Genomic DNA, 56,837 nt, shown 5'->3' with positions numbered 1-56,837 from the left:
CCGTCCCCGCGAACCGGGCCAGCCCGGCGTTGGTGTTCTCCCGCAGTGACTCGACGAGGTCGGCCAGCGGAAGATAGACGAGTTTGGCCTGGAAGGCGACGATGTCGGCCAGCACCTCCCAGGAACCGTCCTCGAACATCCCCTGGATCACCGCGCAGTTGCGGTAGCGCCCGCCTGTCACCTCGGTGAGCCCGAGAGCGGTGACGCCGAGCAGCAGGATCTCCGCCGGGCGCGGGTCCAGCCCGAGCGCGTCGCCGACCTCCTCGGCGGCCAGCTCCCCCTTGTCGCTCAGCAGGGCGAACAGGCCCAGCTCGCAGCCCGCGTTGAGCATCTGGAACGCCGCCGCCCCGAACAGCGGGCCGACGAGATCCTCACGTGACCGCACCTTCCGCGGACCGTGGTGGTTGTGAAGGGACACCGCGCTCTCCTCCCGTGTTCTCGCGCGTGGGGCCGTCACGACACGTCGAACAGCGTGCCGGGGACGGGGTGGCATCTCTGCTCGGTGCCCAGGTCGTCCAGCCGTGCCATCTGGGACTCGTCGAGGGTGAAGTCGAACACCTGGATGTTGGCGCGGATGCGCTCGGGCCTGGCCGACTTCGGGATGACGACGATGTCGTGCTGCAGGTGCCAGCGCAGCACGACCTGCGCGGGGGTCCTGTCGCACTCCCGGGCGATCTCCACCGCCGTGGGGTGCTGGAGAAGTCCCTGGTCACGGCCGATGGGGCTCCATGCCTGCGTCACGATGCCGCGTTCGGCGTGCGCCGCGCGCAGCTCGTGCTGCGGGTAAAGGGGGTGCAGCTCGATCTGGTTCACCGAGGGAACCACCGAGCACTCCTCGGCCAGCCGGTCGAGTTCGGCGACGCCGAAGTTCGACACGCCGATCGACCGGACGCGGCCGTCGGCCCGCAGCCTCTCGAACGCCCGCCAGCTGTCCACGTACCGGTTCAGCGCGGGGCGCGGGAAGTGGATCAGGTACAGGTCGAGATGGTCGAGGCCGAGCCGGGCCATGCTCTCGTCGAAGGCCCGCATGGTCTCGTCGTAGCCGTGGGCGTCGTTCCACAGCTTGGTGGTGACGAAGAACTCCTCTCGCGGGACGTCGCTGTTGGCGATCGCCTTTCCGACTCCGGCCTCGTTCTGGTAGGCGGCGGCGGTGTCGATGAGGCGGTAGCCCTCTTCGATCGCCGTCGTCATCGGCTCCACCACCTGGTCGGCGGGGATGAGGAACACCCCGTACCCGAGCTGCGGGATGGACACGCCATCGTTGAGGGGCACGTGCGGGATCGTGGTCACGGCAGGTTCGTCCTTCCTGTTCGGGGCCGTCGTCAGGAGTAGCGGCCGGGCTCGGGCACCTCGTCCAGCAGCCGGTACAGGCCGACCTCGCGGCGCTGGTAGGCCACCGGGTGGTGCAGCGTGTGGGTACGGACGTTGCGCCAGAAGCGGTCGAAGCCGAACCGGTTCGCGGTGGAGCGGGCCCCGGTGACCTCGAAGATCCGTGAGGTGACCTCGAGCGCCACCTCGTCGGCCCGCGCCTTGACCGCCGCGGTACGCACCTTGTACTCGCCCCGGATCCGGGGGGTGACCGAGTCGGGGTCGCGGTGCAGCGCCATGCCCTCCTCGGCGACCTGGTCGGCCAGCGCCTCGGCGGCCCAGAGCTTGGCGGTCAGGTCGCCGATGGTGTCCTGGACGCGGGGCTCGTCGACGGTGCGCTCGTAGCCGCCCCAGCCCCGGCCCGTCTGGGTGTACTCGATCGCGGCGCGCAGCGCGCCCCCGGCGACACCCAGCCAGATGTTGCAGAACAGGAGCTGGCCGGTCGGCACGTTCGTGGTCGCGTAGGTTCGGGGTTCGAACACCTTGCCCCGGTAGCCCAGCGCGTCCTCCCAGGGCACCCGGACGTCGCGGATGGTGATCCCGCCGCTCTCCGTCAGGCGCTGGCCCATGTTGTCCCAGTTGTTGTGGTGGATGATGCCCGGCTGGTCGGTGGGCACGACGGCCAGCACGTGGTCCTCGCCGTTCAGCACGCCTTCCAGCACCGTGTGGTCGGAGACCTTCACCCCGGTGCAGAAGTGCTTGCTGCCGTTGAAGACCAGGTGGTCGCCCTCGTCCGTGGCGACCACGTCGGCGTCGCGCGGGTTGAGGGCGCACCCGAAGAACCAGTTGCCCCGGGTGGCCTCGATCTCCAGCCGCCGGATCTGCTCCTCGGTGCCCAGCCAGCGGGGCAGCCAGCACCAGGTGTAGTGGTCGCCCAGCAGCTGGCCGATCGACCCGTCGGCCGAGGCGACCGCCCGCACGACCCGGTAGGCCGTCGGCCACTCCTGGCCGGCGCCGCCGTGCTCCACGGGACCGAAGATCGGCACCAGTCCCGACTCCTTGAGGACCTGGATCTCCTCGTGCGGCGTCTGGTTGGCGCGGTCGCGCTCGGCCGCGCCGACGCTCAGCACGTCGGCCACCTCCCGGGCGCGGTCGACCCATCCCGTCGGCGTGTCCGGCCTGGCCGACCAGTCCGGCAGGGGTATGGCCCCCGAGGGGGCGGGCGTGGTGATGGTCACGTTCTCTCCTTGGGGTCTCGGGGTGTCTCAGGGGGCGGGGCGTCGAGGGGCGGTCTAGGCCGCGGGGCGCGTGGTGCCGTGCGGGTTGTCGATGACCGAGCGCCAGAGGCCGTCGGCACCGCGCCGGATGACGTCGGTGCTCGTTCCCTCCATCCGCATGTGGTCGCCGCCGGGGCCGGTGCCCTCCACGACCCAGTCGGCGATGATCAGCGCGATGTCGTCCGCGACGTAGACGTGGCGGTCGCGGATGTCCATGGGCAGCCCGAGCGCGAGGAAGTCGGCGATCGCCTTGCTCGCCTCGCCGCCGGTGACGGGATCGCCGGGGCCGCGGACGAAGACCGCGCCGTCCTCCAGACCGGCCTCGACGGCGGCCGCGTCACCGGAGTTGAAAGCCCGGCGGAAGTTCTCAGTGTGCTGGTACGGGTCGGAGACCGGGGCGAAGGTGCTCCTCGTCGAGCTGGTCATCTGTGCTCCTTCATGACATTCGGTGGCTCGCGGTTTCCGCGGTCAACGCGGGCCGGGGGCGGCGCCCCGCGGAGGCGGGCTCCGCGACGTCCGTGATCTCGGCTGGGACGGGCTCGTGCGGTTCCGGCCACACCGAGTAGCGGCGCAGCCCGTACAGCAGCGGACGGCGCGACTCGCGGCGCAGCACGCGCTGGACCGCGCCCATCACGACGGTGTGGTCGCCGACCCGGTCGGCGCGCGACACCAGGCAGTCGGCTATGGAGTGGGCGTCCCGCACCAGGTGCGGGCCGCACGCCCCGCCGTCGACCGTCCACTCGGCGCGCTCGAAGCGACGCGGATCCCCGGAGGCGAACAACTCGGCGGTCGGCCGGGCGTTGTGGTCGAGAAGATTGAGGGTGAACCGCCGGGCGGCGAGCACCGCCGCCAGGGTCGGGCTGGCGTTGCGCACGCACACCAGCAGGGTCGGCGGGGCGAGGGTGACGCTGCAGACCGACGAGCAGGTTATGCCTCTGGGACTGCCGTCGGCGGAGACGACCGTCACGACCGCCACCCCGGTGGGAAAACCCGCCATCAGGGCGCGGAAGTCATCCTGGCCGGTCTGATTCGTGTTCGGTGCTTCGCGCATGTGATACCGCCTCTGCTGGCCGGGAGCCCGGTCCGGACCCGTACGCGACGATGTCCGGGAACCGCCTGCAATCACGTGAGTTCACGCTATGGGCGTCGGCTCTCGATGCTCTCTTCCCCATCTCTCACCGGCCCCGGCCTGGGCGGGCCGTGAGACGGCGAAGACAGCGAAGACGAAGACGAAGAAACCGCCGGAGCGATGCTCCGGCGGTTTCGGGTGGCGCCTGTCGTACCGGCCGGACGTCTCGCGTCCGCGGCTCGCGGTGGTTCGTGGCCGGGCCGGACGTCACACGTCCGGCGCGCGACGAGTCGGTGCCGGGGCGGGCGTCGGGCGTCCGCGCCTCGCAGTGCGACTGTCGGGGGCGGGCGTCACGCGTCCGCGGCGCGCAGTGGCTTGAGCGCCTCGGCGATCCGGGTGAAGCGGGCACCGTGGTATTCGGCGGCGGCGTACACATGCTTGGCCAGGTCCTCGTCGCCGTCACGGATGCTGATGCCGTACGGGTTGCCGCCCGCGGCGTGGATGAGGTCGTAGTCGACGTACCCGGTGGGGACGATGATCGAGCCCCAGTGGTGCATCACGTTGTAGAGGGCGACCAGGGTGGTCTCCTGCCCCCCGTGGACCTCGTAGCTGCTGGTGAACCCGGTCGCCGCCTTGCCCGCCAGCTCGCCCTCCTGCCAGATCTTGCCGGTCATGTCGAGGAACTGCTTGAGCTGGGAGCTGACGTTGCCGAAGCGGGTGGGCGTGCCGAAGGCGAACCCGTCGGCCCAGACGAGATCGTCGACGGTGGCCTCCTCGACGTGGGCGGTGGCGTCAAGGTGCTCGCGCCAGGCCGGGTTGGAGTCGATCGCCGAACGAGGGGCCAGCTCGGTGACCCGGCGCAGCCGGACCTCCGCCCCCGCCGAGGCGGCGCCACGGGCCAGGGCCTCGGCGAGCGCGTGCACGTTGCCCGTCGCCGAGTAGTAGATCACTGCGATTCGGGTATTCATTAGCACACCTCTCAACTGTTCACTTGACAACCGTTCTTGATTCAACGGTATAAGTGGAATAGTGCACGAGTCAACTGTTGCGATATGGTAGTAAAATGGACGAACGTCGGCTGGAGCGGAAGATGGCGGCCTGGGCCGCGATCTTCCGGTTCAACGGGATGACGAACGTGCGTCTCGACGCGGTCCTGCGCTCGCGGGCGGGGATGACGCTGGCGGAGCACGAGTTGCTCGCCGTTCTGCAACGGCACGGCGGGCGTGCCCGGATGGGCGAGCTCGCCCGCGACCTGATGCTCTCCAAGAGCGGGGTGACCAGGCTGGTCGCCAAGCTGGAGGAGCCCGGCGACTGGGTCCGGAGGACGATGTCGCCCCGCGACCGCCGCGCCACCTGGGCCGAGCTCACACCGGCCGGCGAGAAGGCCCTCGAGGCCGCCAAGCCGGTGTTCGACGCGGCGGTGTCGGAGATCTTCGCGGACGCCCTCCCCGACGGGGAGCTGGACCGCGTCACGGCGGCGCTGGAACACGTCATCGGCACGAACGGATGGACCGCCACGACCGGCTCGTGCGCGGCGGCGTACGCCCCGGTGCCCGGCACGCGCCCCGACGACGTGCGTCCGGGCGGCGCATCCCCGGACGACGGACACCCGGCCGGACATCCGACCGGACATCCAGACGTTCGTCCGGGCGGCGTGCCCCCGGACAGCGGACACCTGGACGCCGGTCCGGGTCGGTGAGCCCGGCCGGGTGGCGTCCGTACGCGTTCCGCGCGCACGGACGCCACCCGGCCGGGCCCCGTCCACCTCCCGCGCCTTCGCACGGCGGCCGTCAGCTCGCGGACGGCACGGCCGCGACACCGTCCTGGTCGTCCGCGTCCGCGCCGACGATGCCGAGTTCCGGGCGGCCGAGCCGGGGGCGGGCCGGTGCCGGCACGCGGGGCAGCCGGCCGCGATGGCGGGCGGCGAAGCGCAGCCCCTCGGCCTCGAGTTCGAGCCAGGCACCCGGATCGGACGTCACCATCTCGATCATCTGCTCGCACACCGACGTCGGGCATTCGATCAGGCCGGACGCTCCCGCCTCGCCCTTGAGCAGTCGCTCGGCGCCCTGGGCGAGACCCAGCCAGCAGTCGGTGGCGCGATCGAGCATGCCGGTCCGCTGCGCGGCGGTCAGCTCGCTGAGGGAACGTTCCCTGGCGTACAGACCCATCAGCTGGTGCATCCGGCAGCGCAACACCCCCATGTGGTCGGTGCCCGCCACGTCCAGCAGTCCCCGGTCGACGAGGTGTTCCAGGATCGGCTCCACCTCGGCGATCGGGGTGTCGACGGCGGCGGCGATCACCCAGGCGCCGAAGTCGGGCACCTGCAGCATGCCCGCCGCGTACCAGACCCGCCGCGTGTCCGGGTCGAGGGCCTCGACGCTGGGGGCCAGGTAGGAGCGCATGTCGAACGCGCCGTGGGAGAGCTCGTCCAGCCGGCGGTCCGGGTCGCTCAGCCGCTGCGCGAGACGGCCGATCTTGAGGTGGGTGCGGGAGGCGAGGCGCGCCGCGGCGGCACGCACCGAGAGTGCCAGCCTGCCGGTCGCGCCGACCACCTGGTCCACCGCCTCGGGCTCCGCCGCTATGCGGTGGACGCCCACGACCTTGCGGAGAAGCTCGACCGACTGGTCGACGGTGAGCATGCCCACCTCGACGGGGAAGTTGCCCGGGACGTCGGACAGGTTCGAACGGCTGGTCATCAGCAGCGCGGCCTCGGGCGTGGCCGGGATCAGCGGCCAGACGTGACCGGCCCCGAGCACGTCGTCGAGCATGATGAGCACGCGCCTGCGGTCGAGCAGACTGCGGTAGATCGCGGCCCGCTCGGCGAGCTCCTTCGGGATCGCGGTGTCGGCGACGCCGAAGGAGCGCAGGAAACAGGACAGCACGTCGCCGACGTCGACCGGGTCGGGCCGGGAGCCGCGCAGATCGGCGTAGAGCTGCCCGTCGGGGAACTCGTCGCGCAGCTGGTGGGCCACGTGCAGGGCCATGGCCGACTTGCCGGAGCTCCACTTGCCGTAGACGCCGCAGATGCGGGCGCCCTGGCTCTCGGCCGTCAGCGCGGCACGGATGCGGCGCTCGTGCTCAGGCCGGCCGACGTAGTCGGGCAGGTCCGCGACGAGCTGGGCGGGCACGTTGACGGGCGTGTCCTCCAGGGCGTGAACCGGTTCGCCGGCCAGGACGCGCTGGTGCATCTCCCGCAGGGTCGGGCCGGGTTCGAGGCCGAGCTCGTCGACGAGGAGCACCCGCCCAGCGGCGTAGACCTCCAGTGCCTCCGCCCGCCGGTCGGCGCAGTACAGCCCGTACATCAGCTGCGCGCGCAGGCCCTCCCGCAGGGGATACCGCTCCACCAGGGCCATCAGCTCGTCGATCAGCTCCCGGCCGCGACCGCACTGGAGTTCCAGGTCGATGCACTCTTCGATGACCGACAGCCGCCGCTCCTCCCACTTGGCGGCGATGGCCTGCACGGCGGGGCTGTCGACCTCGGCGAGCACCGGGCCGCGGAACAGCGACAGCGCGCAGCGGAAGCGGGACGCCGCCAGCGTCCGATCGCCCTGCGCGGCCAGCGAGCGGGCGTCGGCGACCTGCTCGTTGAACCGGTGCGCGTCGACGGTCTGCGGGTCGACGCGCAGGGCGTAACCCGGTGACGTCGTCTCGATGAGGTCCGCGGCGGCTCCGGCGAGCGCGAAGGAGCGGCGCAGCTGCCATATGCACGTCTGCACCTGCTCGGCGGCGGTCCGCGGCGGCCTGCCCGCCCAGAGGGCCTCCACGATCTCCCCGACCGTCACGATGCGGCCGGCGCCGGCCAGGAGCATCGTGAGAACGATGCGCTGCCGGTTCTTGCCGACGACGACCGGTGTGTCACCGATCAGCACTTCAAGCGGACCCAGTATACGAAAAAGCATATGCGCCTCGACATTCCCGTTAACAGCAATCTAATCGGATCATCTCGCCTCGTCCCATCATCAATCCCCATTCTCGATCGGGTGTTCACGGCGCCCTCCGCGACAACCCGGTTGACCACGGAAGGGGACCGTCACGGCCGTTCGTCACCTTTCCTTTCCTTTCCTTTCCTGGTGGATCGCCGTTTCGTCGGCGGATCGACGACGCGGAGTGAACGTGACACACCCATACCATCAATTCCGGATGGTCACTATTCGACACGACAACGCATGCGATCTTGATTTAACAAGACCCTACCCTCCTTTACGTATAGCAAATCACCGCGTATGTGGCAAGCCAGCGATAAATGGCACTGTCGCTGCTAATCAGTGGTCGACAATCATAAGTCTCCTGACGTAATACTGATTTTCACCGTGACATAATGCGTCACGCCCCGTCGCCCCATTCCGTACGCGTCGCCCCGGGAAGCCCGGGAGGAGGAGTCCCGCGAGCGGGGAGCCAGAGGAGTGCGAGGGGCGCTTGACCAGGCTGGATTCACCGTTTCCGGCTCGACGGCCGGCCGGTCCCCGCACCGGGCGCCGACGGCCCGGCGTGACCGGGCGCGACGGCCCCGGATTTCGGTCGACATCGCCGGGCCCCGCGCGCCGTCCGCGGCCCCCGGTCGCCGAATCGCGGATTACGAGCGACGACCCGCGTCATAAAACGTTCCAGAAGGGAGGCGCCGCCACTTGGCGGAAACAGCCGTTTCCCGATTAACGCTCCTCATGCAGGGCGGGAATTTCCGGACCGGCCGGATGTGGCCGAACCAAAGAATGTTCGACCAAGAGAATGGTGCCGTCGAACGAACACGTACGCGACCGGGTCCTGGACGCGAACGGCGACGGCGGCGAGAACACGCCGTCGGCGACCCGAATTATCGAAGGCCCTTCCTGCCCAACCGACCACCACCCCATCGCGCTTTTCTGTTCGTTCTTCGTGTACAGGGGGCGACCAGTCCCCGGCCGACCGCCGCTACCCGCGCACGGACCGGTCAAACACGGCCGGGCACGGTCTCCGACGCCCTTGTGCGGTGTTCCGGCCCGTTTCCTGTTCACGACCGTGAGCGGACGCCGACGGACGATCGGGGCCATTCGCCGGATCGCCGTCCTGTTGTGGCCCACCATCCGACGCGCGGGACACGGTGACGGCCGGGTCTCCGATCGGAGACCCGGCCGTCACCGTGTCGCACCGCGCGGGGCCGGAGCCGAGGCCGTCACCTCGTGCCGGACAGCCCCGGATCCATGGCGCGGTCATGCGGTTCAGGTCCGCGTGACACCCGCGTCCGGTCCCCGGACGCTCAGGGAGTCGGGGTCGGGGTGGGGGTCGGGGTCGGGGTTTCCGTCACGGTGGGGGTCGGCTCGGGAGTGGGGACGACCGGCGTCTCCGAGGGAGGCGCCGGGGTCTCCGAGGGAGGGAGCGGGGTCTCGGAGGGAGGCGGCGTGGGGGTCACGACGGGAGGCGTGGGGCAGACGCGGGGCGCGTGCCACCTGCCGGACCGCCACTGGTCGACGGCCCACCGATCGCCACCGCGCCAGAACTTCCTGCTGGGCCGCGTCAGGTCGAAGACGTAGGCGGCCGTCGCCGTCTCACCCTCGGTCGGCGGGCTCGTGGGCGTCTCGCTCGGGGTGGGCGTGTCCGTGGGCGTGTCCGTGGGCGTCTCGCTCGGGGGCGGCGTATCCGTGGGCGGCTCACTTTCAGTCGGCGTGGCCGTGGGCGTCTCGCTCACGGTCGGCGTACTCGTGGGCGTCTCGCTCGAGGGCGGCTCGCTCACGGTCGGCACGCTCATGGCCGGCCCGTTCGCGGTCGGCGCGCTCGGGGTCGTCTCACCCGTCGCCGGTCCGCCCGGGGTCGTGGTCGTGGTCGTGGCGGTCACCGAGACCCAGTCACCCTGCCTGATCGTGTTGCCCCGCCGTCCCGAGAGGGACTTGGTGGAATCGGCGATCGCGTACACCTTCTCGAAGCCGTCCTGGCTTCGCACCGTGATCGAGTCCTCCGCCACGACGGTCGCCTGACCTGTCTGGGCGAAGACCGTGAAGCCGCAGCCGTCCTTCGCCGGTAGGACGAACTCGCCGTGCAGCACGCCGGGGAACGCCACCCGGGGTATCCGCGGCGGCGTCGTGGCGGTGGGCGTCGGGGTCGGTGTGGGCTCCGGGGTCGGTGTCTCGCTCACCGTCACCGTCACACTGGGAGTCGGCGTCTCCGGCGGCGTGGGAGCGGGCGGCGGCGATGCCGCCGACGCCGAGGACACCCCGACGCCGCCCGAGGCCGCCAGTACGAAGGCGGTGGCGAGGACCATCGGGCGTGGAACGCGCCTGGGTGCTCCGCCCGATCCGCTCGACGACACCTCGTTGGACCTGCCGGGGGTTGTTCGCGTCACCTTGTCCTCCATCTGGTTCGATCCGAAACCAGCGGGGGCGTCGATGGGGTGCCTACGCCCGCCGCCGAGACAGAGGACCACCGCCCGGTCGTGGTCCTCTGTCGAGGGCGCGGGAAAGAGTGCCCGCTTCCGGCGGACCCATGCAAGCAAAATAAGTGCACGACACCCTAAATCGGGCGTTCCAGCAGCTCACCACCGTGTTTAAAAATTTTGAACTTCGACCAGATTCGTCCCTGCCGGGCCCGTTATCCCGGCTCTGGTCGGGGACGGGGAGGAGAAGGGTCTCAGGTGCCCGAGAGCGTGCCCGGATGCCCGAACGTGCCGGATGCCCGGATGCCGAACGTGCCGGATGCCCGAGCGGCCTGCCGCCTCCACCGGCCCGCGACCGCCGGGATGTCCGGCGGAATCCTCACTCCGTCACACCGAATCCTCACTCCGTCACACCCCGGTCGGCGACGACCTTGCCGACGCGGAGCCGGACCAGCCACTCCCCCGGTACGCCGTTGCGCCGGCCGAACTCGTGGGCGCGCTCGCAGCCCATGTAGCGGCCGCCGATCTCGGTGGCCCACCTCAGCAGCTCGTCCGGATCCGCGGAGAGGGTGACGATACCTTCGATCATGACATAGGAGAACGGCGGGACCTGGTCGTCCACGCACAGCACCGCCCTGGGGTCGCGCCGCAGGCTCTTGCCCTTGACCCCGCTCTCGTGGGTGGTGAACACCACGTCGTCCCCGTCGAGCACGAACCAGATCGGCGTCACGTGCGGCCTGCCGTCGGCCCTGACCACCCCGAGCTTGCCGGTGCGCGTCCCCGTCATCACGAACTCACGCCATTCGGCGTCCGTCATCTTCTCCATCCGACGATTGTCCTCAGCCCGTCCCCCGAAGGGGCACCGGGACACGCCGCCGGGCGTCCGCGCACGCCTCGGCACGCTCAGGAGTAGGCGGCGACCATCCCGGTTACCACCCCGATGAGCGAGACGAGCGTGAGGAGGCACCCGAGGACCACGGCGGCCCGGCGCCCCCGCCGTACCCTGAGAACGTAGAGGAGGACGTACGGCAGGAAGCCCAGCACGCCCACGCCGAGGAACGGCATGGTCAGCGCGGCCAGGACGCCGGAGGTGCCGGTCGGCACGGCGCGGTCGCCCTCGGGAGCGAGCTGCGCCCGCCTGACGTCACCGGCGCTGGAGTCGGGCGAGGCGTCGACCGGGACGGCGTCGCCGCCGCTGTCGGGCACGAAGCTGCCCTTGCAGTCGTAGCGGCCCCGGCCCAGGTCCTCGCACGAGACGACCGTGAGCGTTCCCGGGGTGCCGATCGAGCCCGTCGCGAGCTTGAGGCCGGGGACCGCGACCACGAAGGGCAGCACGGCCAGCCCCGTCCACAGGATCAGCAGGATGGCCATGCCGACCTTCCCCGGGGTGCGTCCCGGGCCGGGGGTCGGCACCGGCTGGAAGGCGTTCGCCACGTCCTCGAATGCGCTGCTCATGGGGAAAGGATGAGACACACCACTTGCGAACTACCTGTTCATGACTTGTGGCGGGTCGCCCTGGCCTCCGCCTCGGCGGCGTCGAGCTTGGCGGCCTCCTCGGGAGTGGGCGCGGTGCCGCCGAGGTGGCGGGGCTGCCACCAGACGCCCGGCGGGATCTCCGGGTAGCTCCGCTGCGCCTTGTCGAGCATCTCGGCCATGCGCTCGCGCAGGTCGACGGTGATGGCGTCGTAGTCGTCGCCGCGCTGGGGGTACATGGGCTCGCCGACCTCGATCGTGATCGGCACGTGCCGCTGCAGCAGCTTCTTGGGGTGGCCCTTGGTCCACAGCCGCTGGGTGCCCCACAGGGAGACCGGGATCATCGGCACCTTGGCGCTGACGGCCATCCGGACCGCGCCGTTCTTGATCTCCTTGATCGTGAAGGACCGGCTGATCGTGGCCTCGGCGAACACGCCGACGACCTCGCCGCCCTTGAGCGACTTCAGCGCCGCGCCGAACGCGGCGGCCCCGGCCGCGCGGTCGACCGGGATGTGGTGCATGCCGCGCATCAGCGGCCCGGAGATCCGGTGGTCGAACACCTCCTTCTTCGCCATGAAACGCACCAGGCGCCCGGAGGGGCGCGCGGCCAGACCGGCGAAGATGAAGTCGAGATAGCTGATGTGGTTGCTGACCAGCACGGCCCCGCCGGTCCGCGGGATGTGGCCCGCGCCCTCGATGCGGATCTTGAGGTCCAGCGCGCGGAACACGGTCAACGCCGCCCCGATGACCGGGGGGTACACGATCTCAGCCATGGCTGAACCGTACCTCAGCTCTCTCCCCGGCCCGACCTCCCTCGTTCCTGTCCCGCCCCTCTTCCGGACGCCCGCGCGTGGCCGGGCTCGATGTCCCCGGAACGCCTCCTCCTGCCATCGCGATCCGCACGCGCGGGCCGACCCCGGCGTGGACCCGTGCGGACCGGTGTGAACCGGCCCAGGTCTCCCCGCGCTCCCCCGCCGGTCCGCCCCGGCGAGCCCCCGGGTCCCGTACGGTGACCGCCTGCCCGCCGGAGCCGCGCGGGGCGGAGGTCGGCCCCGCGAGCTCGGCGGCGTTCATCTCTCGACCAGGGCCAGCACCCGCAGCGGGCTGCCCGAGCCTCCGGCGATGGGCAGCGGCGGGGCGACGACCACGGCGCCGGTCACCGGGAGCCGGTCGAGGTTACGCAGCTGGGTCAGGCCGTACTTCCCCGCGCCCAGCAGGAACGAGTGGCACGGGAAGGCGGGGTCGAAGCCGTGCGCGGCGCCCGCGTCGGTGCCGACGGTCTCCACGCCCAGCCCGGCGATCGCGGTCTCCTCGGCCAGCCACCGGGCGCACTCGACCGAGACGCCGGGCGTGTGCGGGCCCGTCTCGTTCGCGTTCAGGAAGCGCTCCTGGTCGTGGGAGCGGGCGTCCCAGCCGGTGCGGTAGAGCAGCCATCCGCCCTCCGGCAGCGGCCCGTTGGCCTCCTCCCACGCCTTGACGTGCGCGATCTCCAGCAGGAAGTCGGGGTCCACGGCCGCCTCCGCGGCGAGGTCGAGGACCACGGCCGGGGCGATCAGCCGGTCGACCGGCACCTGCGAGACGTCCTCGCCGTCCTTGCCGGTGACCCAGTGGACGGGCGCGTCGAAATGCGTGCCGGTGTGCTCGCCCGTCACGATGTCGTTCCAGTACCAGGCGGGGCCGCGGTCGTCGTAGCGGCTGATCTCCCTGAGCTCGAACGGGACGGTGTTGCCGAACGGCTCCGGCAGCCGCAGGATCGGCGTCTCCGACGACAGCGGCGCCGTCAGGTCGATCACCTCGATCCCGCCGTTCCGGATGCTCTCCACCAGGTTCCGCAACACCGACATGACGCCTCCAAGGGGGATAGGACCTGGGCAGATCCTCCTACAGCGCCACCGCCGCCCGCCACCTTCGCGTCCCCACCTCCCCGCCTCCCCACCTCCCGCCTCCCCACCGGATCACCCCGCCCCGCGCAGGCCCCGGCCGTCCGGTCCGGCGGAGGCGCGGCACCGGGACGCGACACCGGGACGCGCACCGGGACTCGACGCCGCGGACGCGACGCCGGGGAGGGGCTTCCGCGGCCGATGCTTGCCATCGCTCGCGAACAGGGCGAGTTTGGGAACTGTGAAAAAGCTCATCAACGATGTCGAGTCCGTCGTTCCCGATGCGCTGCGCGGCGTCGCGGCGGCCCATCCCGGGCTGCGGGTGGACGTGGACAACCAGATCGTGTTCCGGGCCTCGGGGCCGCGCCCCGGCAAGGTGGGCCTGGTGTCCGGCGGCGGGTCCGGGCACGAGCCGCTGCACGCCGGATTCGTGGGGTACGGCATGCTCGACGCGGCCTGCGCCGGTGAGATCTTCACCTCCCCGGTGCCCGACCAGATGATCGAGGCCACCGCGGCGGTGGACGGCGGGGCGGGCGTCCTGCACATCGTGAAGAACTACACGGGCGACGTGCTGAACTTCCAGATGGCCGCCGAGCTGAGCGGCGAGGAGGGGGTTCAGGTGGAGAGCGTGCTGGTCGACGACGACGTGGCCGTGCGCGACTCCCTCTACACGGCGGGACGCAGGGGCACCGGCGCCACGCTGTTCGTCGAGAAGATCGCCGGAGCGATGGCCGAGACCGGCGCGCCGCTGGCCGAGGTCGCGCGGGTGGCGCGGGAGGTCAACGCCCGCAGCCGCTCCTTCGGGGTCGCGCTGAGCCCCTGCACCACGCCCGCGGCGGGAATGCCCACCTTCGACCTCGCCGACACCGAGATCGAGCTGGGCATCGGCATCCACGGCGAGCCCGGCCGGACGCGCTCGGCCATGCGCCCGGCCCGCGAGCTGGTCCACCTGGCGATGGACGCGATCCACGAGGACCTGCCGATCTCCGGCGACACCCTCGTCATGCTGAACGGCATGGGCGGCACGCCGCTGATCGAGCTGTACGTCGCCTACGCGACCGTCGTGGACCACCTGGCGGAGAAGGGCGCGCGGGCGGCGCGTAACCTCGTCGGTAACTACGTGACGAGCCTCGACATGCAGGGATTCTCGATCACGGTCTGCCGGTTGAACGAGGAGCTCACCCGGCTGTGGGACGCCCCCGTCGAGACCCCCGCCCTGCGTTGGGGCCGCTGATGGCCTCCGAGGCGGACGCCGGAACGAGCACCGCGCCGGGCATCGACACAGGTACCGGCACCCGTACGAACACCACCGGCCCGAACACCGACACCGACACGGACGCTGAGATGAACACCGCGCTGGACACCGCCCTTTTCACCGCCTGGATCGAGGAGACCGCCAGGACCGTCGCCGCCGAGAAGGACTGGCTGACCGCCCTGGACGCCGCGATCGGCGACGCCGACCACGGTGCCAACCTCGACCGGGGCCTCACCGCGGTCGCCACGGCCCTGGCAGCCGGGGAACCCGGCACCCCGGGACCGCTGCTGGTACTGGTGGGCAACACCCTGATCCGCAAGGTCGGCGGGGCGTCCGGCCCCCTGTACGGCACGGCGTTCCGCGAGGCGGGCAAGGCGCTGGGCGACACCCCCGAGGTGTCCGTCGCGCAACTCCACGCCGCCCTGGAGGCCGGGCTCGCCGGGATACGGAAGCTGGGATCCGCGGCCGAGGGCGACAAGACCATGGTGGACGCCCTCGCCCCGGCCGTACGGGCACTGGAACAGGCCGTACAGGACGGGAAGGACCCCGCGGAGGCGATCGGCGCCGCGGCGGAGGCGGCCCGCGTCGGAGCAGAGGCGACGATCCCGATGCAGGCCCGCAAGGGGCGGGCCAGCTATCTCGGGCCGCGCAGCGTGGGCCACGAGGACCCCGGCGCCGCCTCCACCGCGCTCATCCTCTCCGCCCTGCACACGGTGACGGCGCGATGACCCGCACGAACCACCGCACGCGAACCCGCACGAACCACCACGCGAGGACCAGCACAAGCCTCCGCACGCGAACCCGCACGAACCACGGCACGCGGACCCGCACGAACCACCACGCGAGGACCATCGGGCGCTCCCGCCCGCTTCCGGCTCCCGCCGGGATCCTCCCCGTCTCCGCCGAGCGGGCACGGCCTTTTCCGTCCGAGGCGAGTGGCCGCCGGGCCGTTCCCGAGGGCGGGCCGGGCCGCGGGCGCGTGGTGAGCCCGTGGTAGGCATCGTCCTCATCTCGCACAGCGGCCCGCTGGCGGCCGAGGTGGCGCTGCTGGCCTCGCAGATCGGCGGCTCGAACGTCCCGCTCGCCGCCGCGGGCGGCACCGACGACGGCGGCCTCGGGACCAGCCCGGACCTGGTGGCGGCGGCGATCGAGGAGGTGGACCGGGGAGACGGGGTGATCCTCATCCCCGATCTGGGAAGCTCGGTGCTCACCGCCCGGCTCTTCGCGGACGAACGGGTGGTCATCGCCGACGTGCCGTTCGTGGAGGGGACGATCTCGGCCGTCGTGTCGGCGGGCACCGGCTCTCCGCTGCGGGCCGTGCTCGCGGCGGCCGAGGAGGCGAGGACCTTCCGCAAGCTCTGACGCGGAACCCTTAGGCGGAGCTCCGAAGCGGAGCCCTGACGCGAAAACCCCCGCCCTCCGGGGAGAACGGGGGTCCCGGGGTGCGCGCGAGTCCGGGCCCGCCGGTGCGGACCGAGGTACCGGTGTACGCGCGAAGCGAGCCCGTCCGGCGCGAACGGAGACGCCGGTGTACGTGCGAAGCGAGCCCGGCCGGTGCGGGCCGAGGTCCCGGGGTGCGCGCGAGGTGGCGCTAGCGCGTGGCCAGCAGGCCCTCCAGCAGGCCGAGGACGGCCTGGACCGGAGGGGGCGTGGTGCCGAACTCCACGTCGGTCCCGCTGACGGAGTCCATCACGCTGACCGAGCTCTGCGGCAGCCCCCAGCGCTCACCGCCGTCGTGCCCCACGCCGACCTCGATACCGGCGAAGGTGACGTACTCCCAGTTCTTGAGTTCCCTCCTGAGCGCCTCGTGACCGCGCACGGTGGCCCACTCGGCGACGGCCGCGAGGATGTCGCTGAGCGTGTTCTCGCGCTCCTTCAGGTCTCCGGACTGGAGTTCCTCGATCAGGCGGTCCAGCTCGGCGCGCTGGGCGAGGAGTGCGTTGAGGTCGCTCATAGGGGGGCCTTTCAGGGGAGGTGAGAGGTATGCGGGTGGGGGCGGCGCGTTCTGTCGAAGGTCGTTCACGAGAGGATCGGGCCTCCACCCGGGCAGAACCCCGCCGCGATCCGCGAGCTGCCGGAGGCTTCGCCGATCACCGGAGAGGACATTGCCGTCATGCGTCACATAATGGTGCCGTACGAGCCCACCTGGCGTCGATCCGTCTCGGCGGAATCATCACCGCTCAGAGGCATCTGGCATCGAGACGAACCCCCGTACCGGCGTCGTGCGCGTCAGGGTACGGCGTCGTGAGCGCGGGCGGTGAGGTCGAGATACTCCTCACGGCTCAGCGTACGGACCTCGAAGCCGAGCCCGCGCCGCGCGGCGAAGCGGTGCGCGTCCTCCAGCGGCCAGGGGCCGGGCAGGTGGCGCACGGGCCTGCCCTCGCCGTCCACCACGAAGAGCCCGGACAGCCTCTCGTGGCGGTAGGCCATCAGGCCGGCCGCGCAGCCCAGGTCAGGCCCGATCTCCAGGTCGTCGGGCACCATCCGCGCGCCGAGCCGGACCCGCAGCGTCCTGCCGTACGGGACACGAGCCGTCCTGCCGCGCGGAACGGAGAGGTACGGCCCCCCGGGTGGCCCGAGCGCCGTGCCACGCCGGATGCGCCAGGTGTGCCACACCTCGCGTGCGGGCTTCAGGACGACGAGCAGGGGGGCGAAGAAGACCGCCAGCCACTTGGCGTCCAGCAGGTCCAGCAGCAGCCGGCCCAGCGCGGACAGCCCCCGCCACGCGAACCAGCCGCCCGCCGTGACGACATAGGCCATCGCGAACAACCCCGCCGCCCCGGCGCAGAACGCGATGGTCTTCTTGGCCCTGGACAACCGGGGGACCGCCAGCCCGGTGAGGCGCGTCCAGCTTGGAGCCCGCCTGCCCAGCATGGCGCGCACCACCTGTGACGGCGCCACCAGGGCGTCGTGGACGGGGAGTCTCCGCCCGGCCGCGAAGGCGGCCACCTCATGGACCGGCCACTCTCCGGGAAGGTCGGCGAGCACCAGCCCGTCGGCGTCGAGCAGGGCGAGGCCGGTGAGGGAGCGCGTCTCCTCCCTGCCGGAGACGAGCACCCGGCGCTCGTACCGGTAGTGGTACAGGGCGGCGGGCATGAGCCGCAGCGAACGTCCCACCACCGGATCCGTCGCGACCAGAGTCCGGCCGTCCCAGCTGAGCGTGGTCGCCGGGCAGGGCGTGCCCTCCAGCGCCCCCTCGCACGGCCGGAGCTCGCCGGACACCGCGTCGTACGGCCGGAGCCGGAGCGCCACCTCGCGGGGAGAATGGGCGCCACGCACCGGCAGCCCCACGTCCGCCGTGTTGCGCCACCCCCGCGCCCGGGTCTCAAGGTGGACGCGCCCCTCCCGCTCCGTGGCATGAGGACGATACTCGAAGAGCAGCCCGGCGTACGCGGCGAACGCCTCCACCAGGTGACGGGGCCTGGCTCCCGGGGAGTCGAGCATGCCCCTTCCCCCGGCGTTCAGGACCGCGACCCCGTAGACGACCCCGTTCTCGCGGGGAAGGCGGTACAAGATCAGGCGGGCCGCGCGTTCCTCGCCGGTGAGCGGCAACCGGATCGGATGACGCCCCGGCACGTCGACGACGAGACAGCCCTCGTCCACACGCATCTCACACCCGCCCCCGGCGAGCGAACGTGTCGCCCCTATCGCCACCCCCGCCTTCCCTCTGGCACTGCCCCGTTCTTCCCGAATGACGGATAAGGCATCCATAAAGTTCCGCACTCCACAGATAACCTCGTCCCCCCTGTTGACGATGTTTCGTCGCCTTCCCTAATATCGTCTCTGTTGTAGACAACGTTAGACGCGCCAGGTGAGCGGGGCTCCGCCCCGGGCGTGGTAGGAATGGGACCCACGGAGGAGGCCGGACAGACAAGTTGGTGCGCCATGACCGAGCACTTCCTCGGCGTTCTCGGCATCGGTGAGGCGCTGGGGGTGAGCCGGCACGCGGTGCACAAGTGGCGCTCCCGCTACCCGCGCGACTCGCGCCACCCCTTTCCCGAGCCCGACGTCGAGGTCGACGGAGCTCCCGGCTGGCGGGCCGACCGGCTGGAGGAGATCGTGCGGTGGCGCGACGGCCTGCCGGGCCGCGGCGCGGGCGGAGGCCGCCCTTCCGCCGCACGCCAGGAGTACCTGACGGCGGCGGCGGCGCGCGGCCTGGACCGGGACGAGGCGGTACGCGCGCTCGTCACGTTCACCGAGGAGTTCCCCGAGATGACCGAGCCGGAGATCTGCGCCTGGCTCATCGAGAAATGGCGTAGGTAGCACTTCCCGGCGACACGGTCCCACCAGCACTTCCCGACAACACATCCCGAACGGAAGGCGATGACGCATGCCCGAAATCGGTGGGAACACCGCACCAGGGTTCGAAGGAGTGCGTGAGGCGTTCGCGGCCAATCTGGCCGGCGGGCAGGAGGTGGGCGCCGCGGTCGGCGTCTACCTGCGCGGCCGGAAGGTCGTCGACCTGTGGGGCGGGATCGCCGACCCCGCGACCGGCCGCCGCTGGGGGCGCGACGCGCTCCAGGTCGTGTTCTCCACCACCAAGGGCGTCACGGCCGCCTGCGCTCACCTGCTCGCCCAGCAGGGCCGGTTGGACCTCGACGCGCCCGTCGCCGACTACTGGCCGGAGTTCGCGGCGAACGGGAAGGAGCGCGTCCCGGTCCGCTGGCTGCTCACCCACCAGGCCGGGCTGCCCGCGATCGACCACCCGATCACCCCGGCGGAGGCGATCGCCTGGGACCCGATGGTGACCGCCCTGGCGGCCCAGCGTCCCCTCTGGGAGCCGGGCACCGCGCACGGCTACCACGCGCACACCTACGGCTGGCTGGTCGGAGAGGTCGTCCGCCGGGTGACCGGCCGCAGCCTCGGCACCTTCCTCGCCGAGGAGATCGCCGCCCCCCTCGGCCTGGACCTGTGGATCGGGCTGCCGGAAACCGAGCTGCACCGGGTGAGCCGGATCGTCGCCGCCCCCGTCGACCTGGACGCGCTGGCCCGGATCGACCTGGACGCCCTGCCCGGGTCCGCACGCGAGATGATGGCGGCGTACGCCGATCCCACGTCGCTGACCAGGCGGTCGATGAGCGTCGTCACGCCGATGCTCAACCACGACGACCCCGCCGAGCAGGTCGCCGAGATGCCCTCCACCAACGGCATCTGCACGGCCCGCGCGCTGGCCCGTTTCTACGCCGCGCTCATCGGCGAGGTCGACGGGCATCGCGTTCTCACGCCCGGCACCCTGGCGGCGGCGACCGTGGAACAGGCCGGTGGCGTCGACCGCGTCCTGCGGGTGCCGATCCGGATCGGCACCGGTTTCGGCCTGCCGACCCCCGACGCGTTCTGGTACAGCCCGACCGCCTTCGGGTTTCCCGGCTACGGCGGATCGCTCGGCTTCGCCGACCCGGCGACCGGCCTCGCCTTCGGCTACGTCATGAACCACATCCGGGAGGGCGTTCCCGACCGCAGGGCCGCCGACCTCCTCGACGCGGTCCACGGCGCCGTCAAGGCCCAGGCCCGATGAGACAGGCCGTCGTGGGCGACTCGCACGCGACGACCGCAGCGGCCGGCCGACCTCGGCCGCGTCCGGACGGGCGGTCCGGGGGCGGTCCGGGCGGTGCCGCGCGGGCACCGCCCGGACGCGGTCAGCCGGTGGCGCAGGCCCTTCCGTTGAGGCCGAAGCCCAGCGGGGCGGGCGAGAACCCGTTGTAGGAGGCGACGAAGCCGATCTGCACCGTCGTGCCGGAGGGGATGACCTTGTTCCAGTTCTTGTTCACGGCGGTGAGACGTGAACCGGTCTGGGTCCAGTCGGCCGACCAGCCCGAGACGAGGCGCACGGCCGACGCCGGGTAGTCGACCGTCAGCGTCCAGCCGTCGATCGCGGTCGGGCCGGTGTTGCGCACGGTGATATCCGCGGTCAGCATCGGACCCCCCGTCGTCGCGCGGTACGACACCGAGCACGACGGACCGGGCGTCGGGGTGGGGGTGGGGGTGGGGAGACCTTCCCTGGCGAGGGCGGACAACGGGTCGGACGGCGCGCTGAGGTTGCCGGCCGCGTCCCTGGCCACCACGACGTAGGTGTAGCGCTGCCCGGTGACCAGGCCGGTCTCCGCGAAATGCAGGAAGCCGGGAGCGACCGCACCGACCTTGACATAGGTCGTCGCGGTCTCGCGGTAGACGTCGTACGCCGTCACCGCCACGTTGTCGCTCGACGGCTGCCAGCAGAACGAGACGCCCCGGAAGTCCCAAATGCAGGGGTCGGTCAGGCCGGCCGGCTTGGACGGGGGCACGCGGTCGCCGGGCAGGGGGCTCGGCGAGGCGGTCGGCGTCATGCCGACCGTCGCGGACACCGTGATCAGGGTGGAGGGCGGGCTGACGTTCCCCGCCGCGTCCCTGGCCACGACGTACATCGTGTACGAGCGGTTCAGCTCGCCCGAGAAGCCGCCGACCGTGCCGGTCGTGGTGGAGGCGAGGACGAAACCGCCGGCGTCCAGGCGGTACAGGTCATAGCCGACGACCCCCGTGTCGTCCGTCGAGGGGTTCCAGCAGATGGAGGCGTAGCCGGTCGAGGTGGAGGCGGCCGGTACCGGGCAGGGCCGCGTTCCGGCGGGACGTGTCGGCGGGGTGGTGTCGGCGGCCGCCCCCGCCGGGGCGGCGTACGGAGCGCCCCTCGCCGGAGCGACCGCGTACGGGACGTCCCCCGCCGGGACGACGGCGTACGGGACGTCCCGCGCCGAAGCGGCGGCCAGGGCCGTCGCTCCGGCCGGGCCGATCGCCAGCGCGGCGACGAGTAACCCCAGGGAGAGGAGTACGAGGGTGAGGAGGACCGCCATCAGGGATCGCCTGCCGAGTTGCATTATTCCCCTATCGAACCGTTTCGGCGTGTGACCCCCCGCAGGAATTGTGAATCATCGTCGGCATCCCGTAAAGCAATGATTTCACCGGATGACGAAAGCACAGGTGGGCGACGATGGGCGCCCCACGATGGCCATATATGGCCGTATATGGACTCTCCGCGTGTCGCGACCGGAACCGGCCGCGATTGCCCCGGCGTCCTGCGCCTTCGAATCTTCTCGGTTGACATATCCGGGCCTTTCCCCGCCGATTCCCATCGCGGGGGGACGGCCGGGGGAAGAACCCACCCGGGTCCGGGCCCGCGCCATGAGGTGACAGCGGTTCGGCGCGGACCCGGCGGCCGGAAAGCGGGGGAAGAAGGGGCAGGACCGTGACTCGTCCGGGGATCGGTCGCCGGATCGTCAGCGCGGGGTGCGGCCGAGGTAGCGGAGCAGGTCGTCGACGACCGGGGTGGCGGAGGGACCGCCGGCGGTCTCGACCACCGGTGCGTAGGCACCCCACTGGCGCAGCGGTTCGACGATTCCCCGCGCCGCGGCGAGAAGGTGGCCGGCGAGCTCGTCGTCGAGCGGGGACGGCCGTCCCGTGGCGATCGCGATGTCCCATGCGTGCACGGCGGCGTCGAGCGCGCACATCACCGCGGCGACCGGAGTGGGAAGGTCACCGTGCGGCAGCGGCGTCGGAACGGTCTCGGTGTCGTCGGCGACCGTCGCCCACGCCGCGGCGGTCTGCTCGATGGCGTCCTTCACCAGCTCCGCCGCGGTGCCGTCGACGGCTCCGGAAGGCGAGAAGGGGTCGTAGGCGGGGCCGTTCCCGATGCCGAGCATCTTCGCGTAGGCGAGCTGGTCGCCCGCGGCGTGCTGAACCACCTGGGTGACCGTCCACTCCGAACACGGGGTGGCGTTGTCCCACTGGCCGTCCCGCACACCCGCGACGCTGTTCTCCAGCGCCAGATAGGAGACGGCCAGCACCTCACGCCAGACCGGCCGCAGAGAGGTGATGGTGGCGGTGGTGGTGGTGTTCATGATCTCGCCTTTCGATCTCTTCCTTGCCTGTGACACCAACCTATGGGCCCATTAGGCTGCTTTCCTTCCTAATAATCATTCGGGACGAGAAGGAATCGATGGCTCCGACGACGACTCGAGTGCTGCGCCTGCTGTCCCTGCTGCAGGACCGGTCCCACACCGGCCGCGAGCTCGCCGAGCGCCTCGGCGTCACCGGACGCACCCTGCGGCAGGACATCCAGCGCCTCCGCGAACTCGGCTATCCGGTGCACGCCGCGCGCGGCGCGGTGGGCGGATACCGGCTCGGACAGGGCGCGAAGATGCCCCCGCTGCTGCTCGACGACGACGAGGCGGTGGCCGTGGCACTCGCCGTCGGCCTGGCCGAGGACGGCTCCACCGGGATCACCGACATCGACGCCAGCCTCACCCGGGCGCTCGCCAAGCTCCAGCGGATCCTCCCGAAACGCCTGCAGCGCAAGGTGGCCGCCCTGCGGTCGGCCACCGCGGTCGGGCCCGCCACGGTCGGCTCCCGCGAGCCGGACGCCCCGGTGCCCGCCGCGACCCTCACCGTCGTCGCGGGCGCGATCCGCGACGGCGCGACCCTGCTGGCGACCCACGCCGAGACCGAGACCGAGGTGGAGGTGGAGCCCTACCGCCTGATCAGCTGGCGCCGCCGCTGGTTCCTGGTCGCCTACGACCTCGGCACGCACGCCTGGCGGGCGCTGCCCGTCGCCGACCTGACCGGCGTCCGGACCGCGTCCCGCCGCTTCGCGCCCCGCTCCCTCCCCGACGACGACCTGGTCGCCTTCGTCCTGCGCGAGGTCGCGCGGACCGGCTGGAAGGTGCACGCTCGCGTCACCGTCCTCGCCCCCGCCGAGACCGTGATCGCCCGCATCAACCCCGCCGTCGGCGTCGTCGAGGCCGTCGACTCCCACACCAGCGTCCTCGTCACCGGTGCCGACGCCCTGGAGACCGTCGCCATCTACCTCAGCATGCTGATGATGGACTTCCGCGTCGACGGCCCACCCGAACTGGTCGCCCACGTCCGCACCCTCGCCCGCCGCTACACCGAAGCCCTCGACGGGTAGGCCCGCCCGCTCGCCCGTCGACCTTCCGGTCGACCATTCTTGAAACCCGGCCCGCGGCCTTTACAACGTAGATTTATCGCTGGATCGTGGTCACGAGGACGACCGGCCTCCCGGAGGGGGCGCGCCGGTCACCGCCCGACGGTGCTCTCCCTGACCATGAGCCGGTAGCCCGCGCCCACCTCCTTCGGAGGGCGGTCGGCGGGGCCGTCGATCCGCTCCTTGAGCAGGCCGACCGCGGTCCGGGCCAGCTGGGCCTTGTCGGGGGCGACCGTCGTCAGGGTCGGGGTGCTGAAACGGCCGTCCTCGATGTCGTCGAGACCGGCCAGCGCGACGTCCTCGGGCACTCGCAACCCGGCGGAGAGAACGGTCCGCATGGCGCCCAGTGCCAGCAGGTCGTTGAAGCAGAAGACCGCGTCGGGCGGTTCGGCGCGCTCCAGCAACGCGGCCATCGCCGCCGCCCCCTGGTCCCTGCGGTAGCGCTCGACCGTGGCGACCGTCTCGGGCAGTCCGTGGGCGACCATGGCCTCGCGGTACCCGGCGAGGCGGAGGGGGGCGGTGCCGCTGGCCGCGTTGTCCTCGGCGCCCAGCGCGGCGACGCGGGTGCGGCCGAGCCCGATCAGGTGCTCGGTGACGTCGCGCGCCGCCCGTACGTTGTCGATCGCCACGTGGTCGGCGGGACCGTCGTGGATCCGCTCGCCCAGCAGCACGAGCGCGGTGGCGTCGGTGCGCGCCGCCAGCTCGTCGGCGCCGATGGCGATGGGGCTGAGGATCACCCCGTCCACCCGGTGGTCGCGGACCCCGTCGAGGATGCGCCGCTCCCGCTCCAGGCTGCCGTCGGTCTGCTCGATGACCACCAGCCACCTCAGCTCGGCCGCGGCGTCGATGACGAACCTGGACAGTTCGGCGAAGTAGGGGGCGTCGAGCTCGGGCAGCGCCAGGGCGATCACGCCTGTGCGTCCCTGACGCAGGCTCCTCGCCGACAGGTTGGGCCGGTACTCCAGCTGGGAGAGCGCCTTCTCGACCTTGGCCCGTGTCACAGGCGACACGTGGGCGTACCCGTTGACGACGTTGGAGACGGTCTTCACCGACACCCCCGCCAGGCGCGCGATGTCGCGCAGGCTCGCTCCCACCTACTCCCCCATTCCCGCCGCGGCCTCCGCCGCTCGGCCCGGCCGACGCTCCACGGAGCGTACGAGATCCGATTCCGACGATCGTAACGCCCCGATATCGACTTTCGAAGCGACTGTTTACAACGTTGAAACAACGTTGTAGAAACCCCGTACCACGAAACGTCGCGTTCACAGAGAGGTCGTGTCTTGGCGACCACCGCCCGTCTCACCCTGGACCCCGCCTTCCGGATCGGCCCGGTGGAGCCCCGGCTCTTCGGTTCCTTCGTCGAGCACATGGGCCGCTGCGTCTACACCGGCGTCTTCGAGCCCGGCCACCCGCTGGCCGACGCCGACGGCCTGCGCACCGACGTACTGGAGCTCACCCGCGAGCTCGGGGTGACGCTGGTCCGCTATCCGGGAGGCAACTTCGTCTCCAACTACCGCTGGGAGGACGGCGTCGGCCCGGCCGAGGAGCGGCCGGCACGGCTGGACCTCGCCTGGCGGAGCCTGGAGGGCAACGGCTTCGGGCTCAACGAGTTCATGGCCTGGGCCGCCAAGGCCGGGGTCGAGCCGATGATGGCGCTCAACCTCGGCACCAGGGGGGTGGCCGAGGCGCTGGAGCTGGTCGAGTACACCAACTACCCCGGCGGCACGCGCCTGTCGGACCTGCGCCGCTCGCACGGCGTCGACAAGCCGCACGACGTGCGGCTGTGGTGCCTGGGCAATGAGCTGGACGGCCCGTGGCAGATGGGCCACAAGACCGCTGCCGAGTACGGCCGGCTCGCCGCCGAGACCGCGCGGGCCCTCAAGCGCTTCGACGGCGGCCTGTCACTGGTGGCCTGCGGCAGCTCCAACAGCGGCATGCCGACGTTCGGCGCCTGGGAGGCCGAGGTGCTGGAGGCGACGTACGAGATGGTCGACTACATCTCGCTGCACGCCTACTACGACCCCTCCGACGGAGACGCCGACTCCTTCCTCGCCAGCGGCGCCGACATGGAGCACATGATCCGCTCGATCACGGCCACCGCCGACCACGTGGGCGCGAAGCTGCGCAGCAAGAAGCGGATCAGGCTCTCCTTCGACGAGTGGAACGTCTGGTACCAGAGCCGCTTTTCCGGCGAGTCGTCACTGGACTGGGAGGAGCGCCCGCGGCTGATCGAGGACACCTACGACGTGACCGACGCGGTGGTGGTCGGCAGCCTGCTCATCACGCTGCTTCGCAACACCGACCGGGTCGGCGTCGCCTGCCAGGCTCAGCTGGCCAACGTGATCGCCCCGATCAGGACCGAGCCGGGTGGCCCGGCGTGGCGGCAGAGCATCTTCCACCCGTTCGCGCTGACCGCACGACACGCCCGCGGCCAGGTGCTGCGGGTGGAGCCGGAGTGCGAGGTGATCCCGACCGCCAGGTACGGGGAGGCACCCGCCATCTGGGCGACCGCCACGCACGACGAGGTGACCGGTGAGCTGGTCCTGTTCGTGGTCAACCGCGACCGGAACGCCCCGTGCGCGCTGGAGCTCACGCTGCCCGAGGGGCTGCGGCCCGTGGAGCACCTGGAGCTCACCGACGACGACCTGTCGGCGGTCAACTCCGCCGACGTGCCCGACCGTGTCGTCCCCCGGCCGGGCGACGGCCCGCGCCTGGAGGGGCGCCGCGCCTCCCTGAACCTCTCACCCGTCTCATGGAACATCGTCCGCTTCGCTCCCCTTTCCCCCCAGGAGTAGGAACATGACCAGCCCCCTGTCCCGCCGCTCGTTCATGGGCCTGACCGGCGCCGCCGGTCTCACCGCCGCGCTGGCCGCCTGCGGCGGTACCAAGCTCGGATCCGGCGCCTCCTCCCCGGCCTCGGCCGCGCCGACCTTCTCCGGCGGGGAGTACTCCGGCCCCAAGGTGACCCTGGACTACTGGAACGGTTTCACCGGCGGCGACGGCCCGCACATGCGGACCATGCTGGAGGCGTTCAACAAGGAGTACGCCGGGCGCATCGAGGTCCGCAACGTCACCCGGCGCTGGGAGGACCTCTACCCGGCCATGCCGACGGCCATCACCGCGGGCAAGGGCCCGGACGTGGCGGTCATCCACAACGACTGGATCGGCACCTTCGCCACCCGCAAGACGCTGATCCCGCTGGACGACGTGGTCGGCGCGCTGAAGCTCAGCGAGTCCGACTTCATCCCCGCCGTGTGGAACGCGGGGATCTACGACGGCAAGCGCTACAGCGTCCCGCTGGACGTGCACAGCCTGGCCGACTACTGGAACGCCTCCCACCTGGAGAAGATCGACCTCGACGACGCCCCCGCCGACAGGGCCGGGTACGAGGACGCCCTGGGCAGGCTCAAGCAGGCCGGGATCGAGAACCCGTTCTGGATGCCCGGCAAGTGGCCGGCTCACCTTATGTTCATGAGTCTGCTCTGGCAGTTCGGCGGCGAGCTCTACAGCGAGGACGGCGCGAACGCGCTCTGGGGCTCCGAGGCGGGCGCCAAGGCCCTGGGCTGGATGGTCGAGCAGATCGACAAGGGCCTCAGCCCGGCCAAGGTCGCCCAGGACAGCCAGTACGCCGCCTTCAAGAACGACAAGGTCAGCTTCACCTGGGACGGCATCTGGCAGATCAATGACCTGAAGACCAACGCCAGGTCGCTGAAGTGGGGCATGTCCCCGATCCCGAACATCGGCGGCACGGCCGCGGCCTGGGCCTCCTCGCACAACTTCGTGATGACCTCCCAGGCGGGCAAGGACCCGAACAAGGTCCAGGCGGCCAAGTTCTTCATCGACCACATCGGCCGCCAGTCCACCGAGTGGGCCAAGGCCGGGATGATCCCCGCGCGCAACTCCGCCCGTCAGGACCCCGCCATCGCGGACCTGCCGCAGATCAAGATGGCCTCCGACGTGAGCATCTTCCGTTTCCTGCCGCCGCTGCCCGGCGTCGGAGACGTGCAGTCCAAGGCGCTGGAGCTCGCGGTGGCCAAGGCCGTGCTGAAGCAGGCGTCCCCGGCCGACGCGCTGAAGGAGGGCGTGGCGTCCGCCGACAAGCTGCTCGCCGCCAACAAGCGGAAGTACGAGAAGTGAGCCTGCTCGCCGAGCGGAAGGGCCGGCCCCCCGCCGCCGGGCCGGACCGGCCCGGCGGCGGCAGGACCACGCCCAGGATGCGGCCCTGGACGCCGTACGCCTTCCTCGCCCCCTACCTCGCGCTTTTCACCGTCTTCATGCTGCTGCCGATCGGCTTCGGGTTCTGGACCAGCCTGCACGAGTGGGACATCAACCTGCCGGACAAGCCGTTCGTCGGGCTGGAGAACTACGCCGAGCTGTTCGACCCGGCCAGCGTGGACGGCTCACGGTTCTGGACGGCCATGCGGGCCACCGGTATCTTCACCGTCGCGTCGGTGCCGCTGCTCATCGTGCTGCCCCTGCTGGTCGCGCTGCTGATGAACGGCCGCTTCGCGGGGCGCAACGTCTACCGCGCCGTCTACTTCGCGCCGTACGTGTTGGGCGTGGCGGTCGTCGGGTTCGTCTGGCAGTTTCTGCTGGACGGCAACATCGGCCTGGTCAACCACTACCTCGGCCTGAACGTGCAGTGGACCACCGACGTGCCGCCCGCCTGGGTCGCCCTCGTAGGCGTGACGGTCTGGTGGACGCTCGGCCTGAACTCGGTCATCTTCCTCGCCGGGCTCCAGGACGTCCCGCGTGAGCTGCACGAGGCCGCGATGGTCGACGGCGCCTCCGCCTGGCAACGGTTCCGGTCGGTGACCCTGCCGGGGCTGCGGCCCGTCACGGTGTTCGTGGTCAACGCCACGATCCTGGCCTCGGCCAACATGTTCGGCCAGTCCTACCTGATCACCCGCGGCGCCCCCGCCGACCAGACGAAGACCGCGATCTACCTCATCGCCGAGACCGGCCTGCGCCAGTTCGACATGGGCACCGCGTCCGCGATGAGCTTCATCCTCGCCGCGTTCCTGATGGCGGCCAGTGCCCTGGTCTTCGGCGCCTTCAGAGACAGGAGCGGGCGATGACCCCCGACACCCGGCGGCTGCGGCGCGCCCTGCTGCACCTCGTCCTGGCGGTGATCGCGGCGCTCTACCTGAGCCCGCTGGTCTACATGCTCTCCACCTCGTTCAAGACTCGCGAGGCGGCGGGGGCGACCGAGCCGCGGTGGATCCCGGACCCGCTCTCCCTGGACGCCTACCGGGAACTGCTCGGCAGTGCCGACAGCCCGATCGTGACCTGGTTCGTCAACAGCCTCGCCGCCGCCACCGGCCACGCGGCCCTGGTCCTGGTGACCGCCGCGCCGGCCGCGTACGCCCTCGCCCGGCTCCGCTTCCGCGGCCGGAACGCGATCTTCGCGACGGTCGTGGCGACGCTGTTCGTGCCGCCGGTGGTGCTGCTGATCCCCAACTTCCTGATCGTCAACGAACTCGCCTGGGTGGACAGCCTGCCCGCGGTGATCGTCCCGGCGGCGGCCGGGGCGTTCGGCGTGTTCTTCCTGCGGCAGTTCTTCGTCACCCTGCCCGGCGAGCTGGAGGAGGCCGCCGAGCTGGACGGCTGCAACCGGTGGCAGATCTTCACCACCATCGCGCTCCCGCTGGCCCGCCCGGCGCTGGTCACGCTGTTCCTGCTGTCGTTCCTGACCAACTGGAACGACTTCCTGTGGCCGATCTTCGTGCTGCTCAGCCCCGAGTCCCTGACCCTGCCGTCGGGCCTGGGCAACTTCCAGAGCGCCAACAGCATCCGCTACGACCTGCTGATGGCCGGGGCGGTGATTGCCAGCCTGCCGGTGATCGTGCTCTACCTCGTCGCCCAGCGCTGGGTCATCGAGGGAATCTCCCGTTCGGGCCTGAAGGGATGAACGGACCGGCCGGCGGCGGGCTCTCGCCGCCGTCCGCCGCTCACCCGGAGCGCGGGCCCACCACGACCGGCGCCTCGGGATGTCTTCGAAGGATTTCAACACTTGCCGGGAAGCCCGCCTTGGAGCGGTCGCCGGTCTACTTGTAGCGGAAGTAGACGAAGAGGCGGCCGTGGTTCTTGGCGTCCTTGTCGATGCGGTGGTAGAGGGCCTTGATCTCCTTCTGCTCCAGGAAGCGCAGGACCTTCTTCTTCAGCTGGCCCGAGCCCTTGCCGGGGATGATCTCGACCTCGGTGGCCTTCTTCCTGATGGCCTCGTCGATGATGCCCCGCAGCGCCTTGTCGATCTCCCCGCCCTTGTTGTAGAGGGGGTGTAGATCAAGCTTGAGCTTCAACCGAGCCTCCCGCGTGTCAGGTGCGGCCAGTTTACGCGGGGCGGGCCGCCCCGCCTTCTCCGCCGCCCCACCCTCCCGGCCGCCTCACCTTCTCGGCGGGCCCCGGCGATCAGGCCCCACGGTCACAGCCGCCCGCGATCTCACATCGCGCCGATACGGAGAAGGCCCGAAGCCACCGACCTCCGGGATACCGGATCACCTGTCGAGTCTGCGAGCAAATTTGACCAATTCCCACGATTATTGTGTCAATTTAACGATCTAGGCAAACAAATGCCCTCTAGTTAGGCTCCCTGTCATGATCGGCCGCCTTTACCGGGTGGCCGATCGCGCGTCACCCACCGGGGAGGGTCACGGCCTTCCGTCATGCCCCGCCCCCGGGCGCGCGCGGCTGGTCTCCCTTCCTGCGGCTCAGCGGTTCATGCGTGCCTACAGGAGGTCTCGTTGGCCAGGAAGCCCTACTTACCGAGGATCAGGCGCGTGGCGGTACTCGCCGCCGGCGTCGGGCTCGTCGCGGCGATGGCGCCGCCGGCGAGCGCCGATCCCACCCCCACCCCCACGCCGTCCGCCAAGTGGACGGCGACTCCCCTGACCGGGGGTGAGCCGGTCCAGGGCGCGAAGTCCCCCACCGGCAAACTCGCCCGGAGTGACGAGGGGCTGCTGAAGTCGACCTCGGGCGCCACGGTCAACGTGATGGTCAAGCTCGACTACGACTCCTTCGCCGCCTATCAGGGTGGCCTCGAAGGACTTCCCGCGACGAGTCCGGCGAAGACCGGAAAGGCTCTTGACATCAAGAGCGGCGACGCGAAGAAATACCAGAAGCACATCGAGGACGTCGAGAACACCTTCCTCGCCGAGCTGGCCAGGAACGTTCCAGGCGCCAAGGCGGGCCAGAAGCTGCGGACCGTCTACGGCGGCATCGCGCTGCGCGTCCCCGCCAACAAGGCGGCCTCGCTGCTGAAGCTGCCCGGTGTGGCCGCCGTCCAGGAGGACAAGCCCGAGCAGCTGCTGACCGACTCCAGCCCCGCGTTCATCGGAGCGCCCGCGATCTACAGCAAGCTGGGCGGCAGCTCCTCGTCGGGCAAGGGCGTCATCGTCGGCATCCTGGACTCCGGCGCCTGGCCCGAGCACCCCCAGTTCGCCGACCCCGGCACGCTGCCCGCCGCGCCCGCGACCAAGGACGGCACGCCGCGCGTCTGCAACTTCGGCGACAACCCGCTCACCCCCGCGGCCGACCCGTTCGTCTGCAACCGGAAGATCATCGGCGGCGCCCCGTTCCTGGAGACCTACAACGCGAACGTCGGCGGCGAGACCTTCCCGGACAGCGCCCGCGACTCCAACGGCCACGGCACGCACACCGCGACGACCTCGGCGGGCGGCCCGGTGGCCGACGCGAACCCGCTCGGCATCAGCCGCGGGCCGATCCACGGCATCGCCCCGGCGGCGCACGTGTCGGTCTACAAGGTCTGCGGCGAGGCCGGCTGCTACCCCTCCGACTCCGCCCAGGCGGTCGGCCGGGCCATCCTCGACGGCGTCCGCGTGATCAACTTCTCGATCTCCGGCGGCACCTCCCCCTACAGCGACCCGGTGGAGCTGGCCTTCCTCGACGCGTACTCGGCGGGCGTGCTCGTCTCGGCCTCGGCGGGCAACGCCGGTCCCGGCGCGGCGACCGTGAACCACGTCAGCCCGTGGGTGACCACGGTGGCGGCCTCCACGCAGACCAGGACCTTCCAGTCGACGATCACGCTGACCGGTTCCGGCGGCGCGACGGCCACGGTGAAGGGCGCCTCCATCACCCCGGGCATCGCCTCCGCGCTGCCGGTGGTGCGGGCCTCGGCGCCGCCGTACTCCAACCCGCTCTGCACCTCGCCCGCTCCCCCGGGCCTGTTCACCGGGAAGATCGTCGTCTGTGAGCGCGGTCCCGACCGGGTCCTGAAGGGCTTCAACGTCCGGCAGGGCGGCGCGGCCGGGATGATCCTGTACAACGCCACCCCGCTCGACGTGATGACGGACAACCACTGGGTCCCCTCGGTCCACATCGACAAGCCCGAAGGTGACGCCCTGCTGGCGTTCCTGTCGGCCAACCCGAGCACGACGGCCTCGTTCACCCAGGGCACCAAGACCACCTGGCAGGGCGACGCCATCACCACGTTCTCCTCGCGCGGCCCCGGCGGCGACTTCCTCAAGCCGGACGTCACCGCCCCCGGCCTGCACATCCTGGCCGGTCAGACGCCGCTGCTGGAGGGTCCGGCCGGTGGCCCGCCGGGCAACCTGTACCAGGTCATCTCGGGCACCTCGATGTCGTCGCCGCACGTCGCGGGCTCCGCGGCCCTGGTGTTCGCGCTGCACCCGGACTGGACGCCGGGCCAGGTGAAGTCCGCGCTGGAGACGACGGCCAAGACCTCGGTCACCAAGCAGGACCGCGTCACCCCGGCCGACCCGTTCGACACCGGCGGCGGGCGCATCGACCTGACCAAGGCCGGCGACCCCGGCCTCACCCTGAACGAGACGGGTGAGAACTTCACGGCCTCGGCCGACGACCCGCTGAACCGCATCGACCTGAACCTGCCGTCGGTGAACGCCCCGATCATGCCCGGGCTCATCACCGCCAAGCGGACGTTCACCAACGTCACGGACAAGACGCTCACCTTCACCGCCACGGGCACGACCGTGAGCGGCGCGAACATCACGGTGCTGCCGCCGCTCTTCAGCGTGAAGGCGGGCAAGAGCGTCAAGCTCAGCGTGGTGATCACCGCGCCGGACCTGCCCGAGGGCCAGTACTTCGGCCAGGTGAACCTCAAGCAGGTTGGCGGCTCGCGCAACCTGCACCTGCCGGTCGCGTTCGTCCGCAAGGAGGGCGCCATCCCGGTGGACCAGACCTGCGCACCGGCCACCATCCCGCGCGACACCGGCGAGTCCACCTGCACGGTGACCGTGCAGAACGACACCCTGGAGAACGCCGAGGTCACGGCGGTCAGCACGCTGGACGGCAGGCTGCGCCTGAACTCGGTGACCGGCGCCACCAAGGTCGGCTCCCAGATCGCGACGACGAAGACCACCCTCGCGGCCAGGCAGCCGGACAGGCCGGGCATCACCCCGGGCACCGGTCCGGCCCCGTACCTGCCGCTCGACGCCTTCGGCATCGCGCCGACGCCGATCGGCGACGAGCAGGCGATCAACTTCACCGTGCCCCCGTTCCAGTACGCGGGCAACACCTACACCAGGCTCGGCATCGTCTCCAACGGCTACACGATCGCCGGGGGAAGCTCGGGCGCGGCCGACGTGTCGTACCAGCCGCAGACCCTGCCCGACCCCGCGACGCCGAACAACGTGCTCGCCCCCTACTGGACCGACCTGGACGGCACCGGCACGCCGGGCGTCTACGCCGGCACGCTGACCGACGGCGTGAGTGACTGGCTCGTCATCGAGTGGCGGGTCAACCTCTACGGCACGAGCGACCTCAAGGTCTTCCAGCAGTGGATCGGCCTGAACGGGACCGAGGACATCACCTACACCTACGACCCGGACAACCTGCCCGGCGATCCCCCGGCGGGCTACGGCCTCACCGTGGGCGCCGAGAACGCCGACGGCACCGCGGGCGGCCAGATCACCGGCCCGCCGGCCGAGGACCTCCGGGTGTCCAGCACCCCCGGCGCCCCGGGAGGCAGCCTGAGCTACACGATGAAGATCAAGGGCGTGAGCCCCGGGGTCGGCACGGTGACCACGGGCACGTCGACACCGCAGGTCAAGGGCCTGACGATCGAGGTGGACAAGATAACCGTTCAGTAGTGACGACGTGATGGGCCCGGCGCGACGCGCCGGGCCCATCCGGGCTCACCGGAACTCGGGCCTGCCCGCGCTCACGAACCCGATCCCGAACCCGTCCGGACTCGCGGGCTCAAGCCCGTCCGAACTCACTCGGACTCACGGGATCGGGCCCATACGGGCTCACTCGGACTCGCGGGCTCGGGCCCGTCCGGGCTCGCGAAACCCGGACCTGTCCGTGCCCGCGACCCCGGGCTCACCCGGGGTCGCGGGCACGGGATCAGCGGTGGAGGTAGTCGACCAGGTGGGCCTTCTCGGTCTCCAGCGCCTCGATGGAGCTCTTGACCACGTCGCCGATGCTCACGATCCCGGCCAGCCGGCCGGCGTCCACGACCGGCACGTGCCGGATGCGGTGCGTGGTCATCGTCTGGCGGAGGTCGTCGACGTCGGCGTCCGGCGGGCAGGTGCGGACCTCGGTCGTCATGATCGACGACACCGCCTCGTCCAGCACTCCGGCGCCGCGGTCGTACAGCCGCCGCACGACGTCGCGCTCGGAGACGATGCCCGCGATGGACGAGCCGTCCTCGGACACCACCACGGCACCGATGTTCTTCTTGGCCAGCACGGCCAGCAGCGCGGTGACCGTCGCGTCCGGGCGGACGGTCACCACCTCCGCTCCCTTGCCTCGCAGAATCGTACCGATCAGCATTGACACCACCTCGGTTCAGCCTGGCGCGGGTATCCCTCTCCTTTGCCCCTTTGTGCCACACGCTAAGCACCCAGGAGAGCAAAGTGTGATTATCAGATGACGGGCAGCAGCCGTACCGCGTCGAGGGCGAGGGTGAGCTCCACGATGTCGAGCGGGCGCGCGAGCGACCGGCCGGTGAGCTGCTCGATGCGGCGGATGCGGTTGAAGACCGTGTTGCGGTGGCAGTACAGCTGCCCCGCGGCGCGCATGGCCGAGCCCTCGCACCGCAGCCACGCCTCCAGGGTGCCGAGGAGCACCTCCCGGTCGGCCTGGTCGAGGGCGAGGATGGGCCGCAGCACAGCGCCGCTGAGATGACCGGCGAGCTCGGGCTGGCTCACCACCAGCGCGGCGGGCAGCCTGTCCTCCAGCCTGGCGATCTCCGGGCCCTCGCCCACGCAGGTCCGCAGGGCCAGCTCGGCGAGCCGCCTGGCGCGGCCCAGCTCCGCCAGCCCCTCCACGACCGGGCTGATCCCCGCGCACCCGGTGACGTGCGGGCGGAGCTCTTCGGCCAGGTCGTCCATGTTCGCGTCGTGCAGCAGCACGACCGACACCTCGTAGTCGGGGCGCATCCGCCACAGCAGGCGCATCACGCCCAGGGCGGTCGGCCGAGGGGCGTCGTCCCCGTGGTCGTGGCGGCCGGGCAGCCGGGTGATGACGACGGCGTACCGGCCCAGCTCGGGCAGGTCGAGCCCGGCGGCGGCGCTGCGGACGAGGGCGGCGTCGACCCGGTCCTCCAGGAGCGCGTCGAGCAGGGCCTGGACCCTCTCGGCTGTGCGGCCGAACATCTCGGCCTCCCGTCTTCGGTAGGCCTCGGCGGCGGCGATCGCCTGCCTGTCGATGGCGTGCCACACCTTCGTGGCGCTGCGGAGCAGGACCGGCAGGCTGTCTGACTCCTCTTCGGCGACCACGTCGATGAGACCGTCCCACATCACCTGCGCGGAGAGCCGGTAGCTGCGCAGCAGGGAGTCCATGGGCAGTCCCTGCTCCGCCCTGCGCCGGGCGGTCTTCTCCGCCTGCGGCAGGTCACATCGTTCGGAGCGGGGCAGCAGGATGGCGCCGATACCGTCACGCATCGCCTCGTAGACGCTCTGCCAGTGGTCGTCGGTGGGGACCATCCGCCGGTACGCCTCGTCGGTGTCGCGGATCTTCGCGACGAGCTCGTCGGTGAGCTCGGGAAGTCTGCGCAGCAGCCTGCGGGCGGCCAGGCGCATGATCCTGCGTACTTCGTCGTCCGTAACCGGCCGGGTCCCCATCTGGGGATCGTGACAGCAAGGAACCTGGCCGAACAAGGTTCTGTTCTGTTTCGTGACCCCGGGTTGTGCGAGCGCACAACCGGCACCCGCCCCGCATGGGCGCCCGCCCCGACTTCACCCCGCCCTCTGGACGCCGGTGAAACGCCTCGGTTGGGTGCGTTCATCGGCTGTCAGGAGGCACACATGGACGTGCACGACCCTCGCCCGCCCGGAGACTCCGGGCTGGTCGTCAGGGATCTGGCGGTGAGTTACGGCCCGGTCCTGGCCCTGCGGGGTGTCTCGCTGGACGTCCCGCGCGGTTCGGTCGTCGCGGTGCTCGGCGGCAACGGCGCGGGGAAGTCGACCCTGCTGCGCGCCGTGTCGGGCACCCTCAGGTTCCACCGGGGCGGGATCACCGCCGGCGAGGTCGGGTTCGGTGGTACGCGGCTGTCCGGCGCCGCCACCTCGGCCGTGGTGGCGAGGGGCGTCGTCCAGGTGCCCGAGGGGCGCAGGGTCTTCGCGCGGATGACGGTGGAGGAGAACCTGAGGGCCGGCGCCCTCGGCGCGCCCGACCGGCGGTCGGCGGCCGAGGCGCGGGAGAGCGTGCTCGCGCTCTTCCCCGTGCTCGCCGAACGCGCCGGGCAGCGCGCGGGCCTGCTTTCCGGGGGCGAGCAGCAGATGCTCGCCATCGGCCGCGCGCTGATGGCCGGGCCGAGGATGCTGCTGCTGGACGAGCCCACCCTGGGGCTCGCGCCGATGATGGCCGCCAGGATCGCCGACACCGTTCGCGAGATCAACGCCCGGGGCACCACGGTGCTCCTGGTGGAGCAGAACGCCGCGATGGCCCTCTCCCTGGCCTCGCACGCCTACGTGCTGGAGGTCGGCGAGGTGGTGCTGTCGGGACCGGCCGCCGAGCTCGCCGCGAGCGACGAGGTGCGCCGCCGCTACCTGGGCATCGAGGACCCGGTCCCGGTCGTCCCGGGAGCCGCGGGGAGCCCGGTGGCCGCCCGCCCGGCACTGGCGAGGTGGTCCGCGTGAGTGACACATACCAACCGGACGGTACGGACACTTCCATTCCCCGGCTCGACGTGCGTGACGTGACCGTGCGCTTCGCCGGGCTCACCGCGCTGGACGCCGTCGGCTTCAGCGTCGAGCCCGGCAGCGTCCACGCGGTGATCGGGCCCAACGGGGCGGGCAAGTCGACCTGCTTCAACGTCCTGTCGGGCGTCTACCGCGCCACCTCGGGCAGCGTGCGGTTCGGCGACGCGGAGCTGACCTCCCTGGCCCCGCACCGCATCGCCGCCCTGGGGGTGGCGCGCACCTTCCAGAACATCGCCCTGTCGCCGCGCCTGTCGGTGCGGGACAACCTGATGCTCGGCCGCCACCGGCTCACCCGTGCCGGGTTCGTCTCGGCCGGGCTGCGGCTGCCGTCGGCCCGGCGCGAGGCGGCCGCGCACGGCGAGCGGGTGACCGAGATCGCGGCGTTCGTCGGGCTCTCCGAACGGCTCGCCACGCCCGTCGGGCTGCTGCCGTACGGCGTGCAGAAGCGTGTGGAGCTGGCGCGGGCCCTGTGCATGGAGCCCCGGCTGCTGCTGCTGGACGAGCCGGTCGCCGGCATGAACGGCGGCGAGCGCCGCGACATGGCCGGGCTGATCGTCGCGGTGCGGGAGAGCCTCGGCATCTCGATCCTGCTGGTCGAGCACGACATGGGGATCGTCATGCGGCTCGCCGACGCGGTGACGGTCCTGGACTTCGGCAGGCGCATCGCGGACGGGCCCCCCGGCGAGGTGCAGAACGACCCCGAGGTGGTCCGCGCCTACCTGGGCGCGGCGGCGGAGGGCACTCCCGCCAAGGACACCCTGGTCGAGGACGCGCTGCCCCGGAGCACGGAGCAGGCCGAGCAGACCGAGAACGCCGGGAAAACGACGACCCGAGACACCGCGGGCAAGGACGAGGAGGTCGCTTCGTGATCACTTTTCTCGAACTCCTGGTGAACGGGATCTCCGTCGGAGCCGTGTACGCGCTGATCGCCCTGGGCTTCGTCATCATCTTCAAGGCAACCGAGGTGGTGAACTTCGCGCACGCCTCGCTGCTGCTGGTCGGCGGCTTCGTCGTGGCCAGGCTGCACCCGTCGGTCGGCTTCTGGACCGCCCTGCTGCTGGGCGTCGCCGGGGCGGCCGTCGTGGGCGCCCTCATCGAGTTCCTGATCATCCGCAGGGCGAACGTCGCCTCGCACAGCGTGCTGGCGATCGTGACGATCGGCGTCGACATCGTGCTGACGACCGAGCTGACCAGGCAGATCGGCACCGACGTGCTCGCCCTGGGCGATCCGTGGCGCGACCGGGTGCTGCACCTGGGGGCCGTCAGCGTCGCCCAGACCCGGGTGGTCGCGCTCGCCGTCGCGGCGGCCCTGATCGCCGCGTTCCTGCTCGCGTTCAAGTACACGAACTGGGGCATCGCCATGCGCGCCACCGCGGAGGACGCGGAGACCGCCGCGCTGATGGGGGTGCGGCGCGGGCGGGTCTCGATGGGGGCCTGGGCGGTCGCCGGGGCGCTCGCCGCCGTCGCCGCGCTCTTCCTGTGCGTCTTCCCCACCCCGGGGCTGGACCGCAGCACCACGTTCGCGGCGATGAAGGCGTTCCCCGCGGCGATCCTCGGCGGCCTCGACTCCACCACGGGGGCGCTCGCCGGGGGGCTGATCATCGGCGTCACCGAGGCCATGATGAGCGGCTACCAGAACGACCTGGCCTTCCTCGGCCGGGGCATCGGCGACGTCGCGCCGTTCCTCGTGATGATCGTCGTCCTGCTCATCCGCCCCGCGGGGCTGTTCGGGACGAGGGAGCTGGCACGTGTCTAAGAAGGTCATCCTCTCCTGCGTCGCGCTGGCCGCGGCGGCGGTCGCCGTACCGTTCTACCTGGAGGGCTTCTGGCTGCAGGCCGGGCTCTTCGCGATGTCGGCGGCGATCGGGGCGATCGGCATCAACCTGCTGACCGGCGCCACCGGCCAGCTGTCCATGGGCCACGCGTTCTTCCTCGCGGTCGGCGCGTACGCCTACGTCTACTTCGGCTCCGAGCCGGAGGGCGGCGCGCACGCCCTCGGCGGCCTGGGGCTGCCCACCCCCGTCGCGGCGCTGCTCGCGGTGCTCACGGCGGGCGTCGCGGGCGGGGTGTTCAGCCCCATCGCGGGACGCCTGAAGGGCGCCTACCTCGGCATCGCCACCCTCGCGCTGATCTTCGTCGGCCAGCACGTGCTGTTCAACGCCGAACCCGTGACGGGCGGGTACAACGGGCGGACGGTGCCGCCGATGGAGCTGTTCGGGTTCGCGTTCGCCGACACCCCCGAGCTGGTGGTGGCGCGGGTGCCGTTCGGGTCGCTGGAGCGGCTCTGGTTCCTTGGGCTGGTCCTGCTGACCGGCGCGGCGCTGTTCGCCCGCGGGGTGCTGCGCGGCCGTCCCGGGCGGGCCATGAACACCATCCGCGACCACGAGATCGCGGCCGGGGTGATGGGCGTGCCGGTGGCCCGCTACCGCGCCGGCGTGTTCGTGCTGTCGTCGATGTACGGCGGGCTGGCCGGGGTCCTGATCGCGCTGGTCTTCCAGCGCACCGTGCCCGACTACTTCGGCCTGCTGCTCTCCCTCGACTACCTCGCGATGATCATCATCGGCGGGCTCGGCTCCGTCGCGGGCGCGGTGATCGGCGCGATCTTCATCTCGATGCTCCCCCAGCTGCTCAGCCGCTACAGCGACGCCCTGCCGCTGGTGGCCGAGCCGGGCTCGGGCGGGGTGTCGCCCGCCGAGGCGGCCCGCATCCTGTACGGCGCCGCGGTCGTCGTCATCGTCCTCTTCCTGCCCGGCGGGCTGCTCGGCCTCGCCGGGCGCCTGCGCCCGGCCGTGGCGCGGCTCACCCCCGCCTCCGCTCGCCGGGCTCGCGCGACCTCCGCGACCTCCGCGACCTCCGCGACCTCCGCGACCTCCGCGACCTCCGCGACGACGAAACCCCCGCTGTCCCCCTCCCCCTCCCCCTCTCCCGACACAAGGAACCGATGACATGAGAATCCCAAGAACCCCGGTCCGACGCCTCGCGGTACTCGCCGCCCTCGCCCTGGCCGTCACCGCGTGCGCCAGCGAGAAGGCCACCGGGGGTGGCGCCGCCCCCTCCGCCGTCGGGGGGGACGGCGTGAAGACGGGCCCCGGCGTCACCGCCGACAAGATCACGATCGGCCTGATGACCGACCTCACCGGCCCGTACGCCTCGTTCGGCAAGAGCCTGACGCAGGCGCAGCAGCTGTACTTCGAGCAGACGAACGCGGCCGGGGGCGTGTGCGGGCGGCAGCTGGAGGCCCTGGTGCGCGACCACGGCTACGACGCGCAGAAGGCCGTCGCGGCCTACACCGAGATCGCCCCGAAGGTGGTGGCGATCGCCCACTTCGTCGGCTCGCCCATGGTCAACGCGCTCAAGCAGCGCATCGAGGCCGACCAGATGCTCACCATCCCGCAGGCCTGGGCGACCGGGCTGCTCGGCAGCAAGTCCATCCAGGTCACCGGGACGACGTACGACATCGACATGATCAACGGGGTGGACTTCCTGGCCAAGGAGAAGGGCATCAAGTCCGGGGACAAGATCGGTCACCTGTACTTCGAGGGCGACTACGGCGAGAGCGCGCTGAACGGCTCCAAGTACGCGTCGCAGAAGCTCGGCCTCACGCTCGTGGAGCAGAAGATCAAGGCCACCGACCAGGACATGAGCGCCCAGGTCGCCGCGTTCAAGGCGGAGGGCGTGAAGGCCGTCCTGGTCTCCGTCGGCCCCAGGCAGACCGCCTCGCTCGTCGGCGTCTCGCTCGCCAAGGGCATGGACGTGCCGTTCGTCGGCAGCAACTCGGCCTACTCCCCGCAGCTGCTGCCCACCCCGGCCGGGCCCGCGCTGCTGAAGGACTTCTACTACATGACCGCCGGAACACCGATCAGCGCCGACATGCCCGCCATGAAGAAGCTGGCCGCCGACTACGCGGCGAAGTACCCGGACACGGCCATCGACAGCGGCGTCCCCTCGGGCTACTCGGCGGCGGCGATCGTCGTCGACGCGCTCAAGAAGGCCTGCGAGGGCAAGGACCTGACCCGGGGCGCCGTGGTCGCCGCGCACCGCGGCCAGTCGTCCTGGGGTGCGGAGTTCGGCACGGTCATGGACTTCACCACCTTCGACAAGCCCGCCTCGCTGCTGTCGTACGTGGCCAAGCCGGACAAGGCCGCCCTGGGCGGCGCGGTCGTCTTCAAGGAGGCCGCGACCTCCGACCTGGCCAAGGAGTACCAGGTCCCGGTCGGCTGAGCAGTGGTCCGCGGTGCGGCCCCGTACCCGCCGGGGGTGCCGGGCCGCACCGCTCCGGGCTAGCGTGGGGGCGTCCAGAAGACCTCCGCGCCCGGGGACACGATGACCCAGAAGCTCAACACCGGCAGCCACGACCTGCCGGTCTCCGACGCCCTCGCCGCGTTCATGAACACCGGCTGGGCCGACACGCACCGCGACGACCTGGCCCCGCTGCCGCAGGCCGCCTACACCGCCAAGCGGCGCGCCGCGCTCGCCGCCCGCTTTCCCGGCGAGCGGCTGGTGATCCCGTCCGGCACGCTCAAGGCCCGCAGCAACGACAGCGACTACCGGTTCCGGACGCACAGCGCGTTCGCCTACCTCACCGGCGACCAGGAGCCCGACGACGTGCTGGTCGTCGAGCCCTCCGGGGAGGCCACGCTGTTCCTGCGCCCCCGCTCGCCGAGATCGGCGCCGGGCCTGGCCGGGCAGGAGTTCTACCGCGACCGCCGTTACGGCGAGTTCTGGGTGGGCCGCCGCCCCGACCTGGCCGAGGCGGAGGCCGTCCACCAGATCGCCTGCGCGCCGATCGACAGGCTGGAGGACGTGCTCACCGGCCCCGCGCGGGTGCTGCGCGGGGTGGACGCGTCCGTGGACGCGCGGGTCTCGCCCGGCGGCGGTGACGACGAGCTGGAGACGTTCCTCTCCGAGATGCGGCTGGTCAAGGACGAGTGGGAGATCGCCGAGCTGCAGTTCTCGGTCGACGCGACCACGCGCGGGTTCGAGGACGTGACGCGGGCCCTGCCCGCCGCCCTGCGGCACCGGCGCGGCGAACGCCACCTGGAGGGGATCTTCGGCCTCCGCGCCCGCCTGGAGGGCAACGCGGTCGGCTACGACAGCATCGTGGCCTCCGGCGCGAACGCGTGCGTGCTGCACTGGATCCGCAACGACGGGCGGCTGAACGGCGACGAGCTGCTGCTCCTCGACGCGGGCGTGGAGACCGACCACCTCTACACCGCCGACATCACCAGGACCCTGCCGGTGTCCGGGCGCTTCAGCCCGGTCCAGCGCCAGGTCTACGAGCTGGTGTACGAGGCCCAGGAGGCGGCGATCGCCACCCTGCGCCCCGGGGCGAGCTTCCGCGACTTCCACCGCGCGGCGATGCGCGTCATCGCGGAGGGCCTGTACGACTGGGGCGTACTGAAGATCGGCGCGGACGAGGCGATGGAGCCGGGCAGCGGCCTGTACCGCCGCTACACGCTGTGCAGCAGCGGCCACATGCTCGGCATGGACGTGCACGACTGCGCCAGGGCCCGCTCGGAGGTCTACCTGGACGGCGTGCTGGAGGAAGGGCAGGTGCTGACCGTCGAGCCCGGCCTCTACCTGCAGCCGGACGACCTGACGCTGCCGCCGGAGCTGCGCGGCATCGGGGTGCGCATCGAGGACGACCTCGTCGTCACCGCCGACGGCGCCCGCCTCATGTCGTCCGGGCTGCCCCGCCACCCCGACGAGGTGGAGAGGTGGATGGGAGACTCAGGTATCGCGGGTATCGCGGGCATCACGGGATGAACGTCCGGGGGTGGGGTCGAGGAAGACCTGCGTCACCGAGGGGAACCGTTCCTTGAGCGCGCGTTCCACCCGGTCGGCGGCCTCCTCCAGCCTCGCCCCCGTGGTGTCGTCCACGAAGTCGACACGGGCGGCGACCAGCATCTCGCCGGGGCCCAGCATCATGGTGAGGAGCTCCACCACGCTCTCGACCTCGGGCAGGACGGTGATCTCCTCTCGGATCCGCTCCGTCAGCCTCTCGGGCGCGGCCTGGCCGATCAGCAGGGAGACGTTGGCGCGGATGAGGTGGATCGCGACCCACAGGAGCAGCAGGCCGATCACCACGGAGGCGGCCCCGTCCCAGAGGGACGAGCCGGTCAGCTGGGAGGCGAGCAGGCCCGCCGCCGCGATCAGCAGCCCGGCCAGGGCGGCCGCGTCCTCGAAGAGCACGGCCTTCAGCGCCGTGTCGGAGGTCTTCGCGACGTAGCGCCGCGGGCTCACCTCAAGGCGCCGGGCCACCCCTCGCACCTGCGAGAGGGCCTTGAGGAACGAGATCCCCTCGATCACGAACGAGACCGCGAGGACCACGTACGAGATCGTCAGGTCGGTGAGCCTCTCCCCGGTGAGGATCTCGTGCACCCCGTGGGTGATGGAGAACCCGGCTCCGCCGATCAGGGTGGCGAAGGCCGCGAGCAGCGCCCAGAAGAACCCCGCCTTGCCGTAGCCGAACGGGTGCCGCGCGTCGGCGGGGTGCCCGCCCCTGCGCACCGCGACGAACAGCAGGGCCTCGGTGACGGTGTCCGCGGCGGAGTGGGCGGCCTCGGACAGCATCGCCGACGAGCCGCTGATCAGCCCGGCGACCAGCTTGGCCACGGCGATCGCGAGGTTGGCCAGACCCGCCACGATCACCGTGGCGAGACTTTCCGATCCGGCTTTGTCAGCATCCGTCACGTTCTCTGCCATGCGGTTACTTTACGGGTGTTGCATCCCTCGCCTCCCAGGGGTGACGCGACCTATACGACCTGGCCACCGGCTTGGGAGCAGCGGGCGGTGACGCGCGGGTTCCGTCACGTTGCCGCATCGCCTACCACGAGCGATCGGCACCTTCTGAGGTAAGTTCTGATCTATGACCCTGAAGCAGGCCCCGCCCGGCGGGCGGGGCGGCCGGCCGGGGGACGGATCCGCCGCGGTCGCGGCCACACGCGCGGCGAACGAGAGTGGTGAGCGACCGGTGAGCGACCAGGAGCCCCGCTGGCTGTCCTCCATCGAGCAACGAGCGTGGCGCGCCCACCTCGCCGTGCACAAGCTCCTCGACCACCGCCTCGACCGCGAGCTCCAGCCTTTCGGGCTCTCGGTCAACGACTACGAGATCCTGGTGAACCTGTCGGAGACGCCCGGTCACCGGATGCGGATGAGCGATCTGGCGGACGCCACGATCCAGTCCCGCAGCCGCCTGTCCCACCAGATCTCCCGGATGGAGACCGCCGGCCTGGTCGCCAGGGAGACCTGCGCCGACGACCGGCGCGGCACCTTCGCCGTCCTCACCGAGCACGGCTGGGCCACCATCCAGAAGGTCGCGCCCCACCACGTGGCCGGCGTGCGACGGCATTTCATCGACCTGCTCACCGACGACCAGCTGATCGAGCTGGAGGCGGCGTACGCACCGGTGGTGGACCACCTCAAGGGCATCCGCTGACCCGGAGCCGGCCGCTGGCTCCCGAAAGCGCCCACTGACGGAAACCCGGCCGGCGGACCCCGGAAGCATCCGCCGACCCGAAACCGGTCGGTGGCTCTCGGAAGGCCCGCCGACACGAAACCGGTCAGTGGTCCTCGGAAGCGCCCACCAGCATGAAACCGGTCACCGGCTCCCGAAAGCACCCACCAGCACGAAACCGGTCGGCGGAATCTCTCGCGGGCCTCCGCCGACGCGAAACCGATACCCGTCGTTACTCCTTAGTAGACCGGAGTGTCGTTACGATCCGCCCATGTCTGCTCGCCGGATCCTCATCATCGCGGTGATCACCGCGTTCTCCCTGGTCACCGCGTGCAGCGGCGGCGGTGCCTCCGACGGCACAACCGCCCTCCCCAACGGAGCCGACCTGGTCAGGAAGGCCGCGGACGCGACACGCGCCGTGAAGTCGGCCGCCTTCTCGATGGAGACGGAGGGCACTCCCCCCGTACCGGTCAAGAAGGCCTCCGGCCGTCTCAGCGGGACCGGTGACGCGGACGGCACCCTCCAGATCGACGTGATGGGCAGCCTCCAGGAGATCAATTTCGTGTTGATCGGGGAGACCGTCCACTTCAAGGGCGTGACCGGCGGCTTCCAGCAGATGTCGCGGAGCCAGCTGGCGGCGATCTACGACCCGTCCGCCATCCTCAACCCGGAGAAGGGCGTCGTGCAGCTGCTGACCAACGCGCTGGACGCCAAGACCCAGGCGGCGGAGAAGCTGGACGGCGTCGACACCTACCGGGTCTCGGCGACGCTCTCCCAGCAGGTGCTCGCCACGATGGTGCCCGGTCTCACGCAGAGCGTCGACGCCGTGCTCTGGATCGACAAGGCCACCAGCCGGCTGCTCAAGGCGGACCTGCCACTGACCGGCGGCAAGGTGATCGTGGCCTTCAGCGACTACGACGTGCCGGTCCAGGTCACCGCTCCGGCGAAGTGACGAAGTGACGAAGTGACGACGAACCGCACCACCCCGGAGGGCGCCCTCTCGGCCCGGCGGCGAACCGCACTCGGCGTCGGCGGCACCGCGGTGCTGCTCGCGGCCCTGGACGCTTACGTCGTGGTCACCGTCCTCGTCGACATCGCCAGGGACGTCGACGTCCCCCTCAACCACCTGGAGCGTGCCACCCCGATCGTCACCGGTTTCCTGCTCGGCTACATCGCGGCCATGCCGCTGCTCGGCCAGCTCTCCGACCGGTACGGCAGGCGCCCGCTCATCCACCTGTGCCTGGCGGGCTTCGCCGTGGGCTCGGTCGTCACCGCGCTGGGCGAGACGGTGCCCTGGCTGGTCACGGGACGGGCCCTGCAGGGGGTCGCGGGCGGCGCGCTGCTGCCCATCACGATGGCCCTGATCGGGGACCTGTGGGACGAGGACGAGCGACCGGTGGCGCTCGGCGCGGTGGGGTCGGCCCAGGAGCTCGGCAGCGTGCTCGGCCCCCTGTACGGCGCGGCCCTCGCCACCCTGGTCCCGGTCACCCTCCAGGTCGGCGGCGTGCAGCTCGGCGGCTGGCGGTCGATCTTCTGGCTGAACGTCCCGCTGGTGGCCCTGGCGGCGATCGCCGTGCAGCGGTCGGTGCCGCCGCCCGCCCGCGACCGGGCCCTCGGCGCGGGCAGGCGCGTCGACGTGGTGGGCGGGCTGCTGCTCGCGCTCGCGCTCGGCCTGCTCGTGGCCGGTCTCTACAACCCCGACCCCGGCGGGTCGGTCCTCCCCCCGTGGGGCGCGCCCATGATCGTCGCCGGGGTCGTGTCCGGGGCCGCGTTCGTCGCGTGGGAGTGGCGCTCCGAGACCCGGCTGATCGACATGACGGGGGTGGCGCGCGGCCCGTTCCTCGCCACGCTCGGGGTGAGCTTCCTCTCCGGCGCCGCGCTGCTGGTCACCCTGGTCGACGTGCAGCTGTCGGCGCAGACGCTGCTGGGCCTGGACAGCCTGGACGGCGCCCTGGTGCTGTCGCGCTTCCTCGTCGCGCTCTCCGTGGCCGCGCTGCTGGGCGGTCTCATGGCCCGCCGCTACGGCGAGCGCGCGGTGACGGTGATCGGGCTCGCGGTGGCCGCCGCCGGATACGTCCGCATCGGCCAGTGGCCCCTGGACCTGGCCTCGGCCGGACACCGCGTGGACGCCGACCTGATCGTCGCCGGCCTGGGGCTCGGCCTGGTGATCGCCCCCGTCTCCTCCGCGGTGCTGCGGGCCGTACCCGCCGTCCAGCACGGGGTCGCCTCGGCGGCGGTGGTCGTGGCCCGGATGATGGGCATGCTGCTCGGTGTCGCCGCGCTGTCGGCGTGGGGATTCCACCGCTTCCAGTCGCTCACCGCCGACCTGGACACGCCGCTGCCCTTCGGCGTGGACCCCGTCGTGTACGCCGGGCGGCTCGCCGAGTACCAGGGCAGGGTGAAGGAGGCGCTGCACACCGAGTACAGCGAGATCTTCCTGATCACCGCCGTCCTGTGCGGGGTGGGCGCGCTGGTCGCGCTGCTGCTGCCACGCGGATCCGGACGGGCGGACGGGGCCTGACACCTTGTCCGCGCCCCTGCCACACCCCTGCCACACCCCGGAGGCGGACCGGCCCCGGATACGGACGGAACCGGGCGCGCACCGGAGCCGGGCACCGGCCGCGACCGGAGCACGAGCCTTGATCCGGGCGCGTCCCTGACCCGACCACGGCCACGGATACGGCCACGGATACGAGCACCGGGCGCGTACCGGAGCCGGGTGCGGACCGGTCCCGGTCCGTACCCGGCTCCTTGTCCCGCGGGGCGGTCAGGTGAAGTAACGCAGCCACACGTACACCCACGCCATGAGCGTGCTCAGCACCGTCACCACGATCCCGTACTTGGTGAACTGCCAGAAGCTGATCGGATGCCCCGTCCGTGCCGCGATCCCGATCGCGACCACGTTCGCGCTGGCCGCCACCGCCGTGCCGTTGCCGCCGAAGTCGGCGCCGAGCGCGAACGCCCACCACAGCGCCTGCCCGGTCGCCGGGTCGGGGGCCTGCGCCACGATCCCCTCGACGACCGGCGCCATCGTCGCGACGTACGGGATGTTGTCGAAGAACGCCCCCAGCACGCTGGAGCCGAACAGCAGCGACGTCGCCGCGAGGAAGTAGTCGTCGCCGACCACATCGATCGCCCACGTCCCCACCGTCTCGATCACGCCGGTCTTGACCAGGCCCGCGACCATCACGAACAGTCCCGCGAAGAACACCAGCGTCGGCCACTCGACCTCCGCCAGCACCTCGGACGTCGGGATCCGCGACAGCAGGAGCATCACCCCCGCTCCCACGAGGGCCACGATGGACGGTTCGATGTGCAGCACGGCGTGCAGCCCGAACCCCACCACCACCACGGCGAGCACCACCAGGCACCGTACGAGCAGGCGGGGATCGGTGATCGCCCGTCGCTCCTGCAGGGCCATCACCGCGGAGACGCGCTCGGGGTTGTACTGGAAGGAGCCCTTGAACAGCACCCGGGTCAGCAGGACGAACGCGACGAAGACGATGACCACGATGGGCGCCATGTGCACCAGGAAGTCGTTGAACGTCAGCCCCGCCCTGCTGCCGATGATGATGTTGGGCGGGTCCCCGATGAGGGTGGCCGCGCCGCCGATGTTGGAGGCCAGCACCTCCGCGATCAGGTAGGGCTGGGCCGGGATCCGCAGCCGGTCGCACACGACCACCGTGACCGGCGCCACCAGCATGATCGTGGTGACGTTGTCGAGGAAGGGCGAGGCGATGGCGGTGATCACCATCAACATGACCATGAGCCGGTACGGGTCGCCCTTGGACCGCTTGGCCGCCCAGATCGCCAGGTAGTCGAAGACCCCCGTCTGCTTGATGATCCCTACGATGATCATCATCCCGAGCAGCAGGAAGATGACGTTCCAGTCAATGCCCTCGTGCTCGGAGAAGAAGACCTCCGAGCCCGGTATCAGTCCCAGGAGCGCCATCACACCGGCGGCGATCAGGACCACCTTGACCTTGTTGGCCTTCTCGGTGGCGATGAAGTAGAAAGCGACGAGAAAGATCCCTAGGGCGAGCAGGGCGCTCAAGGCTCACCGAGGCCGAAGACGGCCAGGCTGGTGAGGAGACGCTCCAGGGTGATCGCCCCGACCAGCGAGGCGTCCCGGTCCACCACGGCCACGATCGGGCTGCGGGTCCTGGCCATCAGCGCGGCCACCTCCAGCAGGTTCGCGCCCGTGGGAACGGTCACCGGCCTGGCCGGATCGCGCGGCAGGCAGTCGCCGACCGTGCGGTTTCCCAGGTCCAGCCAGAACTGGTCCGCGTAGGCCTCGTCGATCGTCCTGGCCAGGGCGGGGTCCTCCTGGTACGAACCGGGCACGGCCAGTCGCAGCACCTGGGTGCCGGGGAGCACCAGCCGGGGCCGCGAGAGGTCGTCCACGATGATGAGCCCGGGCAGGCGGCCGATCACCATGATCCGTACCGCCTTCGCGACGGAGTCACGCGTGGTGACCGTCGGGAGGCTCACCGCGATGTCGCGCGCTTGCATGGCACCTTCCCGTCGGGTGAGGTGGCGTACCGCGGACGGTGTGCTCACGACACCCCTCCTGTGATTCCTGTGATTCCTGTGGCCCGCGCGGTTCCCGCGAGGTCGGCCATCCGTCGTTCGAGGGCGGCGAGCCTGTCGTCCACCGACCGGCTGTGCAGGACCTGGGCGATCTGGTCGGCCTCGTCCCGATCCAGCGCGATGGCCTGCGACGGCTCGTCGCCCGCGCCGTACACCAGGAGCCGCCTGGGTCCGTCGCCCTCCTCCACCATGACCGCCAGGTGCTGGCCGTCCCTGGTGGCGAAGTGGAACAGGGTCCCGCTGCCGGGCACGGTCGTGCGGGTGACGTCCATACCGGCGATCACCCCCTTCCGCTCGTGGCCGCCGTCGCGCTCGCGCCCGGGACCGTCATCACGCCTCCTCCGCTCGGGGCCGCCGTCAAACCGCAGCTCGGGACCACCGTCACGCCCCCGCTCAGGGCCGCCGTCACGAGGCGAGCCGTTCCGCCCAGCGGATGAGGTCCTCCCGGCGCCGTACCTCGACACGGGTGATCGCCACCAGCGCCACCTCGACGCCCCAGTGGCGGTTCCCGTCCCCGGTCGCGCGGGCGAGGTCCACCCGCTTGGACAGCCGGGACAGGTCGCGTTCCCCCACGTAGCGCCGGATCTCCGCTTCGGCGGCGGCGAGCTTGGCGCCGCCCGGCGAGCCCGGATAGGCGGCATACGCCACGGGGTCGGCGACGAAGGCCCGGGCGGCCGCGTTGACCGTGATCGTGACGCCGTCACGAGTGACGGCGTCCAGCCAGAGAATGCCGACATCGCTCGTACCCATCGCCCTCTCCCATCTGCCGTTGTTCGCCGCCCCTCCATCCCATCGGCGCCGCCCCTCCACCGCCATCGGGGCCGGCACCCATCTGAGCAGGGGTGGAACATGTAGGAGCGGCACGGGGGAATGGGAGGCACCCCGCATGGACAGGCCCGTCCCGCAACGAGGAAGCTGGTCAGATGAGCGAAAGCACCGATCGGCGAGCAGGAGCGCACAGTCCGGGGCGGATCCTGTTCAGGCGGCTGTTCGCGATCAACGGGCTGGTCTTCGCGGTCGGTACGCTGGTGCTCGCCCTCTCACCCGCCACCGTGTCCTCACCGGTGCTCCTCGCCGAGATCCCGGTGCTGACGATCGGCCTGGCGCTGATGCTGGCGGCCAACGCCATCCTCCTGCGCACCAGCCTGGCCCCGCTCGACGCGCTCACCACCCTGATGCAGCGCGTGGACCTGCTGCACCCCCACGACCGGCTGCCCAGCGGCGGCAACCGCGACCTGGACCACCTGATCGACACCTTCAACGCGATGCTGGACCGGCTGGAGGCCGAGCGCAGCGCCAGCAGCGCCCACGCCCTCGCGGCCCAGGAGGGCGAACGCCGCCGCATCGCCCGCGAGCTGCACGACGAGATCGGCCAGAGCCTCACCGTGGTCCTGCTGAGCCTCAAGCACGCCGCCGACCGCGCGCCTCACGACCTGCGGGAGGAACTGCACGGGGTGCAGGAGAGCGTCCGCGCGAGCCTGGACGAGGTGGGACAGGTCGCCCGCCGCCTGCGTCCCGGCGTGCTGGAGGACCTCGGCCTGCAGAGTGCCCTCAGCGCGCTGAGCAGCGACTTCTCCCAGAGCAGCGGCGTTCCCGTGACCCGCAGGGTCGAGGCCGACCTGCCCTCGCTGAGCGAGGAGGTCGAGCTGGTCCTCTACCGCATCGCCCAGGAGGGCCTGACCAACGCGGCCAGGCACGCCCGCGCGTCCCTCGTCGAGCTCTCGCTGACCTCCGGCCCCGGCGGCCTGGAACTGCGCATCACCGACGACGGCCGCGGCGGCGTACGCCACGACGGCGCCGGGATCCGCGGGATGCGGGAGCGGGCCCTGCTCATCGGCGCCCGCCTCACCGTGACCTCTCCGCCGGACGGCGGCACCGACGTCCGGCTCACCGTACCGCCCGACACCGAGCGGAGAGCCCTGTGAACCCCGCGAATCCCGCGAACCCCACGAGCCCTGTGAATCCCATGAACTCGGCGACCCCTGTGAATCCCACCAGGATCCTGCTGGCCGACGACCACGCCCTGGTCCGCCGCGGGCTGCGGCTGATCCTGGACGCCGAGCCCGATCTCACGGTGGTGGCCGAGGCCGCCAACGGCGCCGAAGCGGTGGATGCGGCCACCCCCGAGGCGGTCGACCTGGCGATCCTGGACATCGCGATGCCCCGCATGACCGGTCTGCAGGCGGCCCGCGAGATCTCCCGGCGCGCCCCCGGCATCCGGCTGCTGATCCTGTCGATGTACGACAACGAGCAGTACTTCTTCGAGGCGCTCAAGGCCGGGGCCTCGGGCTACGTGCTGAAGTCCGTGGCCGACCGCGACCTGCTGGAGGCGTGCAGGGCGGCGATGCGCGGCGAGCCGTTCCTGTACCCGGGGGCCGTCACCGCCCTGATCCGGCACTACCTGCAGCGCGACAGGCTGGGACAGAGCATGCCGGAGAGCATCCTGACCCCGCGCGAGGAGGAGATCGTCAAGCTGATCGCCGAGGGCAACTCCGCCAAGCAGATCGCCGAGACCCTGTTCATCAGCGTGAAGACCGTCGACCGGCACCGCGCCAACATCCTGCAGAAGCTCGGCATGCGCGACCGGCTCGACCTCACCCGGTACGCCATCCGGGCGGGCCTGATCGAACCCTGAGAGAACCGGGGTCCCGGGCGGAACACGAACGGCCCGGCGCGGGCCGGGCCGTTCGAAACCTCCACCCCGGAGAGGGCTCCCGTCCGGAACGGGACCTCCACCGGTTCCACCGGTTCCACCGGTTCCAACCGGGAACAGGGCTCATGCCCGAGGCAGGACGTGCCGGAAAAGAACTCCCGCCCGGAACGAAACTCCCGCCCCAGACGGGGCCGAAACAAACCCCCGCCCCGGGTGGGGCTCCTACTTCTTCTTCTGTCCCTGACGCTTCTCGCGGATCTTCATGGTCACCTCGATGGGCGACCCGGCGAAGCCGAACTCCTCACGGATCCGGCGCTCGATGAAGCGGCGGTAGGTCTCCTCCAGGAAGCCCGAGGTGAACAGCACGAACTTCGGCGGCTCCGTCGACGCCTGCGTGGCGAAGAGGATCTTGGGCTGCTTGCCGCTGCGGACCGGGGGCGGGGTGGCCGCGACCAGGTCGGTCAGGAAGGCGTTGAGCCGGGCGGTGGGCACCCGGGTCGACCAGGAGTCGAGCGCCCTCTCGATAGCGGGGACGAGCCGGTCGACGTGCCAGCCGTTCTTCGCGGAGATGTTGACCCGCAGCGCCCACGGCACGCGGACGAGCTGGCGGTCGATCTCCTTCTCCAGGTAGTAGCGGCGGTCCTCGTCGAGCAGGTCCCACTTGTTGAACGCCACGACCATGCACCGGCCGGACTCGATCACCAGGGAGATGATCCGCAGGTCCTGCTCGGTCAGCACGTCGCTGGCGTCGATGAGCACCACCGCGATCTCCGAGCGCTCCAGCGCCCCCCGGGTGCGCATGCTCGCGTAGAAGTCGGCGCCCTTGAGCTCACGGTCACGCCGCCTGATCCCGGCGGTGTCGACGAAGCGCCAGGTCTTGCCGCCGAGCTCGACCAGCTCGTCCACCGGGTCGCGGGTGGTGCCCGCCATCGGGTCGACGAGCACGCGCTCGGAGCCCGCCAGCTTGTTCAGCAGCGAGGACTTGCCCACGTTGGGCTTGCCGACCAGGGCGACCCTGCGCGGGCCGCGCTCGGGGCCGAAACGCTGCTCGGGCGTCTCCGGCAGCTTGTCGAGGATCACGTCCAGCAGGTCGCCGCTGGAACGGCCGTGCAGGGCCGAGACCGGCTGCGGCTCGCCCAGGCCGAGGGCCCACAGCCCGGCGGCCTCCAGCTCCATCTGCTGGTTGTCGACCTTGTTGGCGGCGAGGATGACCGGCTTGCCGGACCCGCGCAGCACGTGGCCGACGATCTCGTCCGCGTCGGTCACGCCCACGACGGCGTCGACCACGAACAGGATCACGTCGGCCAGCTCGGCCGCGACCTGGGCCTGCTCGGCGATCTTCAGCGCCATGCCGGTCGCGTCGGGGTCCCAGCCCCCGGTGTCCACCACCGTGAACCGGCGCCCCCGCCAGGTGGCGTCGTACGTGACCCGGTCGCGGGTCACCCCCGGCACGTCCTCCACGACCGCCTCCCGGCGGCCGATGATCCGGTTGACCAGGGTGGACTTGCCCACGTTGGGGCGGCCCACCACGGCCACTACCGGCTGCGGGGCCGTGTCGGGCCCCACGTCCCGCTGCGAGCTGTCGTCGGTCCCTGAATCGGCGAGCTCCGCGTCGATCCAGCCGTTGTCGTCGTCGTATACCCCGGTCACGCCTTTTCCTTAATCACACGCAGTATTTCGGCGATGACCTCTTCGAGGTTCAGCGCCGTGGTGTCGAGCTCGACGGCGTCGGCCGCCTTCGCCAGCGGGTCTGCCTTCCTGGTCGAGTCGAGGGTGTCGCGGCGGGCCATCGCGGCCCGCTGCGCCGCCACCGTGGTGCCGGTGAGCTCCGCCGTGCGGCGCAGTGCCCTGGCGTCCGCGCTCGCGGTCAGGTAGATCTTGACCGCGGCGCCGGGCGCCACCACCGTGCCGATGTCACGGCCCTCGACGACGATGCCGCCCGAGCCGATGATCTCACGCTGCTCGGCCACCAGGCGGTGGCGTACCTCGGGCACCGCGCTGACCGCCGAGACGGCCGCGGTGACCTCGGCGGTGCGGATCGGCGCGACGGCGTCGACGCCGTCGACCGCGACCACCGCGAGGTCCGGGTCGGTGCCCAGTGTGAGGACCGGGTCGAGCGCCCTGGCGGCGATCGCCCCGGGATCGGTGAGATCGACGCCCTGCTGGAGCATCCACCAGGTGATCGCCCTGTACATCGCGCCGGTGTCGAGATAACGCAGCCCCAAGGCTCGCGCCACCCCTCGTGACGCGCTCGACTTACCCGATCCCGAAGGACCGTCCATGGCGACGACCAGTCCGGTCACGACGCCTCTCCCTTGCAGCCCGCTTCAGTTGTCCGTACGAGGCTACCGGGAGCCGGGAAGGAACCACGCATCGAGCGAGAGACCGGGAGGGATCATGGCAGTTGCCAGCCGTTCTCCCGCAGGGCCTCGGCCAGCGCCGTCACCGCCTCCGGCTGCACCCAGAGCTCGGCGGCGCCCAGCGGCAGGCCGGGGGCGTGCTCGAGCCGGACGTCCTCGATGTTGACGCCCGCCTCCTTCGCCGCCTGGAACAGCCGGGCCAGCTCGCCGGGCCGGTCTCCCACGATGACCTGGACGGCCGTGTAGGTGCGCGCGGGACCACCGTGCTTGCCGGGGATCCGGCCCGTGCCCGCGACGCCCCGGTGCAGCAGCTCGGTGACGCGGGTCATCGCGTCGGGGTCGGCGGAGGCGGCCGAGGTGCGGAGCGAGGCCGCCGCGGCGGCCAGGTCGGCCGCCACCGCCTCCAGCACCTCCGCCACCGGCAGCGCGTTGCCCGACAGGATCCCGGTCCAGAGCCTCGGGTCGCTCGCCGCGATGCGGGTGACGTCACGCACCCCCGGCCCGGCCAGGCCGAGCGCGGTGGCGGGCGCCTCCGCGAGGCGGGCGGCCACCGCCGAGGCGGCCACGTGGGGAGCGTGTGAGACGACCGCCACGGCCCTGTCGTGCTCCTCGGCACCGATCCTGACCGCCTCGCCTCCGCAGAGCTTGACGAGCCCGTACAGGGCCTCCAGGGCGTCGGGTGAGGTCTCCTCGGTCGGGCACAGCGCCCACGGGCGCCCGAGGAACAGGTCGGCCCGCGCCGCGGCGGGCCCGGAGCGCTCGCGCCCGGCGAGCGGGTGCCCGGCGACGTAGGTCGTCAGGTCGCAGCCGAGGCTCGCGGCCTCCCTGAGCGGGAACGCCTTGACGCTGGCCACGTCGGTGTAGAAACGGGCCGCCCCGGCCTTCTGGAGGGCGGCGAGCCGCCCCGCGACCGCCTGCGGCGGGACCGCGATGATCGCGACGTCCACGGTCACGCCCTCGGCCCACTCGACCCCGGCGCCCAGCTCCCGCGCCACCCGCAGGGATCCCGCGTCGCGGTCGGCCAGGTGGACGGTCACGCCCTGCTCGCGCAGGGCCAGCGCGATCGAGGTGCCGATCAGTCCCGTACCGACGACCAGGACGCTTTCGAGGCCGCTCACGCGCGCTCCCCCGACGAGACGGTGCCGCATAAAGGGCTCACTGGGCGATGTCCACGCGAAGGGCGACCGCGCCGCGCAGGTAGACGTGCTGGATGTCCTGGCGGGGCCGGTCGACCTCGACGTGGGCCATCAGCCGCACCACGCGGGGCAGCGCGCCGGGGACGTCGATCTCGGAGGCGCAGATCAGCGGGACGTCGTGGAAACCGAGCTTGCGAGCGGCCAGGGCGGGAAACTCGGCGGTGAGATCGGGCGTGGCCGTGAAGATCACGCTGATCACGTCGTCGGTGGTGAGCCTGTTGCGCCCCATCACCTCCGTGACCAGTTCGGTGACCCCGGACAGGATGGCGTCCCGGTCGTTGGACTCGACCTGGGTCGCACCGCGGATCGCCCGCACCATCGTCGTTCCTCCAGTCCTTCCGTGCCGGACCATCCCCGAGGATGATCCGGCACGTCCTAACACACGTGTCAGGGAAGGCTACAACCCGACGGCCGCGTAGAGCTCCCCGACCTCCGTGAGGGTCAGCGCGCGAACGGTGCCCGGCTTGAGACGGCCGAGCTTGACCGGGCCGAACTCGATGCGGGCCAGGTCGATGACCGGGTGCCCGACCTCCTCCAGCATCCGGCGGACGATGTGCTTGCGGCCCTCGTGCAGCACGATCTCGATCAGGGCCTGCTGGCCGTGCTCCTGGACCAGGGCGAAGGAGTCGGCCTTGGCGAGACCGTCCTCCAGCTCGACGCCCTTCTTCAGGCGGCGGCCGAGATCACGCTCGATCCGGCCCGGGACCTTCGCCCAGTACTTCTTCTGGACGCCGTAGCTCGGGTGGGTGAGCCTGTTGGCCAGCTCGCCATCGTTGGTGAGCAGGATCAGGCCCTCGGTCTCGGTGTCGAGGCGTCCCACGTGGAACAGCCGCTCGGTGCGGTCGGCCACGAAGTCGGCCAGCGAGGGACGGCCGTCCGGGTCGGACATGGTGCTGACGACGCCGATCGGCTTGTTGATCGCGAGATAGACCAGGTCGGGCATGGTCGGCAGGCGCTTGCCGTCGACGTGGATGACCTGCCTGGCGGGGTCGACCCGGGCGCCGAAGCGGCGGACCACCTGGCCGTCGACCGTCACCCGGCCCTCGCCGATCATGTCCTCGCAGGCCCGGCGGCTGGCGACGCCCGCCTGGGCGAGGACCTTCTGCAGCCGGACGCCGTCGGGAACCTCGGTGGTGTCGCGCTCGTCGACGTAGTCGCGGTCGTAGAAGTCGGAGTCGCGCTTGGGCTGGCGGGCGGTCTTGAACCGGTCGTTCGCGATCGTCCCCGGCCTGAGCGGCGCCTTCGCCGCGGGAGCCCGGTTTCCGGATCGATCACCGGGCCGGTCCGAGGAGGTCCGGCGCTCGCCGTACGCCCCGGCGGCGCCGCCGCCGATGGTCTGGACGTCGTCCCGGCGCCCGGTCCTGCCGAAGCGGCCACGGGAGCCACCGGCGGGCGCGTCGCCGCGACCACGGTCGGAGCCGGGCCTGCCACCACGGTCGGAACCGGGCCTGCCGCGCTCGGAGCCGGGCCTGCCGCGCGAGCCGTCACGGTCGGCGCGGAAGCCGCCGCGGTCGTCACGACGCGGGCCGTCGGAACGGAAACCGTCACGATCGTCACGACGCGGACCGTCAGAGCGGAACCCGTCACGATCGTCACGACGCGGGCCGTCGGAACGGAAACCGCCCCGCGAACCACCGAAGGACGAACCACCACGATCATCACGACGCGGACCGTCGGAACGGAAGCCGTCACGGTCATCACGACGCGGGCCGTCGGAACGGAAACCGCCCCGCGAACCACCGAAGGACGAACCACCACGATCATCACGACGCGGGCCGTCGGAGCGGAAGCCGCCGCGGTCGTCACGGCGCGGGCCGTCAGAACGGTAACCGCCCTGGGAACCACCCGAGGGCCTGCCGGC

53 protein-coding genes (1 of these 53 running past the window's edge) are annotated in these 56,837 nt (G+C 71.4%); 23 read left to right on the top strand and 30 right to left on the bottom strand.

Translation table 11 applies throughout. From position 1 onward, the window contains the following. The 6 genes from ACFFRH_RS03425 to wrbA form a co-directional block, all read right to left on the bottom strand. Positions 1–418, bottom strand: the beginning of a protein-coding gene (locus ACFFRH_RS03425) for a methyltransferase (RefSeq protein WP_344747185.1). It extends 659 nt beyond the left edge of the window; only the first 418 of its 1,077 coding nucleotides appear in the window; its start codon is at positions 416–418; its stop codon lies beyond the left edge, outside the window. Positions 419–453: 35 nt separating this feature from the next. Continuing rightward, positions 454–1,272: an aldo/keto reductase gene (locus ACFFRH_RS03420; protein ID WP_386154006.1), complete on the bottom strand. Its 819-nt coding sequence runs from the start codon at positions 1,270–1,272 to the stop codon at positions 454–456. A gap of 50 nt (positions 1,273–1,322) precedes the next feature. Further along, positions 1,323–2,546, bottom strand: a complete 1,224-nt coding sequence (locus ACFFRH_RS03415) for an acyl-CoA dehydrogenase family protein (protein WP_344747187.1) — start codon at positions 2,544–2,546, stop codon at positions 1,323–1,325. Positions 2,547–2,600: 54 nt separating this feature from the next. Further along, complete coding sequence (locus tag ACFFRH_RS03410) at positions 2,601–3,011, bottom strand: YybH family protein (protein ID WP_344747188.1); 411 nt, start codon at positions 3,009–3,011, stop codon at positions 2,601–2,603. 10 nt (positions 3,012–3,021) lie between these two features. Then, the gene (locus ACFFRH_RS03405) at positions 3,022–3,636 is read right to left on the bottom strand and encodes a flavin reductase family protein (protein WP_344747189.1); all 615 of its coding nucleotides are present in this window, start codon (positions 3,634–3,636) and stop codon (positions 3,022–3,024) included. Positions 3,637–4,004: 368 nt separating this feature from the next. Next, positions 4,005–4,622: an NAD(P)H:quinone oxidoreductase gene (gene wrbA / locus ACFFRH_RS03400; RefSeq protein WP_344747190.1), complete on the bottom strand. Its 618-nt coding sequence runs from the start codon at positions 4,620–4,622 to the stop codon at positions 4,005–4,007. Between the two features lie 95 nt (positions 4,623–4,717). Here wrbA and ACFFRH_RS03395 point away from each other — a divergent pair, with 95 nt between their 5' ends. Beyond that, positions 4,718–5,353 carry a MarR family winged helix-turn-helix transcriptional regulator gene (locus tag ACFFRH_RS03395; protein ID WP_344747192.1) on the top strand — a complete coding sequence of 212 codons (636 nt, stop codon included), beginning with the start codon at positions 4,718–4,720 and terminating at the stop codon, positions 5,351–5,353. A 91-nt stretch (positions 5,354–5,444) separates the two neighbouring features. Here the strand turns inward: ACFFRH_RS03395 and ACFFRH_RS03390 are convergent, their stop codons facing one another. From ACFFRH_RS03390 to ACFFRH_RS03365, 6 genes are all read right to left on the bottom strand, one after another. After that, positions 5,445–7,523 carry an AfsR/SARP family transcriptional regulator gene (locus tag ACFFRH_RS03390; RefSeq protein ID WP_344747193.1) on the bottom strand — a complete coding sequence of 693 codons (2,079 nt, stop codon included), beginning with the start codon at positions 7,521–7,523 and terminating at the stop codon, positions 5,445–5,447. A gap of 1,364 nt (positions 7,524–8,887) precedes the next feature. Beyond that, positions 8,888–9,967 carry an RAD23 family protein gene (locus tag ACFFRH_RS03385; protein ID WP_344747194.1) on the bottom strand — a complete coding sequence of 360 codons (1,080 nt, stop codon included), beginning with the start codon at positions 9,965–9,967 and terminating at the stop codon, positions 8,888–8,890. A 430-nt stretch (positions 9,968–10,397) separates the two neighbouring features. Continuing rightward, positions 10,398–10,823 (bottom strand): PPOX class F420-dependent oxidoreductase, encoded by a 426-nt coding sequence (locus ACFFRH_RS03380; protein WP_344747195.1) that lies wholly within the window; start codon positions 10,821–10,823, stop codon positions 10,398–10,400. Positions 10,824–10,900: 77 nt separating this feature from the next. Next, entirely contained in the window at positions 10,901–11,452 is a 552-nt protein-coding gene (locus tag ACFFRH_RS03375) for a hypothetical protein (protein WP_344747196.1), read from the bottom strand. Between the two features lie 38 nt (positions 11,453–11,490). Continuing rightward, entirely contained in the window at positions 11,491–12,243 is a 753-nt protein-coding gene (locus ACFFRH_RS03370) for a lysophospholipid acyltransferase family protein (protein ID WP_344747197.1), read from the bottom strand. Between the two features lie 297 nt (positions 12,244–12,540). After that, complete coding sequence (locus tag ACFFRH_RS03365) at positions 12,541–13,314, bottom strand: cyclase family protein (RefSeq protein WP_344747198.1); 774 nt, start codon at positions 13,312–13,314, stop codon at positions 12,541–12,543. A 277-nt stretch (positions 13,315–13,591) separates the two neighbouring features. Between ACFFRH_RS03365 and dhaK the strand changes: the two genes are divergently transcribed. The 3 genes from dhaK (at position 13,592) to ACFFRH_RS03350 (ending at position 15,967) form a co-directional block, all read left to right on the top strand. Further along, positions 13,592–14,584, top strand: a complete 993-nt coding sequence (gene dhaK, locus ACFFRH_RS03360) for a dihydroxyacetone kinase subunit DhaK (RefSeq protein WP_344747199.1) — start codon at positions 13,592–13,594, stop codon at positions 14,582–14,584. After that, positions 14,584–15,333, top strand: coding sequence for a dihydroxyacetone kinase subunit DhaL (gene dhaL / locus ACFFRH_RS03355; RefSeq protein WP_344747200.1), 750 nt, complete (start codon positions 14,584–14,586; stop codon positions 15,331–15,333). The genes dhaK and dhaL overlap by 1 nt, the downstream gene beginning before the upstream one ends. A 262-nt stretch (positions 15,334–15,595) precedes the next feature. Beyond that, positions 15,596–15,967 carry a PTS-dependent dihydroxyacetone kinase phosphotransferase subunit DhaM gene (locus tag ACFFRH_RS03350; protein ID WP_344747201.1) on the top strand — a complete coding sequence of 124 codons (372 nt, stop codon included), beginning with the start codon at positions 15,596–15,598 and terminating at the stop codon, positions 15,965–15,967. 229 nt (positions 15,968–16,196) lie between these two features. Here the strand turns inward: ACFFRH_RS03350 and ACFFRH_RS03345 are convergent, their stop codons facing one another. Both ACFFRH_RS03345 and ACFFRH_RS03340 read right to left on the bottom strand, forming a co-directional pair. Further along, the gene (locus ACFFRH_RS03345; protein ID WP_350967304.1) at positions 16,197–16,559 is read right to left on the bottom strand and encodes a hypothetical protein; all 363 of its coding nucleotides are present in this window, start codon (positions 16,557–16,559) and stop codon (positions 16,197–16,199) included. 275 nt (positions 16,560–16,834) lie between these two features. After that, on the bottom strand, positions 16,835–18,214 hold the full coding sequence (locus tag ACFFRH_RS03340) for a hypothetical protein (protein ID WP_386153994.1): 1,380 nt from the start codon (positions 18,212–18,214) through the stop codon (positions 16,835–16,837). A gap of 276 nt (positions 18,215–18,490) precedes the next feature. On the opposite strand from ACFFRH_RS03340, the gene ACFFRH_RS03335 reads away from it, so the two are divergent. Together ACFFRH_RS03335 and ACFFRH_RS03330 are read left to right on the top strand one after the other, a co-directional pair. After that, positions 18,491–18,868 carry a hypothetical protein gene (locus tag ACFFRH_RS03335; protein WP_344745306.1) on the top strand — a complete coding sequence of 126 codons (378 nt, stop codon included), beginning with the start codon at positions 18,491–18,493 and terminating at the stop codon, positions 18,866–18,868. Between the two features lie 67 nt (positions 18,869–18,935). After that, positions 18,936–20,120 carry a serine hydrolase domain-containing protein gene (locus ACFFRH_RS03330; protein ID WP_344745307.1) on the top strand — a complete coding sequence of 395 codons (1,185 nt, stop codon included), beginning with the start codon at positions 18,936–18,938 and terminating at the stop codon, positions 20,118–20,120. Positions 20,121–20,241: 121 nt separating this feature from the next. Here ACFFRH_RS03330 and ACFFRH_RS03325 read toward each other — a convergent pair whose 3' ends face one another. Further along, positions 20,242–21,429 carry a cellulose binding domain-containing protein gene (locus ACFFRH_RS03325; protein ID WP_344745308.1) on the bottom strand — a complete coding sequence of 396 codons (1,188 nt, stop codon included), beginning with the start codon at positions 21,427–21,429 and terminating at the stop codon, positions 20,242–20,244. A 423-nt stretch (positions 21,430–21,852) separates the two neighbouring features. Continuing rightward, positions 21,853–22,473: a TIGR03086 family metal-binding protein gene (locus ACFFRH_RS03320; protein ID WP_344745309.1), complete on the bottom strand. Its 621-nt coding sequence runs from the start codon at positions 22,471–22,473 to the stop codon at positions 21,853–21,855. Between the two features lie 98 nt (positions 22,474–22,571). Between ACFFRH_RS03320 and ACFFRH_RS03315 the strand changes: the two genes are divergently transcribed. After that, entirely contained in the window at positions 22,572–23,540 is a 969-nt protein-coding gene (locus tag ACFFRH_RS03315; protein WP_344745310.1) for a helix-turn-helix transcriptional regulator, read from the top strand. A 128-nt stretch (positions 23,541–23,668) separates the two neighbouring features. Here ACFFRH_RS03315 and ACFFRH_RS03310 read toward each other — a convergent pair whose 3' ends face one another. Beyond that, positions 23,669–24,670 (bottom strand): LacI family DNA-binding transcriptional regulator, encoded by a 1,002-nt coding sequence (locus tag ACFFRH_RS03310; protein WP_344745311.1) that lies wholly within the window; start codon positions 24,668–24,670, stop codon positions 23,669–23,671. Positions 24,671–24,856: 186 nt separating this feature from the next. On the opposite strand from ACFFRH_RS03310, the gene arfA reads away from it, so the two are divergent. The 4 genes from arfA to ACFFRH_RS03290 are packed head-to-tail and all read left to right on the top strand — an operon-like array spanning position 24,857 to position 29,487. After that, on the top strand, positions 24,857–26,371 hold the full coding sequence (arfA, locus tag ACFFRH_RS03305) for an arabinosylfuranosidase ArfA (protein WP_344745312.1): 1,515 nt from the start codon (positions 24,857–24,859) through the stop codon (positions 26,369–26,371). Positions 26,372–26,375: 4 nt separating this feature from the next. After that, positions 26,376–27,713: an extracellular solute-binding protein gene (locus ACFFRH_RS03300; protein ID WP_344745313.1), complete on the top strand. Its 1,338-nt coding sequence runs from the start codon at positions 26,376–26,378 to the stop codon at positions 27,711–27,713. Continuing rightward, positions 27,710–28,654: a carbohydrate ABC transporter permease gene (locus ACFFRH_RS03295; protein ID WP_344745314.1), complete on the top strand. Its 945-nt coding sequence runs from the start codon at positions 27,710–27,712 to the stop codon at positions 28,652–28,654. The genes ACFFRH_RS03300 and ACFFRH_RS03295 overlap by 4 nt, the downstream gene beginning before the upstream one ends. Further along, complete coding sequence (locus ACFFRH_RS03290) at positions 28,651–29,487, top strand: carbohydrate ABC transporter permease (RefSeq protein ID WP_344745315.1); 837 nt, start codon at positions 28,651–28,653, stop codon at positions 29,485–29,487. The genes ACFFRH_RS03295 and ACFFRH_RS03290 overlap by 4 nt, the downstream gene beginning before the upstream one ends. Positions 29,488–29,623: 136 nt before the next feature. Here ACFFRH_RS03290 and ACFFRH_RS03285 read toward each other — a convergent pair whose 3' ends face one another. Beyond that, positions 29,624–29,878 (bottom strand): Smr/MutS family protein, encoded by a 255-nt coding sequence (locus ACFFRH_RS03285; RefSeq protein WP_329093428.1) that lies wholly within the window; start codon positions 29,876–29,878, stop codon positions 29,624–29,626. Positions 29,879–30,355: 477 nt separating this feature from the next. Here ACFFRH_RS03285 and ACFFRH_RS03280 point away from each other — a divergent pair, with 477 nt between their 5' ends. Further along, positions 30,356–33,664 (top strand): S8 family serine peptidase, encoded by a 3,309-nt coding sequence (locus ACFFRH_RS03280; RefSeq protein WP_386153984.1) that lies wholly within the window; start codon positions 30,356–30,358, stop codon positions 33,662–33,664. Between the two features lie 256 nt (positions 33,665–33,920). On the opposite strand, the gene ACFFRH_RS03275 is transcribed toward ACFFRH_RS03280, so the two are convergent. Then, positions 33,921–34,349, bottom strand: a complete 429-nt coding sequence (locus tag ACFFRH_RS03275) for a CBS domain-containing protein (RefSeq protein WP_386153981.1) — start codon at positions 34,347–34,349, stop codon at positions 33,921–33,923. Between the two features lie 92 nt (positions 34,350–34,441). Next, the gene (locus ACFFRH_RS03270; protein WP_386153978.1) at positions 34,442–35,641 is read right to left on the bottom strand and encodes a PucR family transcriptional regulator; all 1,200 of its coding nucleotides are present in this window, start codon (positions 35,639–35,641) and stop codon (positions 34,442–34,444) included. Positions 35,642–35,824: 183 nt separating this feature from the next. Between ACFFRH_RS03270 and ACFFRH_RS03265 the strand changes: the two genes are divergently transcribed. The 6 genes from ACFFRH_RS03265 to ACFFRH_RS03240 all read left to right on the top strand — a co-directional run bounded on the left by ACFFRH_RS03265 (position 35,825) and on the right by ACFFRH_RS03240 (position 42,487). Beyond that, positions 35,825–36,658 carry an ABC transporter ATP-binding protein gene (locus tag ACFFRH_RS03265; RefSeq protein WP_386153975.1) on the top strand — a complete coding sequence of 278 codons (834 nt, stop codon included), beginning with the start codon at positions 35,825–35,827 and terminating at the stop codon, positions 36,656–36,658. Continuing rightward, positions 36,655–37,590 (top strand): ABC transporter ATP-binding protein, encoded by a 936-nt coding sequence (locus tag ACFFRH_RS03260; RefSeq protein WP_386153972.1) that lies wholly within the window; start codon positions 36,655–36,657, stop codon positions 37,588–37,590. Before ACFFRH_RS03265 ends, ACFFRH_RS03260 begins: the two co-directional genes overlap by 4 nt. Further along, positions 37,587–38,477 carry a branched-chain amino acid ABC transporter permease gene (locus tag ACFFRH_RS03255; RefSeq protein WP_386153969.1) on the top strand — a complete coding sequence of 297 codons (891 nt, stop codon included), beginning with the start codon at positions 37,587–37,589 and terminating at the stop codon, positions 38,475–38,477. The genes ACFFRH_RS03260 and ACFFRH_RS03255 overlap by 4 nt, the downstream gene beginning before the upstream one ends. Further along, the gene (locus ACFFRH_RS03250) at positions 38,470–39,666 is read left to right on the top strand and encodes a branched-chain amino acid ABC transporter permease (protein WP_344743257.1); all 1,197 of its coding nucleotides are present in this window, start codon (positions 38,470–38,472) and stop codon (positions 39,664–39,666) included. The genes ACFFRH_RS03255 and ACFFRH_RS03250 overlap by 8 nt, the downstream gene beginning before the upstream one ends. Position 39,667: 1 nt before the next feature. After that, on the top strand, positions 39,668–40,942 hold the full coding sequence (locus ACFFRH_RS03245) for an ABC transporter substrate-binding protein (protein WP_344743258.1): 1,275 nt from the start codon (positions 39,668–39,670) through the stop codon (positions 40,940–40,942). Between the two features lie 102 nt (positions 40,943–41,044). Beyond that, positions 41,045–42,487, top strand: coding sequence for an aminopeptidase P family protein (locus ACFFRH_RS03240; RefSeq protein WP_344743259.1), 1,443 nt, complete (start codon positions 41,045–41,047; stop codon positions 42,485–42,487). Here ACFFRH_RS03240 and ACFFRH_RS03235 read toward each other — a convergent pair. Next, positions 42,452–43,426: a cation diffusion facilitator family transporter gene (locus ACFFRH_RS03235; RefSeq protein WP_344743260.1), complete on the bottom strand. Its 975-nt coding sequence runs from the start codon at positions 43,424–43,426 to the stop codon at positions 42,452–42,454. The genes ACFFRH_RS03240 and ACFFRH_RS03235 overlap by 36 nt on opposite strands. A 163-nt stretch (positions 43,427–43,589) precedes the next feature. Between ACFFRH_RS03235 and ACFFRH_RS03230 the strand changes: the two genes are divergently transcribed. The 3 genes from ACFFRH_RS03230 (at position 43,590) to ACFFRH_RS03220 (ending at position 46,698) form a co-directional block, all read left to right on the top strand. Then, entirely contained in the window at positions 43,590–44,159 is a 570-nt protein-coding gene (locus tag ACFFRH_RS03230; protein WP_386153963.1) for a MarR family winged helix-turn-helix transcriptional regulator, read from the top strand. A 289-nt stretch (positions 44,160–44,448) separates the two neighbouring features. Then, a complete protein-coding gene (locus ACFFRH_RS03225) occupies positions 44,449–45,129 on the top strand; it encodes an LppX_LprAFG lipoprotein (RefSeq protein ID WP_344743262.1) in 681 nt (226 codons plus the stop codon). A gap of 12 nt (positions 45,130–45,141) precedes the next feature. After that, a complete protein-coding gene (locus ACFFRH_RS03220) occupies positions 45,142–46,698 on the top strand; it encodes an MFS transporter (protein ID WP_344743263.1) in 1,557 nt (518 codons plus the stop codon). A 246-nt stretch (positions 46,699–46,944) separates the two neighbouring features. On the opposite strand, the gene ACFFRH_RS03215 is transcribed toward ACFFRH_RS03220, so the two are convergent. The 4 genes from ACFFRH_RS03215 to ACFFRH_RS03200 form a co-directional block, all read right to left on the bottom strand. After that, a complete protein-coding gene (locus ACFFRH_RS03215) occupies positions 46,945–48,231 on the bottom strand; it encodes an ArsB/NhaD family transporter (RefSeq protein WP_344743264.1) in 1,287 nt (428 codons plus the stop codon). Then, positions 48,228–48,689, bottom strand: a complete 462-nt coding sequence (locus tag ACFFRH_RS03210; protein WP_386153959.1) for a CBS domain-containing protein — start codon at positions 48,687–48,689, stop codon at positions 48,228–48,230. Before ACFFRH_RS03210 ends, ACFFRH_RS03215 begins: the two co-directional genes overlap by 4 nt. A 44-nt stretch (positions 48,690–48,733) precedes the next feature. Beyond that, complete coding sequence (locus ACFFRH_RS03205) at positions 48,734–49,039, bottom strand: cation:proton antiporter regulatory subunit (protein ID WP_386153956.1); 306 nt, start codon at positions 49,037–49,039, stop codon at positions 48,734–48,736. Positions 49,040–49,172: 133 nt separating this feature from the next. Continuing rightward, positions 49,173–49,517 (bottom strand): SPFH domain-containing protein, encoded by a 345-nt coding sequence (locus ACFFRH_RS03200; RefSeq protein WP_344743267.1) that lies wholly within the window; start codon positions 49,515–49,517, stop codon positions 49,173–49,175. A 173-nt stretch (positions 49,518–49,690) separates the two neighbouring features. Between ACFFRH_RS03200 and ACFFRH_RS03195 the strand changes: the two genes are divergently transcribed. Beyond that, positions 49,691–50,692: a HAMP domain-containing sensor histidine kinase gene (locus ACFFRH_RS03195; RefSeq protein ID WP_344743268.1), complete on the top strand. Its 1,002-nt coding sequence runs from the start codon at positions 49,691–49,693 to the stop codon at positions 50,690–50,692. Positions 50,693–50,733: 41 nt separating this feature from the next. Next, positions 50,734–51,402, top strand: a complete 669-nt coding sequence (locus tag ACFFRH_RS03190; RefSeq protein WP_344743269.1) for a response regulator — start codon at positions 50,734–50,736, stop codon at positions 51,400–51,402. Between the two features lie 240 nt (positions 51,403–51,642). On the opposite strand, the gene der is transcribed toward ACFFRH_RS03190, so the two are convergent. The 5 genes from der to ACFFRH_RS03165 all read right to left on the bottom strand — a co-directional run. Continuing rightward, positions 51,643–53,070, bottom strand: a complete 1,428-nt coding sequence (der, locus tag ACFFRH_RS03185; protein WP_386153951.1) for a ribosome biogenesis GTPase Der — start codon at positions 53,068–53,070, stop codon at positions 51,643–51,645. Further along, positions 53,067–53,723 (bottom strand): (d)CMP kinase, encoded by a 657-nt coding sequence (gene cmk, locus ACFFRH_RS03180; RefSeq protein WP_386153948.1) that lies wholly within the window; start codon positions 53,721–53,723, stop codon positions 53,067–53,069. The genes der and cmk overlap by 4 nt, the downstream gene beginning before the upstream one ends. Positions 53,724–53,815: 92 nt before the next feature. Continuing rightward, the gene (locus ACFFRH_RS03175; protein WP_386153945.1) at positions 53,816–54,928 is read right to left on the bottom strand and encodes a prephenate dehydrogenase; all 1,113 of its coding nucleotides are present in this window, start codon (positions 54,926–54,928) and stop codon (positions 53,816–53,818) included. A 7-nt stretch (positions 54,929–54,935) separates the two neighbouring features. Further along, positions 54,936–55,295 carry a chorismate mutase gene (gene aroH / locus ACFFRH_RS03170; RefSeq protein WP_386153941.1) on the bottom strand — a complete coding sequence of 120 codons (360 nt, stop codon included), beginning with the start codon at positions 55,293–55,295 and terminating at the stop codon, positions 54,936–54,938. 78 nt (positions 55,296–55,373) lie between these two features. Next, a partial coding sequence (locus tag ACFFRH_RS03165) for a pseudouridine synthase (RefSeq protein WP_386153938.1) occupies positions 55,374–56,837 on the bottom strand: 1,464 nt, incomplete at its 5' end.

The organism is Streptosporangium vulgare, from assembly GCF_042428775.1.
GTDB classification, from domain to species: domain Bacteria; phylum Actinomycetota; class Actinomycetes; order Streptosporangiales; family Streptosporangiaceae; genus Streptosporangium; species Streptosporangium vulgare.
Note: the sequence above shows the minus strand (reverse complement) of the source record. Positions and strands in the feature narration are given on the sequence as shown.

Bases quoted from the DNA above. Each gene is read 5' to 3' on its own strand.
- ACFFRH_RS03410 (WP_344747188.1), bottom strand. From the start codon at position 3,011: ATGACCAGCTCGACGAGGAGCACCTTCGCCCCGGTCTCCGACCCGTAC.
- ACFFRH_RS03405 (WP_344747189.1), bottom strand. From the start codon at position 3,636: ATGCGCGAAGCACCGAACACGAATCAGACCGGCCAGGATGACTTCCGC.
- wrbA (WP_344747190.1), bottom strand. From the start codon at position 4,622: ATGAATACCCGAATCGCAGTGATCTACTACTCGGCGACGGGCAACGTG.
- ACFFRH_RS03395 (WP_344747192.1), top strand. From the start codon at position 4,718: ATGGACGAACGTCGGCTGGAGCGGAAGATGGCGGCCTGGGCCGCGATC.
- ACFFRH_RS03380 (WP_344747195.1), bottom strand. From the start codon at position 10,823: ATGGAGAAGATGACGGACGCCGAATGGCGTGAGTTCGTGATGACGGGG.
- ACFFRH_RS03375 (WP_344747196.1), bottom strand. From the start codon at position 11,452: ATGAGCAGCGCATTCGAGGACGTGGCGAACGCCTTCCAGCCGGTGCCG.
- ACFFRH_RS03370 (WP_344747197.1), bottom strand. From the start codon at position 12,243: ATGGCTGAGATCGTGTACCCCCCGGTCATCGGGGCGGCGTTGACCGTG.
- ACFFRH_RS03365 (WP_344747198.1), bottom strand. From the start codon at position 13,314: ATGTCGGTGTTGCGGAACCTGGTGGAGAGCATCCGGAACGGCGGGATC.
- dhaL (WP_344747200.1), top strand. From the start codon at position 14,584: ATGGCCTCCGAGGCGGACGCCGGAACGAGCACCGCGCCGGGCATCGAC.
- ACFFRH_RS03345 (WP_350967304.1), bottom strand. From the start codon at position 16,559: ATGAGCGACCTCAACGCACTCCTCGCCCAGCGCGCCGAGCTGGACCGC.
- ACFFRH_RS03340 (WP_386153994.1), bottom strand. From the start codon at position 18,214: ATGCGTGTGGACGAGGGCTGTCTCGTCGTCGACGTGCCGGGGCGTCAT.
- ACFFRH_RS03335 (WP_344745306.1), top strand. From the start codon at position 18,491: ATGACCGAGCACTTCCTCGGCGTTCTCGGCATCGGTGAGGCGCTGGGG.
- ACFFRH_RS03330 (WP_344745307.1), top strand. From the start codon at position 18,936: ATGCCCGAAATCGGTGGGAACACCGCACCAGGGTTCGAAGGAGTGCGT.
- ACFFRH_RS03325 (WP_344745308.1), bottom strand. From the start codon at position 21,429: ATGGCGGTCCTCCTCACCCTCGTACTCCTCTCCCTGGGGTTACTCGTC.
- ACFFRH_RS03320 (WP_344745309.1), bottom strand. From the start codon at position 22,473: ATGAACACCACCACCACCGCCACCATCACCTCTCTGCGGCCGGTCTGG.
- ACFFRH_RS03315 (WP_344745310.1), top strand. From the start codon at position 22,572: ATGGCTCCGACGACGACTCGAGTGCTGCGCCTGCTGTCCCTGCTGCAG.
- ACFFRH_RS03300 (WP_344745313.1), top strand. From the start codon at position 26,376: ATGACCAGCCCCCTGTCCCGCCGCTCGTTCATGGGCCTGACCGGCGCC.
- ACFFRH_RS03290 (WP_344745315.1), top strand. From the start codon at position 28,651: ATGACCCCCGACACCCGGCGGCTGCGGCGCGCCCTGCTGCACCTCGTC.
- ACFFRH_RS03275 (WP_386153981.1), bottom strand. From the start codon at position 34,349: ATGCTGATCGGTACGATTCTGCGAGGCAAGGGAGCGGAGGTGGTGACC.
- ACFFRH_RS03270 (WP_386153978.1), bottom strand. From the start codon at position 35,641: ATGGGGACCCGGCCGGTTACGGACGACGAAGTACGCAGGATCATGCGC.
- ACFFRH_RS03265 (WP_386153975.1), top strand. From the start codon at position 35,825: ATGGACGTGCACGACCCTCGCCCGCCCGGAGACTCCGGGCTGGTCGTC.
- ACFFRH_RS03245 (WP_344743258.1), top strand. From the start codon at position 39,668: ATGAGAATCCCAAGAACCCCGGTCCGACGCCTCGCGGTACTCGCCGCC.
- ACFFRH_RS03240 (WP_344743259.1), top strand. From the start codon at position 41,045: ATGACCCAGAAGCTCAACACCGGCAGCCACGACCTGCCGGTCTCCGAC.
- ACFFRH_RS03235 (WP_344743260.1), bottom strand. From the start codon at position 43,426: ATGGCAGAGAACGTGACGGATGCTGACAAAGCCGGATCGGAAAGTCTC.
- ACFFRH_RS03230 (WP_386153963.1), top strand. From the start codon at position 43,590: ATGACCCTGAAGCAGGCCCCGCCCGGCGGGCGGGGCGGCCGGCCGGGG.
- ACFFRH_RS03225 (WP_344743262.1), top strand. From the start codon at position 44,449: ATGTCTGCTCGCCGGATCCTCATCATCGCGGTGATCACCGCGTTCTCC.
- ACFFRH_RS03210 (WP_386153959.1), bottom strand. From the start codon at position 48,689: ATGCAAGCGCGCGACATCGCGGTGAGCCTCCCGACGGTCACCACGCGT.
- ACFFRH_RS03205 (WP_386153956.1), bottom strand. From the start codon at position 49,039: ATGGACGTCACCCGCACGACCGTGCCCGGCAGCGGGACCCTGTTCCAC.
- ACFFRH_RS03200 (WP_344743267.1), bottom strand. From the start codon at position 49,517: ATGGGTACGAGCGATGTCGGCATTCTCTGGCTGGACGCCGTCACTCGT.
- ACFFRH_RS03195 (WP_344743268.1), top strand. From the start codon at position 49,691: ATGAGCGAAAGCACCGATCGGCGAGCAGGAGCGCACAGTCCGGGGCGG.
- ACFFRH_RS03190 (WP_344743269.1), top strand. From the start codon at position 50,734: ATGAACTCGGCGACCCCTGTGAATCCCACCAGGATCCTGCTGGCCGAC.
- ACFFRH_RS03175 (WP_386153945.1), bottom strand. From the start codon at position 54,928: ATGCGGCACCGTCTCGTCGGGGGAGCGCGCGTGAGCGGCCTCGAAAGC.
- aroH (WP_386153941.1), bottom strand. From the start codon at position 55,295: ATGGTGCGGGCGATCCGCGGTGCGACCCAGGTCGAGTCCAACGACCGG.